Annotated in this window: 45 protein-coding genes, 1 tRNA gene, 1 riboswitch and 2 other annotated features (2 of these 49 only partly in view); of the genes, 13 read left to right on the forward strand and 33 right to left on the reverse strand. The window is 44.2% G+C overall.

Going from position 1 to position 57671, the window contains the following annotated elements; genetic code table 11:
* Positions 1 to 749, reverse strand: the 5' portion of a protein-coding gene (locus BXO88_RS02115; RefSeq protein WP_078036125.1) for a GDSL-type esterase/lipase family protein. Its footprint begins 163 nt before the window's first position; 749 of the gene's 912 nt are visible here — the first part of the coding sequence; it begins with the start codon at positions 747 to 749; the stop codon falls past the left edge of the window.
* A 168-nt stretch (positions 750 to 917) separates the two neighbouring features.
* Here BXO88_RS02115 and BXO88_RS02120 point away from each other — a divergent pair, with 168 nt between their 5' ends.
* The 4 genes from BXO88_RS02120 to BXO88_RS02140 all read left to right on the forward strand — a co-directional run bounded on the left by BXO88_RS02120 (position 918) and on the right by BXO88_RS02140 (position 4129).
* The gene (locus BXO88_RS02120) at positions 918 to 1625 is read left to right on the forward strand and encodes a flavin reductase family protein (RefSeq protein ID WP_078036126.1); all 708 of its coding nucleotides are present in this window, start codon (positions 918 to 920) and stop codon (positions 1623 to 1625) included.
* Positions 1626 to 1902: 277 nt separating this feature from the next.
* A tRNA-Gly gene (locus tag BXO88_RS02130) sits at positions 1903 to 1973 on the forward strand.
* 193 nt (positions 1974 to 2166) lie between these two features.
* On the forward strand, positions 2167 to 3108 hold the full coding sequence (locus tag BXO88_RS02135; protein WP_078036128.1) for a GDSL-type esterase/lipase family protein: 942 nt from the start codon (positions 2167 to 2169) through the stop codon (positions 3106 to 3108).
* A gap of 58 nt (positions 3109 to 3166) precedes the next feature.
* A complete protein-coding gene (locus BXO88_RS02140) occupies positions 3167 to 4129 on the forward strand; it encodes a GDSL-type esterase/lipase family protein (protein WP_078036129.1) in 963 nt (320 codons plus the stop codon).
* An 84-nt stretch (positions 4130 to 4213) separates the two neighbouring features.
* Here BXO88_RS02140 and BXO88_RS02145 read toward each other — a convergent pair whose 3' ends face one another.
* The 9 genes from BXO88_RS02145 to BXO88_RS02185 all read right to left on the reverse strand — a co-directional run bounded on the left by BXO88_RS02145 (position 4214) and on the right by BXO88_RS02185 (position 14136).
* A complete protein-coding gene (locus BXO88_RS02145) occupies positions 4214 to 5173 on the reverse strand; it encodes a D-2-hydroxyacid dehydrogenase (protein WP_078036130.1) in 960 nt (319 codons plus the stop codon).
* A gap of 107 nt (positions 5174 to 5280) precedes the next feature.
* Complete coding sequence (ilvD, locus tag BXO88_RS02150) at positions 5281 to 6927, reverse strand: dihydroxy-acid dehydratase (protein ID WP_044994806.1); 1647 nt, start codon at positions 6925 to 6927, stop codon at positions 5281 to 5283.
* Between the two features lie 148 nt (positions 6928 to 7075).
* Entirely contained in the window at positions 7076 to 8341 is a 1266-nt protein-coding gene (locus BXO88_RS02155; protein WP_078036131.1) for a TRAP transporter large permease, read from the reverse strand.
* The gene (locus BXO88_RS02160) at positions 8341 to 8844 is read right to left on the reverse strand and encodes a TRAP transporter small permease (protein WP_078036132.1); all 504 of its coding nucleotides are present in this window, start codon (positions 8842 to 8844) and stop codon (positions 8341 to 8343) included. The genes BXO88_RS02155 and BXO88_RS02160 overlap by 1 nt, the downstream gene beginning before the upstream one ends.
* An 86-nt stretch (positions 8845 to 8930) precedes the next feature.
* Entirely contained in the window at positions 8931 to 10070 is a 1140-nt protein-coding gene (locus BXO88_RS02165; protein WP_078036133.1) for a TRAP transporter substrate-binding protein, read from the reverse strand.
* Between the two features lie 269 nt (positions 10071 to 10339).
* Positions 10340 to 10580, reverse strand: a binding site (T-box leader).
* 136 nt (positions 10581 to 10716) lie between these two features.
* Positions 10717 to 11649, reverse strand: coding sequence for an N-acetyl-gamma-glutamyl-phosphate reductase (argC, locus tag BXO88_RS02170; RefSeq protein ID WP_078036134.1), 933 nt, complete (start codon positions 11647 to 11649; stop codon positions 10717 to 10719).
* A gap of 84 nt (positions 11650 to 11733) precedes the next feature.
* On the reverse strand, positions 11734 to 12315 hold the full coding sequence (locus BXO88_RS02175) for a cytidylate kinase-like family protein (protein WP_168171588.1): 582 nt from the start codon (positions 12313 to 12315) through the stop codon (positions 11734 to 11736).
* A gap of 152 nt (positions 12316 to 12467) precedes the next feature.
* On the reverse strand, positions 12468 to 13466 hold the full coding sequence (locus tag BXO88_RS02180) for a DUF2232 domain-containing protein (protein WP_078036136.1): 999 nt from the start codon (positions 13464 to 13466) through the stop codon (positions 12468 to 12470).
* 10 nt (positions 13467 to 13476) lie between these two features.
* Positions 13477 to 14136, reverse strand: a complete 660-nt coding sequence (locus tag BXO88_RS02185; protein WP_078036137.1) for a Crp/Fnr family transcriptional regulator — start codon at positions 14134 to 14136, stop codon at positions 13477 to 13479.
* A 268-nt stretch (positions 14137 to 14404) separates the two neighbouring features.
* On the opposite strand from BXO88_RS02185, the gene BXO88_RS02190 reads away from it, so the two are divergent.
* The 3 genes from BXO88_RS02190 (at position 14405) to BXO88_RS02200 (ending at position 19570) form a co-directional block, all read left to right on the forward strand.
* Entirely contained in the window at positions 14405 to 16381 is a 1977-nt protein-coding gene (locus BXO88_RS02190) for an MFS transporter (RefSeq protein ID WP_078036138.1), read from the forward strand.
* A gap of 137 nt (positions 16382 to 16518) precedes the next feature.
* Complete coding sequence (locus tag BXO88_RS02195) at positions 16519 to 17448, forward strand: D-alanine--D-alanine ligase family protein (protein ID WP_078036139.1); 930 nt, start codon at positions 16519 to 16521, stop codon at positions 17446 to 17448.
* 4 nt (positions 17449 to 17452) lie between these two features.
* On the forward strand, positions 17453 to 19570 hold the full coding sequence (locus BXO88_RS02200; protein WP_078036140.1) for a SpoIIE family protein phosphatase: 2118 nt from the start codon (positions 17453 to 17455) through the stop codon (positions 19568 to 19570).
* Between the two features lie 183 nt (positions 19571 to 19753).
* Here the strand turns inward: BXO88_RS02200 and BXO88_RS02205 are convergent, their stop codons facing one another.
* From BXO88_RS02205 to cytX, 4 genes are all read right to left on the reverse strand, one after another.
* Positions 19754 to 21487: an NADH-dependent [FeFe] hydrogenase, group A6 gene (locus BXO88_RS02205; RefSeq protein ID WP_078036141.1), complete on the reverse strand. Its 1734-nt coding sequence runs from the start codon at positions 21485 to 21487 to the stop codon at positions 19754 to 19756.
* On the reverse strand, positions 21481 to 23313 hold the full coding sequence (locus BXO88_RS02210; RefSeq protein ID WP_078036142.1) for an NAD(P)-binding protein: 1833 nt from the start codon (positions 23311 to 23313) through the stop codon (positions 21481 to 21483). Before BXO88_RS02210 ends, BXO88_RS02205 begins: the two co-directional genes overlap by 7 nt.
* A 287-nt stretch (positions 23314 to 23600) precedes the next feature.
* Positions 23601 to 24692: a GGDEF domain-containing protein gene (locus tag BXO88_RS02215; RefSeq protein WP_078036143.1), complete on the reverse strand. Its 1092-nt coding sequence runs from the start codon at positions 24690 to 24692 to the stop codon at positions 23601 to 23603.
* 111 nt (positions 24693 to 24803) lie between these two features.
* The gene (gene cytX / locus BXO88_RS02220; RefSeq protein ID WP_078036144.1) at positions 24804 to 25991 is read right to left on the reverse strand and encodes a putative hydroxymethylpyrimidine transporter CytX; all 1188 of its coding nucleotides are present in this window, start codon (positions 25989 to 25991) and stop codon (positions 24804 to 24806) included.
* A 316-nt stretch (positions 25992 to 26307) separates the two neighbouring features.
* Positions 26308 to 26409: riboswitch (TPP riboswitch) on the reverse strand.
* Positions 26410 to 26550: 141 nt separating this feature from the next.
* On the opposite strand from cytX, the gene BXO88_RS02225 reads away from it, so the two are divergent.
* Together BXO88_RS02225 and BXO88_RS02230 are read left to right on the forward strand one after the other, a co-directional pair.
* Complete coding sequence (locus BXO88_RS02225; RefSeq protein ID WP_078036145.1) at positions 26551 to 29010, forward strand: HD domain-containing phosphohydrolase; 2460 nt, start codon at positions 26551 to 26553, stop codon at positions 29008 to 29010.
* Positions 29011 to 29032: 22 nt separating this feature from the next.
* Complete coding sequence (locus BXO88_RS02230) at positions 29033 to 29698, forward strand: hypothetical protein (RefSeq protein WP_078036146.1); 666 nt, start codon at positions 29033 to 29035, stop codon at positions 29696 to 29698.
* Between the two features lie 88 nt (positions 29699 to 29786).
* Here the strand turns inward: BXO88_RS02230 and BXO88_RS02235 are convergent, their stop codons facing one another.
* The 6 genes from BXO88_RS02235 to BXO88_RS02260 form a co-directional block, all read right to left on the reverse strand.
* Positions 29787 to 30821, reverse strand: a complete 1035-nt coding sequence (locus BXO88_RS02235) for an aldo/keto reductase (RefSeq protein ID WP_078036147.1) — start codon at positions 30819 to 30821, stop codon at positions 29787 to 29789.
* A gap of 146 nt (positions 30822 to 30967) precedes the next feature.
* Positions 30968 to 32263 (reverse strand): ABC transporter substrate-binding protein, encoded by a 1296-nt coding sequence (locus tag BXO88_RS02240; RefSeq protein ID WP_078036148.1) that lies wholly within the window; start codon positions 32261 to 32263, stop codon positions 30968 to 30970.
* Between the two features lie 80 nt (positions 32264 to 32343).
* The gene (locus tag BXO88_RS02245) at positions 32344 to 34884 is read right to left on the reverse strand and encodes a response regulator (protein WP_078036149.1); all 2541 of its coding nucleotides are present in this window, start codon (positions 34882 to 34884) and stop codon (positions 32344 to 32346) included.
* Between the two features lie 309 nt (positions 34885 to 35193).
* Positions 35194 to 36141: a hypothetical protein gene (locus BXO88_RS02250; protein ID WP_078036150.1), complete on the reverse strand. Its 948-nt coding sequence runs from the start codon at positions 36139 to 36141 to the stop codon at positions 35194 to 35196.
* A complete protein-coding gene (dinD, locus tag BXO88_RS02255) occupies positions 36134 to 36976 on the reverse strand; it encodes a DNA damage-inducible protein D (protein WP_078036151.1) in 843 nt (280 codons plus the stop codon). Before dinD ends, BXO88_RS02250 begins: the two co-directional genes overlap by 8 nt.
* A gap of 10 nt (positions 36977 to 36986) precedes the next feature.
* The gene (locus tag BXO88_RS02260) at positions 36987 to 37403 is read right to left on the reverse strand and encodes a hypothetical protein (RefSeq protein WP_078036152.1); all 417 of its coding nucleotides are present in this window, start codon (positions 37401 to 37403) and stop codon (positions 36987 to 36989) included.
* 100 nt (positions 37404 to 37503) lie between these two features.
* On the opposite strand from BXO88_RS02260, the gene BXO88_RS02265 reads away from it, so the two are divergent.
* On the forward strand, positions 37504 to 37860 hold the full coding sequence (locus BXO88_RS02265) for a helix-turn-helix domain-containing protein (protein ID WP_078036153.1): 357 nt from the start codon (positions 37504 to 37506) through the stop codon (positions 37858 to 37860).
* Here the strand turns inward: BXO88_RS02265 and rlmD are convergent.
* From rlmD to BXO88_RS02285, 4 genes are all read right to left on the reverse strand, one after another.
* Positions 37857 to 39350 carry a 23S rRNA (uracil(1939)-C(5))-methyltransferase RlmD gene (gene rlmD, locus BXO88_RS02270; RefSeq protein WP_078036154.1) on the reverse strand — a complete coding sequence of 498 codons (1494 nt, stop codon included), beginning with the start codon at positions 39348 to 39350 and terminating at the stop codon, positions 37857 to 37859. The genes BXO88_RS02265 and rlmD overlap by 4 nt on opposite strands.
* Positions 39351 to 39440: 90 nt before the next feature.
* Positions 39441 to 41090, reverse strand: coding sequence for a GGDEF domain-containing protein (locus BXO88_RS02275; protein WP_168171589.1), 1650 nt, complete (start codon positions 41088 to 41090; stop codon positions 39441 to 39443).
* Positions 41091 to 41245: 155 nt separating this feature from the next.
* Positions 41246 to 42217 carry a 3'-5' exoribonuclease YhaM family protein gene (locus BXO88_RS02280; RefSeq protein ID WP_078036228.1) on the reverse strand — a complete coding sequence of 324 codons (972 nt, stop codon included), beginning with the start codon at positions 42215 to 42217 and terminating at the stop codon, positions 41246 to 41248.
* A 158-nt stretch (positions 42218 to 42375) separates the two neighbouring features.
* Positions 42376 to 43677, reverse strand: coding sequence for a S1C family serine protease (locus BXO88_RS02285; protein ID WP_168171590.1), 1302 nt, complete (start codon positions 43675 to 43677; stop codon positions 42376 to 42378).
* A 77-nt stretch (positions 43678 to 43754) separates the two neighbouring features.
* Here BXO88_RS02285 and BXO88_RS02290 point away from each other — a divergent pair, with 77 nt between their 5' ends.
* Positions 43755 to 46250: an endonuclease MutS2 gene (locus tag BXO88_RS02290; RefSeq protein ID WP_078036157.1), complete on the forward strand. Its 2496-nt coding sequence runs from the start codon at positions 43755 to 43757 to the stop codon at positions 46248 to 46250.
* A 19-nt stretch (positions 46251 to 46269) separates the two neighbouring features.
* Positions 46270 to 47016 (forward strand): response regulator transcription factor, encoded by a 747-nt coding sequence (locus BXO88_RS02295; protein ID WP_078036158.1) that lies wholly within the window; start codon positions 46270 to 46272, stop codon positions 47014 to 47016.
* A 40-nt stretch (positions 47017 to 47056) separates the two neighbouring features.
* Here the strand turns inward: BXO88_RS02295 and BXO88_RS02300 are convergent, their stop codons facing one another.
* From BXO88_RS02300 to BXO88_RS02325, 6 genes are all read right to left on the reverse strand, one after another.
* Complete coding sequence (locus BXO88_RS02300) at positions 47057 to 48475, reverse strand: HAMP domain-containing sensor histidine kinase (RefSeq protein ID WP_078036159.1); 1419 nt, start codon at positions 48473 to 48475, stop codon at positions 47057 to 47059.
* Between the two features lie 30 nt (positions 48476 to 48505).
* On the reverse strand, positions 48506 to 49459 hold the full coding sequence (locus tag BXO88_RS02305; protein WP_078036160.1) for an ROK family glucokinase: 954 nt from the start codon (positions 49457 to 49459) through the stop codon (positions 48506 to 48508).
* 135 nt (positions 49460 to 49594) lie between these two features.
* Positions 49595 to 50875, reverse strand: a complete 1281-nt coding sequence (locus BXO88_RS02310) for a DUF5711 family protein (RefSeq protein ID WP_078036161.1) — start codon at positions 50873 to 50875, stop codon at positions 49595 to 49597.
* A 61-nt stretch (positions 50876 to 50936) separates the two neighbouring features.
* Entirely contained in the window at positions 50937 to 51857 is a 921-nt protein-coding gene (locus tag BXO88_RS02315) for a nucleotidyltransferase family protein (protein ID WP_078036162.1), read from the reverse strand.
* Positions 51858 to 51888: 31 nt separating this feature from the next.
* Positions 51889 to 53043: a hypothetical protein gene (locus tag BXO88_RS02320; RefSeq protein ID WP_078036163.1), complete on the reverse strand. Its 1155-nt coding sequence runs from the start codon at positions 53041 to 53043 to the stop codon at positions 51889 to 51891.
* A 183-nt stretch (positions 53044 to 53226) separates the two neighbouring features.
* On the reverse strand, positions 53227 to 54600 hold the full coding sequence (locus tag BXO88_RS02325) for a sodium-dependent transporter (RefSeq protein WP_078036164.1): 1374 nt from the start codon (positions 54598 to 54600) through the stop codon (positions 53227 to 53229).
* 55 nt (positions 54601 to 54655) lie between these two features.
* Positions 54656 to 54914 (reverse strand) — a binding site (T-box leader).
* 270 nt (positions 54915 to 55184) lie between these two features.
* Between BXO88_RS02325 and BXO88_RS02330 the strand changes: the two genes are divergently transcribed.
* Positions 55185 to 55634: an HIT family protein gene (locus BXO88_RS02330; protein ID WP_242945129.1), complete on the forward strand. Its 450-nt coding sequence runs from the start codon at positions 55185 to 55187 to the stop codon at positions 55632 to 55634.
* Positions 55635 to 55753: 119 nt separating this feature from the next.
* Here BXO88_RS02330 and BXO88_RS02335 read toward each other — a convergent pair whose 3' ends face one another.
* The 3 genes from BXO88_RS02335 to BXO88_RS02345 form a co-directional block, all read right to left on the reverse strand.
* Positions 55754 to 56101, reverse strand: a complete 348-nt coding sequence (locus tag BXO88_RS02335) for an ArsR/SmtB family transcription factor (protein ID WP_078036165.1) — start codon at positions 56099 to 56101, stop codon at positions 55754 to 55756.
* A 326-nt stretch (positions 56102 to 56427) separates the two neighbouring features.
* On the reverse strand, positions 56428 to 57141 hold the full coding sequence (locus BXO88_RS02340; RefSeq protein ID WP_242945130.1) for a C40 family peptidase: 714 nt from the start codon (positions 57139 to 57141) through the stop codon (positions 56428 to 56430).
* Positions 57142 to 57378: 237 nt separating this feature from the next.
* On the reverse strand, positions 57379 to 57671 hold the end of the coding sequence (locus BXO88_RS02345; RefSeq protein ID WP_078036166.1) for a L,D-transpeptidase. The gene runs 730 nt beyond the window's last position; only the last 293 of its 1023 coding nucleotides appear in the window; its start codon lies off the right edge, out of view; it ends in the stop codon at positions 57379 to 57381.

Here is a 57671-nt window from a genome sequence, read left to right on the forward strand (position 1 = left end):
TCCTCTGCCAACGCCTTCATCCTTTCGTTAAGTGCTCTGATGTTGGCATTGTTCAGGTTTTTCTTCTCGGAGCCTTTGTACATAGGTGTGGTGCTTATGATGGTGAAATCCACATCGGGATTTTCGATTTTGATCCTGTCTATAAGCTGCAGGTATTTCTGAACTGTATAGTCCACCCCGTCATAAAGATCGTTTAATCCAAAGAAGGAGTATATATGCTTTGCATTTACAAGCTTTATGGAATCCCAGATATAATGCTGCTGGCCTCCATAAATCGGGTGGGTTGACTTACTGGTGATCTTGGAAAATGCATTGTGAACAGAGTAGCTTCCTCTGGTGAGGAACTTAAGATTCTGGAATATGGGTGCCGTGGAATTTCTTGCAGCATAAAGTGAAAAGCCCATAGCCACAGAATCTCCGATCAGCACAGAATCCTTGTAGTAGTTCCCGATATCTGCAGCATGCTGTGCGATAGCGGCAAGACGGGCCAGCTCCTGTGCCTGCTGCTCCATAAGGATCTCTTCATAAGATTTTGTTTCAGGGACAGCTTCTGTTTCTCCGGGAATCACAGGTGAATATGTGCCGGGAATAGATGTCTCATTGGAATCCGCCCCCACAGTAGGTCCTATGGATTGTGCTAATGCTGTTGTATCCACACCCTGCCCCAAAGGATCCGCATAAACCAAAAACAAAGAGGACACGGATACAGAGATAGTCAGAATTGCAGTAACGATCCGATGTTTTCTCATATTTTCCCTCCTAAATCTGAGAACGTCAGTCTAAAATAATCTTACGACCCAAAATAAGCGATGTCCACTTAAGTATTTATATCGATAATCTGTTAATTTGCTTGACGTGAGTAGGCTTCAAGTTTAGATTAATCTTGATTCAGAAAATATATTTTATTTGGAAGAAATATGGCAAAGATAGCATTTAAGAAACCGGGTAATTTTATCTACCCAGTACCGGCTGTTATGGTCAGTCTAAAAGATAAATCAGGAAAAACAAATATCCTCACCGTTGCATGGACAGGAACCATTTGTTCCGATCCTCCGATGGCATATATATCAGTGCGTAAGAACAGAGGCAGCTACCCGATGCTCGTGGAATCCGGAGAATTTGTGATCAACCTTCCGGACGAAAAACTGGTGAAAGCTTTGGACTACTGCGGAGTCAGAAGTATTACCAAGGTTGACAAATGGAAGGAGATGGGGCTCCATGAAGGAACGGCGACAGTTGTTTCTGCACCGACCATCGAAGAAGCTCCCGTATCCATAGAGTGTAAGGTCACTCAGGTACTCCCTCTCGGGACCCATGATATGTTCCTTGCAGAGGTAGTGGCAGTTCAGGTAGACGATCAGTATATAGACGAAAAAGATGCTTTCCACATGGATCAGGTGGGGCTTGTGGCATATTCTCATGGTGATTACATGTCTCTGGGAGAAAAGCTCGGCAGCTTCGGATATTCTGTCCGCAAAAAGCCTCTTCCCAAAAAGAAGAAAAAAGCATCAGACAGCAAAACCGCACCACAGAAAAAAGCCGTTTCCAAAAATCCGGTTGGCAGATCCGTGAAGAGATCCGGGGACTGGAAAAAAACTGGAAGCCGTAAGAAAGGAGATAAATGATGGATCTTCGGAAAATCAGGAACTTTCTTAACAGAAATCGTAATGTCTTCATCATAATTACCTGTATCCTTATAGCAACTCTCATATACAGATATACAGACAACTTCTATATCAACCTCGTGATATGTGTGATTGCGGTATATTCATATCTTCACTTTTTTAATACTAAGTGGAAGAACAAAAAGTAACGCTTGTTACAGCTAAATATATGAAAAGTATTATTAATCCATGTTGACTTGATTAAAATTAAGAGTAAAATCTAAGACATGTGATTGTTGCAGCTATAGTACATCGGTAGTACATCGGCTTCCCAAGCCGAGGAGGCGGGTTCGACTCCCGTTGGCTGCTTAAATAAAGCGGAATCCTTGAGACGTTGTCTCGGGATTTCGCTTTTTCTTTTTTCGCCTTATTCATCCTTACTCCCTCTATCCTCACTTCATTAATTTGTAATTGATGTGACAGTTGATTTTATAATCCGTATACTTTTCTTGTGCTAAAATGATGCTTGTAAAATTATTGAAAGAATAAAGAGGTCTTTTTTATGAGACGTATGAAAAAAATCGCTACACTTGCTTTAAGTGCCGCTCTTGCCACAGGTACAGGCGCTTTCGGAGCGTTTGCCGCAGCAACCGCACAGGGCATTGACTTAAGCAGCTACTATTCCACCTTCGGTCCCATGTCGGGAGCTCAGGAGGGTTCCACTACTGCCGAAACCTCGGAGACTGCAGTAAGTGCTTCCGCCGAATCCTTAGACTCCATGCATGTATACCAGAACGCTCTCGGAACCTATACAGCTGCAAACGGTGCCATCGTCATCGGACCTTCAGCTTCCATTGATACATCAGCACTTACCGATACACAGAACGCCGCTCTCGACGGACTTTTCCAGAACTCTGTAATCATAGGTAATTCCATCGGTAACGGATTTGCACTTTACACTAAAAAACATTCTGAGGATCCTGTCCTCAAGAATTTCCAGTCTCTTACAGCCAACGGTTACTACATAGAAGGTGCCTTCGAAGAGATCAGCTCCTCAAGCCGTCATCCTTTCTATAGAGGACAGCAGCGCTTCGTATGGGATTCTGTTCAGCTCATGGGCGCAAAGCACGTCTTCCTATCCTTCGGTACTACAGAGGTTCAGTATCCAAGCGTTGTCGAAGATTATAAGAAGCTCATAAATCAGATCCTTGCCGTTAATCCCGGTGTTGACATCACTGTGATCAGTGCAACCTATATTTATCCGGGTAAGTATTACGGAACCATGACCAGTCCTAATGTTAAAACCTTCAACACTACCATGGAGCAGGTATGTATCACCAACGGATGGAACTTCATCAATGTTGCCGACCGTCTCTCTGATGCAAACGGAGATCTCGATCCCGTTTACAGCTCAGACGAGTACATTCACCAGAATGATCTGGCTTACGACATCTGGACCGCTGCTCTCAAGGAATACGGACTTAAGAAACTCGGAATGGCATAAATATTAAAAGACCATGGCATATTCTCACACTTTTCCCGTGGTCTAAAGGAGATTAGATATGAAAAAAACTTTAAGGAGAGCAGCCATCATAGCCGCTGCATCATCCATCATCATTACTTCCGGCATAGTATCACTTGCTGATGGTCCTTCGATCCCGTCAGAAACTGCAGCCGCAACAGCAGAGACCACTGCTGTTACTTCAAGCACGGAAGAGACCGCAGCCACTGATGCTTCAGCTGCATCTTCAAGCAGCTCCGCTTCTGCAGATCTTTCTGCTGACCCTGTACTTACTGCCACAGAGGATCAGCGTGTGGTTGATTTCTATAAGGATTCCATCCTCATCGGAGATTCAGTTGCAGACGGATTCAAGCGATACAGTATCGCCCGAAATCAGAACCCTTTACTTGCAAATATCAATTTTCAGACTCAGGCCCGCTACAGTATCCATGATGAGATTCAGCCCATCGGTACAGAAGGCGTGAACCATCTCTGGTATGGCGGAGCTCAGCATTATGCTTATGAGCTTGTTTCTTTAGTCGGAGCAAAGCATGTTTATCTCTCACTCGGTCTTAATGACATAAAGGGCCGTCCAAGCGAGGTTCTTGCCAACTACAAGTCACTTATAAGCAGCATCGCCGCTGCAAATCCTGCTGCGGACATCACCATCATCAGCACCACCTACATCTATCCTGATGCACAGACCAAGCTCTCCGGCATCAAGAGCTGGGCTTTTGATAACGATACAGTACGTAAGCTCAATGCTTCCCTTCAGGAGCTTTGCACAGCAAACGGCTACGGCTACATAGATATAGCCAACCGTCTTGCAGACGCAAACGGAAATCTGGATCCAAAGTACTGCACAGACAAGTACATCCACCAGAATGCAGACGCTTATGTTATCTGGGTTCAGGCCCTTCGTGAGTATGCGGCAAGTCAGAATTATGCTCATGCAAATGACGTAACTGAGACTGCAACAAAAACATCGGCTGAGACAGTTGCCGAGAATACTGCAACCGCTTAAAACTTTATTTGTATTAAAAATGACGTATGAAACAAGAGTTTCATACGTCATTTTTTCACTTAGATCCACAACACCTTCCTTGGATCAATACCCCTTTTTTGTGTCTATCCTGTTTTTCATTCCGGCTATATCTCCGGAAAGATATTTCTGTAGATTTTCTCCGGTGATCTTCACTATATTCCTGAAGGTCTTTGCAAGGAAAAACTGTCCGGCTATATGAGGAGTGATGATACACCTCGGAGCATCCCAAAGAGGATGATCCACCGGAAGCGGCTCCGGCGATGTGACATCAAGAGCTGCCCCGCCTATCCTGCCTTCACATAAAGCCTCGTTCAGTGCCATGTTATCTACCGCATTACCGCGCCCTGCATTGATAAGAAAAGCAGTTTCTTTCATAAGTCCAAGTCGCTTCGCATCAATGATATCAACATTTTCAGCCGTTCCCGGAAGAACCATGGCGACATAGTCTGCTCTCGGAATAAGCTCATCAAGATGCTCCACCGTTGTAAGCTCATCAACAAAATCAGGTTTTTCATCATGCTGAGTTCTGGTCACACCGATCACATAGCTTCCAAGTGCATGCATTTTCCTTGCATAATGCTTACCTATGGATCCAAGTCCCAGAACGAGGGTTGTGGAGTCCTCTACGGAAAGCACCTTGCCCTCCAGCTGCCATGTTCTCTCCACCTGATGTCTCATGTAGAGATCGCTCTTTCTTGCAAGCATGAAAGAGACTGTCACCATCCACTCCGAGACCGAGGTATCATAAGCACCTGATGCGCTTGTCAGAATAGTCCCTTCTGAAAGCACTCCTTCTTTACAATAGGGATCCACACCTGCGGAATTGGTCTGGAGCCACTTAAGTCCGGGCGCCACGGAAACCACCGCCGGAGAGACATTGCCAAGGATAATATCTATATCCTTTACATCATTTTCATCCACTGATTTCATATCCTTATACAGGAACTCACATCCCCTGGCGATGCCTTCAAGATATTTTTTGTCATCCTCTGTGAAGGGCATCGTAGCTAAAATCTTCATCATGCCAACCTCCTTACAATAAGATCTCCCTTAATTCTTCAGTTATTGTAGCATAAAATAAGGGACGGACTGACGTCCGCCCCAAAGTATCACATGTTATTTTTTCAACATCACTCTACAATAGCTCCTGTATCGGCAGAATGAACCAGCTTCGCATACTTTCTAAGATAACCTGTGAGATTGCGCTGCTCACGCACCTGCATGGTCTTCTTACGCTCTTCCATCTCCTCATCGGAAACCAGAAGCTCGATGGAGTAGTTAGGGATATCGATCTTGATCTTGTCTCCATCCTTTACGTAAGCGATAGGTCCGCCGGCCTGAGCCTCAGGTGAAACATGTCCGATGGCAGCACCGCGGGATGCGCCTGAGAAACGTCCGTCTGTTACAAGGGCAACTGTGGTATCCAGCTTCATGCCTGCGATTGCAGATGTAGGACTCAGCATCTCTCTCATTCCCGGACCTCCTGCAGGTCCCTCGTAACGGATCACAACGCAGTCTCCTGCCTTGATCTTTCCGCCATAGATAGCGCCGATCGCTTCCTCCTCCGAGTTAAATACTCTTGCAGTACACTCATTCACCATCATTTCAGGCGCTACGGCTGAACGCTTAACGATGGAGCCGTGAGGTGCCAGATTACCGTAAAGGACTGCAAGTCCACCCTCCTTAAGATAAGGGTTGTCAAACGGACGGATGACCTCAGGATTTCTATTAACTGCTCCCTGAGTAGCCTCTCCTATGGTCTTTCCGAGAACAGTCATACAGTCTCTGTTTATGAGTCCGTGCTCATCCAGCTCATGTATAACTGCATAGATTCCTCCAGCCTCCATGAGATCCTGCATGTGGTGGTGACCAGCTGGAGCAAGGTGGCAGAGATTAGGAGTTCTATCGGAAATCTCATTGATCTTGTGAAGATCGAACGGGAAACCTGCCTCATGAGCCACAGCCATAAGGTGAAGCGCTGTATTTGTCGAGCATCCGAGAGCCATATCTACTGTGATGGCATTCTCGATGGTCTCCGCCTTGATGATATCTCTCGGACGGAGATCCTGCTCCAGAACCTTCATTACCTGCATACCGGCAGTCTTTGCCAGACGGATTCTCTCCGAATATACAGCCGGAATGGTTCCGTTTCCCGGAAGAGCCATACCGAGGACCTCACAGAGTGAATTCATGGAATTGGCTGTAAACATACCAGAGCATGAACCGCAGGTCGGACAGCAGCTGTTCTCAACATCCATAACTCCTGCCTCATCCATAAGACCTGCCTTGTAGGCGCCGACTGCCTCAAATGCCGTGTTCAGGTCGCGCTGATGGAGTGAGAGCATAGGTCCGCCGGAAACAAATACGCATGGAAGATTGAGACGAAGTGCAGCCAGAAGCATTCCCGGAACGATCTTGTCACAGTTAGGGATAAATACAAGAGCATCAAGAGCATGTCCTGTAGCCATACATTCGATGGTGTCAGTGATGAGCTCACGTGATGAAAGCGAGAAGTGCATACCGTCATGTCCCATGGCGATACCGTCACATACTGCGATGGTGTTGAACTCAAGGGGTGTTCCTCCTGCCATGAGTACGCCATCCTTTACAGCTCTTGCGATCTGCTGAAGATGCTCATGTCCAGGAACCACCTCGGTAAAGGAGTTTACGATACCTATAAGGGGACGTCTCATCTGCTCATCTGTGAGTCCGTCTGCCTTTAAAAGTGAGCGGTGTGGGGTATGCTCTATTCCCTTCTTAACTAAATCACTACGCATAATTATTTCCTCCTGAATTATGAACGCCTGTCTCAATGTCTATCCCCTGAGTCAACGGCTATTTTCATGCTCTTTCATCCATAAAAGAAGCTGCAACAAAAACTCTTTTTCTATTATATCCTTACTGCAATTTCATTGTCACACTTTTTTAACCCACTATAAGAGCCGGTATGAAAAGCGGAAGATACAGTATAAGGAAGAATATCAGTATAAGTCCCAGAAGATAAGGCACGATTGCCTTTGATATCCTGGTTATGGGCAGACCCGTTATTCCCGACGCCACGAATAGATTTATGGCTACCGGCGGTGTGATCATTCCTATTCCCAGGCCCACAACGAAGACTATTCCGAAATGTACCAGATCCACCCCCATCGCCTTGATAAGAGGCAGGAATACAGGAGTAAGAAGTATGATGGCAGAGGATGTCTCCATAAAGACTCCGGCTATAAGGATGATGACTCCTATGAGAAACAGTATGATGAACTTGTTATCAGAAACCGAAAGCACTGCCTTGGAAATCGCCTCCGGGATCTTCCAGTTGGCAAGTACCCATCCAAAGGGACCTGAGAAACCTATGATAAGCATGATGACCGAAGAGGTCTTTGCCGAATTCATCATTATCTTCATAAGATCCTTAGGTTTCAGATCACGATAAACGAAGAATCCGATGACTATGGCATAGATAACGGCAACATCCGCAGCCTCTGAAGGTGTGAAGTATCCGGAGAAGATACCTCCGAGAATGATGAGAGGCATAAGTATGCCCCATACCGCATGGATAAATGTCTTAAGAACTGTCTTTATCTCAAATTTAGTACCCTTTGGATATCCAAGCTTTCTCGCCTCTGTGAGGGCTATGATAATGAGTATGGCACCCATGGCAAAGCCCGGACCGAAACCGTTTCGGAAAAGAACATTGACAGACTGTTCTGCGATAACCGCATAAAGCACCATGGGAACAGACGGCGGGATAACTACGCCGATGGTTCCAGCTGCTGCGATGAGGGCTGCTGATTTATCAACATGATAGCCTCTCTTTTCAAGCTCCGGTATGAGGGTTGCTCCGACAGCCGCTGTAGTTGCTGCACCCGAACCTGAAATAGCCGCAAAAAACATACCTGTAAGTACAGATACTATGGTGAGTCCTCCTCTTATCCATCCAAGTAGCGACTCTGCAAACTCCACCAGAACCTTGGAGACCGCTCCCTTTGACATCAGATCACCTGCAAGGATAAAGAAGGGAACCGCAATGAGAGAAAAGGAATCCTGTGCTGTGAAGATACGCTGCACCATCATAAGTGCCGGAACTCCCCCAGCAAGAAGGGTTATGAAGGCTGCGATGGCGATGGTAAAACCGACAGGAACCCCCAGAAGCAAAAGTACCGCAAAGGATATAAAAAGTATCGCTGCCATCAGCTTTCCACCTCCGTATCATTAGTCAAACGGAAAAACAGCTGGAGAAAAGCATCCAGCGCATGTACCGCCATAAAGCCACAGCCGAAATCGATACCCAGATAGATAAATCTCATAGGCCAGCGAAGTGAAGGTGAAAGCTGAGTTCCCTGCTTTCCGAAATATTTTACGCCATAAAATACCACAGCCACACAGAGAACGAAGCATAGAGCGTGAACCAGCAGCTGCATACCTCTTTTTACGCCTGCGGGAACAGCATCCTGAAGCACAGTTACAGCTATATGTCCTCCATGCTTATAAACGCATCCTGCTCCCAGCATCGAACACCATATAAGCAGATATCTCGTTGCCTCCTCAGACCACTGAAGGGACTGGAAGAACATACGGCACACTATCTGTGCACCTGTGATTATTACCATCAGAAGCAGCATGACAAAAATGATATATTCCATCACCTTATCAAGAGTCTCTGATAATTTGTGAACAGATTTGACAAATCCCACTTCGATTGCCTCCTTTATCCGAAAACATCAGCCCATGTTAAATATGGGCTGATGCTGTACCACCTGTTTCCATGGGCTTTTTACTATTAACCTACAGTTGCGATAACCTCGTTGATCTTCTTAACGTACTCATCGTACTGAGGATAAGCATCATAAACTGACTTTACAGCCTCCTTGAAGGAATCAACATCAGGATTTTCAACGATCTCCATACCGTTATCCTTCATAGCCTGAAGCTGTCCTGCCTCCTGATCTGCCACCCATGCTCTCTCATACTCTGCAGCCTGCTGCGCGGCATCAAGGAATACCTTCTGTGTGTCTGCATCGAGAGAATTGAACTTGTCGAGTGACATGGTGATAATGGCTGTTGAGTAGCTGTGTCCGTCGAGAGTCACATACTTCTGTGACTCCCAGAGCTTATAGGAATTGATTACGTTGATAGGATTTTCCTCACCGTCAACAGTTCCCTGCTGAAGAGCTGTAAGACAGTCTGCCCATGCCATCGGTGTAGCATTGACACCCAGTGCCTCAAAAGCCTTCTGATATACTTCATTCTCCATTACACGGATCTTAAGTCCCTTGAGATCCTCAGCCTTTTCGATAGGACGGACATTGTTTGTGAGATTACGGAAGCCTCTCTCTGCATATGCAAGACCCTTGAGACCTGAACTCTCCAGTGTGTCAAGAAGCTCACGGCCTACCTCACCGTCAAATACAGCATATGCCTGCTCCTTGTTGGCGAAAAGATAAGGCATGTCGAGAACTCCCATGTCCTGTGAGAAGTTTACGAATGGACCTGATGTTACGATACCCATATCAAGGGTTCCCATCTGCATGGACTCAAGCATATCTCTCTCGCCGCCCAGATCTCCGTTAGGGTGGATCTCGATGGCATAGGCACCATTTGTGTTCTCCTGTACGAGTTCTGCGAACTTAACGGCTGCGATCTGGAATGAATCCTGCTCATTTACTGTTGTACCGAGCTTGATGACTGTTGCACCATCAGGAATCTCAGGAGCTACGTTTGATGCATTTGATACATCCGATGTGTCAGCTGCAGCCTTTGTCTCAGTTGAAGCGCCATCCTTGGCTGCCTCTGTAGCTGCTGCTGTTTCCTTTGCCGCTTCTGTGGCTGCCTTTTCAGGTGCAGCGCTGGAACCGCATGCCGCCATAGACATTACCATTGCTCCTGCCATAGCCATCGCCATAAATCTGTTCTTCTTCATTGTTGCCTCCCTAACTTTGATTCTTTTTTTACATTTCCCCAACAGATATTTCCCTATCCGAGACCGCTGATTGAATTACATAAATCCTACGCATGACTTCGTGCTTCGCACTCTCGTCATGCTACAGAAATCTCGAATCCGCGCTATCGCGCTACTTCTCGATTTCTGTTGTCGTATCAGATGTCTGTGCATTTTTGCAAGCAAGCTTGCAATCTGCACAGCCGCCTGATACAGGATTTATGCACTAAAAAAGCCCCTGCCTCTTCTTTTGAAGAGACAAAGGCTTAAATTACCTCTGCGGTACCACTCTCATTGCCGTAAAACGACCACTCTGTCGCATCTATCAATGCTTAGTCCTGTAACGGAGACCACACCGTCGATGCCTAATTACGAGAGCTTTCAGCACGAAACTCGGAGATGATATTCACAACCTTACCTGCACCGTTTCACACCTCACAACGGCTCTCTGAAGCATATCAGACTGCTACTTTTTCTCGTCAACGTCTTTTTCATTTATCTGTTGCTAGTAAATTACTCCTATTGAAAATCAAAGTCAACGATTCCCCCATACCCATTTATACGTAGCAGCTATAACTCTGAGTAATTTCTGTATTTTTAGTCATTCCAAGCAACAGGCATCTGCATCTCAGAGTCCCGTATCCTCAGGAATTCCCAGCATGATGTTCATGTTCTGTACGGCTGCACCGCTGGCTCCCTTTCCGAGATTGTCAAAGAGGGCGGTAACTGATGTCTGATCCTCATATCCGCACACTATGATCTCAAGCTTATTTGTTCCCGCAAGCCTGTTGGCATAGAGCTTACTGTCATTTTCACCGAAAGGAACCACCTTAACGAAATGCTCATCACTATAATATTCCTGAAGCTTCTCACAGATGTTCTCTGCTGTCGGCTTACCCGTAAGAAACCTGTTCTGAAGCATGATTGTGGTTGCCATTCCCTTATAATAATCATCGACCACCGGCATAAACACAGGTGCATGGTTAAGTCCTGTCATCTTCTGCATCTCGGGAATATGCTTATGCTTAAGATTGAGACCATATATTCCCGGAGCACTGAGAAGTTCAGATCTTCCCTCAGCCTCATAATCCTGTATCATTTTCTTTCCGCCGCCTGAATATCCTGTAAGTGAATAGCATGTAACGGGATAATCCACTGGAAGTATACCCATGCGTACAAGAGGAGCTGTTACAGAAATAAAGCCGGTGGCATGACATCCGGGATTTGCAATTCGTTTTCCTGTTCGGATAGCCTCGCGCTGTTCCTTTGATATCTCAGGGAACCCATAAACCCAGTCGTCGTTCGTTCTATGAGCGGTAGAAGCATCAATGACTCTGACGGAAGCATTGTCGATGAGAGAAACTGCCTCTCTCGCACCGTCATCAGGCAGGCAAAGGAATACTATGTCTGCAGAATTGAGGTACTTCTTACGCTCCTCTGTATCGTGGCGTTTGTCCTCAGGAATACGGAGCAGTTCCAGATCATCTCTTTTTCCGATTCGATCATAGATCTGAAGTCCTGTTGTTCCACTCTGTCCGTCGATGTAAATCTTTGTTTTCATGGCCATCTCCTCTTAGATGCATAATTATCAAAAAATACCCGTATTCAAGCATCTTTATGCAAGAATACGGGTATTATAGCATATTTATTTCAAAATATCGCAAATGATGTCTACACATCTGTCCATTCCGATCTTTCCTACATCGAGACAAAGGCTGTAGTCCTTTGCCATCCCCATAGGATGTCCTGTATAGAGCTTGTAGTAATCGCTTCGCTCACTGTCCTTTTTCGTTATGTACTGCTCTGTGACCTGTTCCTTCTTTACCCTATGGTTAAGAGCATTATCCATACGCCATGCTGTATCTGCAGTAAGATAAATATCAAACGAAGGGATGCCTGCCTCTCTCAGAATATAGTTGGAACATCTTCCGACTATGATACATGGCGATGCAGACAGCTCCAGTACTACTCTGCTCTGTGCCTTAAATATCTCATCGTGGCTTGAATTAAGAGATGCCGGTGACAACATCTCGATAAGCTTGGTGCCTATCTTTATCTTTTCGCCGTCTTCATCTATAAGCTCCTGAGAAAAACCGCTCTCAGCTGCTGTCTTCCGTACAAAATCTCTGTCATAATACGGGATGCCCAGCCTTTCACTGAGTTTCTGTGCAAGCTCATGTCCATGACTTCCATAATTGCGGCTAATCGTAATAACTTTATATTCCATACTCTGCCTCTCCTTTTGAACGCAAACCATCCATCACGCCCAAGTAATTATATACATATACTATAGCAGAAATCCGTCCAAATTAGACATTTTAAATATAAAAAGTGCGGATGCCGGTCTCATAAACTGACATCCGCAAATGTAAACTGTATTCAGCTTAATTTTTTATCAGGCAATTCCTGCACTTCATATCCGAGCTTTCTCAAAAGGAATCTGTGAAGCTGTCCTGCCACATAAAAAGCGCCCAATATAAGCACCAGCTGAGGCATCATGAAAAGACTCAGGAATCCTATGAGCCCCACCACAATCTTCACTTTAGTCATATAAGCCTGCACAAAAAGTGTAACAGCTATAACTCCGAAACACATAAGATACATAACTCCGACGATACCTGTTACCTGTGCTACGCTCTGCACCACTTCATTCTCAAATGGCTTCGCAAATGTGTAGTTATAGAGCATGAAGGCCACAATTCCTATATACGCGGTCCATGAAGGAGGAGTATACAGGGCAACAGGCTTTGGTTTAGGAACCGCGATGTGGAGACGCCTGAGTATGAGAAGACTCACTTCATATATGATGAATCCCTGAATCGCACCACCAACCGCCATGGATACAAGAAGTATCCTTGCCAGAAATGCATCAGACATCATTGACTTCATAAGCCCGATCTGAGCCTCCATTCGAGGATCTCCTCCCATATATCTGCTCATCATCTCCATGGACTCGTTCATAGCTGCCTGCATCTCTCTGACGTACATGGAAAGGCTCTGTCCGGACAATGCAGTAATGATGACAGCATTGAACAGCTCCGAAATAACGCACAAAAGCATCATCAGGAGAAGAGCTTTGGTCATATCCTTTTTATGGTATATACAGGTTCCCAGCACCATACCGAGAAAAGCTTCACATGCTGCATAAATAATAGTAGTAGGTGTGCTCACGAATATGCTTATAAAGGTAGCAGCCGCCCATGCAGCTATGCTGGCCTTCCATCCATACCTCGCGGCATAAGCCACCATGGGAATGGGCAGAATGTACATCAGTATCCCCTGAAACATGCCTCCGGTCTGTCTGTTGATCAGGAGCAGTACGCCAAACAACGCCACTATCATGGCACCGTAGGTGATTTTTATTGTTTTCTTATCCATAATTATTCCTTTACTTTTTCAGATTGTAGGTATTCTTATCGTAGTCGAGGATCCCTTCCTCCTTCATGGCTGCCAGTTCTCTGGTCATAGCACTTCTGTTGGCGCACAGATACTCTGCAAGCTCTGTTCTCGTAAGTGGTGATTCGATATAACGGGAATTCTGTTTCTGTGACATAAGCGAAAGATAAGCAAGTATCTTATCTCTGAGTGAGGCTTTCGAGGACACCTCTATCTTTTCCATGAGCTGAACCGTTTTCTCCCCCATAAGCTGAAACATATTCTGTGTTATCTGGGCATGAAAGCCACATTGTCTCGGACAGTTATGTATGATGCTTGAAGCCGCAAGGAATATGATCTCCGAATCCTTCACAGCCTGAAATCTGACATAGGACTCTGTTGTTCTTCGCACAGCAAAGCTCTCTCCTATCAGCTCTCCGGGTTCCATAAACCCGAGTAAAGTCTGGTTACCCCAGATATCATCCTTCAGCATATGAACCATTCCGGAAAGAACAACTCCTATGTACTGAACACTGTCCTGCTCCATGATGATGTTCTCACCTCGCTTATATTTCTGCCTGTAACTTCGAAGACATGTAAAGAGCTGGTTCAGATCCATCTCCTTGATATTTGAAAATAGTGGTATTTCTTTATATGTGATTTCTTTTTTCATAACCTTAATATTTTATTTTATTCCCGTTGCACACGCAACGCCTTTTTCAAAAAAGTCTTTCTGATCAATGCGAAAATTTTCTACCTGCAACTTATATTGCCAGATTTTTTCTTTCTTTAACTCTTAATTCGTAGCATTGATTTTATGAAGATGATAAAATAGTCGATGAACTATTAAAGAAACAAATAACCTGATTGCATTTTTTTAGGATGTGCCGGTTCTTGATCCGTTTGTTCTGAAGCCGGCATATCAAAGATCGGAAAAACATATGAAAGATACTACAAAAGTCAGACTTTATCTGTTTATCGGCTCTGTAATCACTATCTTTATAGTCGCGGCATTTCTCGTTATATTAAACATAAACGAACCCGCTGAGTACACCGCTTTTCCTTTCAGTGTGCTCGCCATACTTACTCTAATCGCATGTGTAGCCCTTGCTCTTTTCTATTGGAAGGGTCCTGTTTTTGATGTGTTCGGAAATATGGAAAGCGTAAACATTAACGCTATGCTGCTTACCGTCATTATCATCATACAGATTTCTTTTTTCTTCGAAATCATCTCCGTACGAAATCAGATCATAAATTATAAGCTTTTCGAGAGCATACGAAATGACATCACCACCGCTGCCCAATGCTCCGAAGAAAATCTGAACACCGTCCTTTCAGGTCTGTGCACCGAAGAAATTCCTGAAATTTCCGTACTCGATCCTCAGGGCACTGTTATTTTTTCATCTGACAGCTCGAAGCTCGGTGTAACAATTTCTGATTCATCATATACTTACAGTTTCAATAAACCGAACAGAATACGATTCTATGTGAATCAAAACCATATAACAGGTCAGCTCAAATCCGTCGTGATGAATCTTCTGACCGTTCTCGTCACGTCTGTATTTTTTGCCGTGGAGATAGTCCTTCTCCTCATGCGCAGGATCTCCAGATCTCTGGTTAAGCCAAAAGAAGACTCTATACCTGACGAGAGCTCCGAGCTTGATACAGTTCTGGATGACGATATTTCTTCAAAAGATGCATTGGCACAGCCCCATGTACCATCCGCCCTCTACTATATCAGGCAGATCGCCTTTCTATTCTATTTTGCTTCCAGACTTTCTTCAGCCTTCATTCCTATAGTGGCTAAGTCCCTTTACACTGAGGGCTCATGGATTTCCGCCCATACTGCAGCGGGTCTCCCACAGTCAGCAGAAACACTTTTGACCTGTTCAGCTATTTTCATCACAACTCTTATTCTCGAAAAGAAGGGTTGGAAGATGCCTTTTATTGCCGGCCTTCTTATGGTAGCTCTGGGAACCTTTTGCTCTGCGATTTCAGGCAATCTCGCCATGTTCGTCTCATCAAGAGCCATCGTAGGTCTCGGCTATGGTTTCTGCTGGATGACACTCAGAAACCTGTCACTTTTTGGTAAGTCTGCCCGTGAACAGCTTCTTGGCTTTGCTCTATTAAATGCCGGAATATATGCAGGCATGAATTGCGGTGCTTCTCTCGGGGCTATCATCGCAGATATTTTCGGATATAAAACAGTATTTATCATATCCGCTGCATTCACACTACTCACCTCTGTCTTTATCATAAACCTGGAAAATGCCATGCTGCCGAAGGTACAGCAGGCTGAAACGGAAGCCAATACAGGAAGAAAGATCAATCCTTCGGATGCTCTCACAGCCTTTCTTTTTGTGATACTTATGATAGCGCCCGCCAGTATAGCAGCGTCCTTCCTCAGCTACTATCTGCCGCTTTACTTTGAAAACATAGGCGGAAGCATCACTGACGTCGGACGAGCCCAGATGCTTTACGGTATTCTCCTCGTTTATGTTGGACCTACACTATCACTCATCATATCGACTCTAAAAGGAAAGACCCTTAAGAGTATCAATTATTCCTACAATGTACTTATAGCAGTAAGCCTGCTTCTTCCGGGCATAGGAACCGGTCTGCTGCTCCCGTTTTTAAGTGCTTCCCTTTTGGGTGTGGCCGACAGTTTCGGTTTCGGCGTTCAGAATAATTATTTCCTGGCTCTTCCGGCAGTAAGATCACTGGGTGCTTCGAAATCCTTGTCACTGCTTTCTTTCATAAAGAAACTTTTGGAAATGACAGGACCTTTCGTTTTTGCGGCTGTACTGGCATTTGGTTATCAGGCAGGAATAAAGTATCTGGCAATTGCCTTTGTGATAATGACTGTAATTTTCATAGTCTACTCATCTGTTATGGGTAACTCAAAAACAAACGAATGATATACTATAGTTAAGCCGTCAAAGGGTCTGAGCGTTAACTGCTCAGGATTTTTGCCGATATAAAAAGGATAGTATCAGGTATTAAAAGGTATTTTGAAATACGAATACATCTTATTCAACATCAGGAGATTTTATAAATGGTAGTAAGTGTAGTATACGGCGGTACCCCGGAGGAACGGGGGCCATCCGAAAAAAATGCAAAGGACATCGCTGAAGCATTAAAAGAAAGAGGATATTCGGTCCAGTTTCTTCAATTTGACAAGGATATCATAAAAACTCTGAGAGCCGTCTCTACTGATATAGTTTATCTCTGTGTTCAGGGACGCGGATACGGCGACGGTACCTTTCAGGGTATGCTGGAAGTAGAAGGTATACCTTTCACAGGGAGCGGCATGAGAGCGGCTACTCTCATAAACGACAAGATACTTTGCAAATTCCTTTTTGATCACTACAGAATAAACACTCCCAAATGGGACATTCTGACCAAAGAACAGTACGAATCCGGAGAATATGATTACCATGGTTTTGGATTTCCTTTTGTGGCTAAAGCTCCCACTCAGGGAGGCAGCTTTGGTATCGAACTCATAAAAGGTCCCGAAGACCTTCCTCTCATAGAAAAAGTATTTGGTTTTGACGATCCCATACTCCTTGAAAGTTATATTAAAGGTCGTTTCTATACAGTCGGTATCTACGAAAGCGGAGACGGGATAGTTGCCTTGCCTGTCGTGGAGGGGCTTGATCTTGATCATCAGGATGAGGCTTCCCTGAAAGAAGACCGTCTTATAACCTTCACCGGAACCTACGGGATCAAAGAAAGTAACCTGGATACAGAATTGGCCTCGCAGATCCGTCAAATGGCTCTTCAGGTATTTAAGATAACCGGAGCCAGAGATCTCTGTAGAGTGGACTTTATGCTTTCCGATGACAATATTCCATATGTCCTGGAGATAAATGCTGTTCCGGGACTAAAAAAATACAGTCTCATGCCTCTTGCGGCTATGCAGTCCGGTATACGGTACGAAGACATGATAGAAGATATACTTCTTTCGGCAGTAAAAAGGAGATAGTACTATGTTCAAGAACATGAAGATCAGCATTAAGATCCTATTGGTCATTCTCATCATGGCGTTAGGATCACTAATCGTCGTTTTCAGTGCCTCCTACTATTTCATGAATTCCATGGTAAATGAGTTCCAGCAGACCAACATCACTCTGGGGCTCAATTCCTCAGAAATAACCAAGAATTCTCTTATGGTTCTGACTGAGGACTACCTGACAAAGCTCATTCAGGAACAGGCACAAACAGCAAACAACTCTCTTCACGAAGTTAACAAGATAGTTGTCGAATCTGCGAATTATACCCATAGCCTATATGAAAACCATTCTAATTTCATAGGAAAGGACATGCCGAGACCTGATGAAACAGAAGCAGGTGTAGCATGTTCAAAGTACTTTCTGGCGAAAGGCGTAAGGGCTTCAGATGAGGTTATGGATGAAGTCAACATCCTTTCAAACTGTGAATACATGTTTGCGCCTCTTCTCGAGCACAACAGGATACTTGACAATATCTACATCGGAACCACAAGCGGTATTTCCTACAGATATTCAAGAGCCAACCTTTTCAACCCGGATTACGATCCCAGGGAACGCGGATGGTATAAAACTGCTTTGACCGCCCCGGATACTCTGGTGTGGCTCCCTACCTATAAGGACTCCTACGGAAATACCTGTATAACCGCCGCCATGTCCTACAGAAATGCTGAAGGTGATACCGTCGGAGTTGTCGCTTCTGACGTTCTCCTTACAAGTATCATCAATGAAGTTATGAATCTGAAGATCGGAGAAACCGGTACCTGTTTCATACTGGACTCTGACCTGAATTTCATCGCTCATCCCGACATGGGTAAAGAAGACTTCAACACTGACATCAGTAGTCATTTTTCAAACAATGTCTTTATACGTTCCATCCGATCTTCCAATGACGGAATCATAGAGACCAAATACGATGGAAAAGACTGTTATATCGCCTATTCAAGGATGAAGGAGACCGGATGGACATTCTGTGCCAGCATCGAGACTTCAGAAGTCACTGCTCCCGCCGTTCAGGCGAAGACGGAAAGCGATCTTCTGACAGACGAATCTCAGAAGGGGATGCAGGATAAGATCTTCAGTATACTCCGACTTTTCATGATCTATTTTGCCATCATCGGCATAATCGTTGTTATGATCTCCTTTGCAGTGTCCGGTACCATCACTCGTCCTATTCAGAGACTTGCTGACAATGTAAAGAAAATCGGTAAAGGTGATTTCAAACAGAAGATACTGGTTACTTCCAAGGATGAGGTAGGACAGCTTGCAGAGCGTTTCAACAACATGCAGAACGACCTCAAAAACTACATGGAGAACATCAAAACTGTTACCGCCGAAAAGGAGAGGATAAGCACTGAGCTTTCCGTAGCAACACAAATACAGGCGGATATGCTCCCCAGAGTTTTCCCTCCTTTCCCGGAGCGCAGAGAATTCGATATCAACGCTTCAATGAATCCTGCCAAGGAAGTCGGCGGAGATTTCTATGATTTCTTCTTTGCCGACGAAAACCATTTTGCCATGGTAATAGCTGACGTATCCGGTAAGGGAGTTCCTGCAGCCCTCTTCATGGTCATCGCAAAAACACTGATAAAGGATCACATTCAGGGCATGAAGGGAAGTTCTCTTGTTGATATCCTTACTGCTGTAAATGATCAGCTGTGTGAAGGTAATGATGCAGAAATGTTCGTTACTGTCTGGATAGGAATCGTTGATGTTTCAACTGGAAAAGGCATCGCGACCAATGCCGGTCATGAGCATCCTGTACTTTGCAGAGCGGGCGGTCAGTTCGAGCTTGTCAAGTACAGACATACAGTTGCACTTGGCACCATGCCTGGAGTCAGATTCCAGCAGCATGAATTCGAGATGCACCCCGGCGATACTCTTTTCGTTTATACTGACGGTGTACCTGAAGCTACCAACAAGAACAATGAGCTTTACGGAACAGACAGAATGCTTGATACTCTCAATGCGGATCCTACTGCACCAACCGATGTGCTTCTGAAAAACATAAAATCCAATGTTGACGAATTCGTCGGCGAAGCACCTCAGTTCGATGATCTCACGATGCTTGCGATGAGATATAACGGGCCTGTAAAGTGAGCTCTGATTCATATTCCTGACAGCAGCTGTTCACACTGGCGCCTGAGGGCAGCGAAAAAACAGAAATCTAAAATCAACAAAGCCCCTTTTGGAAAGACACTCCACAAAGTCTCTTATCCAAAAGGGGTTTTTATATTTGATCTATATCATATGACACTCAAATCCATTTCAGGATAAATGCTGTCACTTTTCACCCGGCATCTTCCATGCATGATGATCCGTATGAAGGAGGTGGTGTGCCCTCTCCGAAAGAGGTGCTTCAAAATACTTCTCATAAATCTCATTTACAGATGGATTTTCATGAGAGAATCTAAGCTTCATACTCTTGTCCTGTGAGTAAAGGATCGGAGCTCTTTCCGGTGCCATCTCGACACCGTCGTGAATCGGCTGTCCACCGCCGCCAACGCAGCCTCCGGGGCATGCCATGACCTCAACGAAATCATACTTTACACGTCCCTGCTTAAGATATGTAAGCAGCTTGTTTGCATTTCCGAGACCGTTAGTAACCGCAACTCTCAGGGTCTTTCCTGCAAGCTCGAATTCCGCTTCTTTCCAGCCATCCATACCACGAACACTCTTGAATGCATCAGGATCAGGATTCTCCTTATTCACGAGATAGTAAGCACTTCGAAGTGCTGCCTCCATAACGCCGCCTGTGGCGCCAAAGATATTGCCTGCACCTGATCCGATTCCAAAAGGCATATCCAGCTCCTCTTCCGGAAGATCCTTAACTATGATCTGCTCAGAACGAATGAGACGGTTTACTTCACGGGTCGTAAGTGAGCAATCAACCTCAGGATCACCCTGCTCGTCCAGCATGGACGGATATGCGCATTCTGCCTTCTTGGCAAGACACGGCATGATGGATACACAGAATATCTTTGAAGGGTCGACCTCCAGCTTCTCTGCAAAATAGCTCTTTGCCACAGCTCCAAACATCTGCTGCGGAGACTTGGCACTGGAAAGCTGATCCACAAACTCAGGATAATGAGCCTTCACATATCTTACCCAGCCGGGACAACAGGAAGTGAACATCGGGAATTTGTTATGCTCTGGATGAGAGATCTTCTCAAGAAACTCAGAGCCTTCCTCCATGATAGTAAGATCTGCTGTAAAGTTCGTATCAAAGACATAATCAACTCCCACTCTCCTGAGTGCTGCCGCAAGACGCTTCACTGTCGCAAATTCAGGATCCAGTCCAAAAGGCTCTCCCCAGGCTGCGCGAATGGATGGTGCTATCTGTACTACTGTTATCTTTTCAGGATCTTCTATAGCCTCAAGTACACGGTCAACATCATCTCTTTCACGAAGAGCACCTACAGGGCAGTGAGTGATACACTGTCCGCAAAGTGCGCACTGCGAATCCTCCAGATCATATGCTCCGGTAACATCCACAGTAACTCTGGATCCTGTATTAACCACATCCCAGATATTTGCATTCTGTATCTTGTCACATACCTGAATACAACGCATACACTTAATGCACTTATCATAATCTCTGATAAGCGGGAACTTCAAGCTTCCACGGTTCTCAGGAAGCTGTTTCTCATAAGGAATGCTGTGAACATTCAGATCGTTTGCCACCTTCTGAAGTGTACAGTTACCGCTTCTGACGCAGACTGCACAGTTTGTATTATGCTGAGAAAGTATGAGCTTTACATTGACCTTTCTCGCATCTCTGGCCTTCTTGGAGTTGGTTTTGATCACCATACCTTCCGCAACCGTGTTGTTGCAGGCTGTAAACAGTCTGTCATACCCTTCTACTTCAACAACGCATACACGACAGGCACCTATCTCGTTAAGCTCCTTCATGAAACAGAGTGTAGGAATATGGACTCCCGCCTGAGAAGCCGCATCCAGTATAGTTGTCTTTTCAGGAACCTGTATCTTAATTCCGTCTATCGTAACATTTACCATTTTGCTTCTCTGCCTCCTTTGAAGATTCCGTATCCGAAGTGGTCACAATGCAGACATCTGCCGGACTCCTGGCATGCCTCCTCATGAGACATTCCACACTCCATAAGCTTGAAGTCATGCTTTCTTTCCTCAGGAGAGCGCTCCTTCATGTTGACTCTTCCGCATGGCTTATGATCATCGAAACGAACAGGAGGAAGGTCAATGTCTACCTTGATCTCATGGAAGAATCCGAGATATTCGTCTATATTCGCAGCTGCCACCTTACCCGCAGCTATTGCACGAATAACAGTTGCAGGTCCTGTTACACAGTCTCCGCCTGCAAAAACGCCTTCCTTATCACGTATATCACTGGTATCAAAGGCATCTATATGTCCTCTCTCAACAGGAATACCATACTCACCGAACTTCATGGAATCTATGCCCTGACCGATTGCGACCAGAACTCTGTCACACGGAATACGCACTTCCTCCGTATCTGCAGGAACCGGCTTAGGTCTACCGTCCTTTATAGGACCTACTATCTGAGGCTGGACCCATATAGCCGCCACACTGCCATCTTTCTTTTTCTCTATGCGTAACGGAGCATTAAGTTCAACTACCTCACAGCCGTCAGCGATAGCTCCCTCTATTTCCTCGGGAAGAGCTGTCATATCACTTACTCTACGTCTGTAGAGGATCTTAACCGACTTTGCATTGCATCTGATAGCTGAACGGGCTACGTCCATTGCCACATTTCCGCCGCCTACAACTGTTATATCCATACCGGTGAAATCCGGATAATCATCATCACCAATTGCTCTAAGCATCTCAACCGCAGATATAACTCCCTTGGCATCCTCTCCATCGATACCTATCTTCTTATCAGTATGAGCGCCTATAGCCACGAACATGGCGTCATACTGATCTCTGAGCTCTGCGATGGATATATCCTTTCCAATGCTTACATCTGTCTTTATACTGAAACCGCTCTTCTTAAGGCATTCTATTTCAGCATCAAGAGCCTCTCTGGGAAGACGATAAGCAGGAATACCGTAACGGAGCATGCCCCCTGCTTTTTTTCTCTGCTCATACACTACGACCTCATGTCCCATAAGTGACAGATAGTATGCTGCAGAAAGCCCTGCAGGACCGCCGCCGATAACGGCAACTTTCTTGCCTGTTACAGGCTGCTTCTCACCGATCCTGAATTCATCTTCATGTTCAACCGCAAACTTCTTTAATCCCCGGATATTTATAGGATCATCTACCATGGTTCTTCGGCAGCGAACCTCACAAGGGTGCTCGCAGATCATACCGCATACTGCCGGAAGAGGGTTATCCTTTCTGATCAGTGCAACCGCATCATTGTACCTGCCCTCATGGATAAGTGATATGTATCCCGGTACATCTACATGGGCAGGGCACTGTGATACACAAGGAACCGGCTGATCCTGATGTCCGGAACATCTTCCATGAAGTATATGCTCTTCATAATCATCCCTGAAGCCTCTTATGCCCTTAAGTACCATTCTGGCTGCTTCTGAGCCTATAGCACAGTCCGCCGAAAAATATATGCTCTGTGCAGTCTGCTCTATAACTTTCAATGTCTCCATGGTGGCAGTACCATCAAGAACGGACTCGATCAGCAGCTCTAACTGTCCTAATCCTATGCGGCACGGAACACACTTTCCACAAGACTGAGCGTGGCAAAGATGCAAAAAAGATGCAGCTAAGTCTACCGGGCAAAGACCGGGCTGACTTGCTGTGATCCTTCGTTCAAGATCCTTATAAAGATCTTCCACCGTTTTCATAGCATTGTTTTGTGTTACAATGCTCAATCTACTCATGGTGTCTCCTCCTTACTTCCATTAAACTTAGTGTCTATGTAAAATTGAACCACCAAAAAAACAATTTGTAAACAAAGTTGCACAAATCGTAGTGTATTTTTTCTGTATTTGTTGTTAATAATATAACATTATTATATTTTTCATAGATAAATTCTATTTGACATGGCATTCTACATCTCTGCTGTTTGATAATTAATTATCAATCCTGCATAAAAATACCCTCTTCATCCGAAAATCCATGAAATTCAGATGAAGAGGGTATGTAAAGTAATATCCTTTTTCGATTTTCAGTTAAACATATAAAAGTTAAGGGCATTACCCTCCTGCTTCTTGCTTTCATACATTCCCTTATCCGCCCTCTGGTATAAGGCATCAAAGGAATCACCCGGATCCGACAGATAGAAGGTAGCTCCCACACTTATGGAGATCCTGCGTCCCTTCATCTCGGGTATATTGATCATGTTTATGTTGTCGTACAGTCGATTGACTATTCGTCTTCCGATCTCCTCTTTTTCAACTGTAGGCGCAAAAGCCGCAAACTCATCTCCTCCCAGTCTGAATACCACATCGGAATCTCTGAAGGTTCTCCTCATGCATCCTGCTATGGCGATGATGACCTTATCACCTACATCGTGTCCATAATCGTCATTGATGGATTTGAAATGATCCGCATCCACAAGTATGAACATCCCTCTTGTTTCATTTGCCATCTCTTCTCTTATCCTGGCTTCACCGCTGTTTCTGTTACGTATTCCCGTCATAGAATCAGTTTCCGCCATAAGCTTGAGACTTTCTCTTTGCTTCCTGTCTTCATCTATAGACTCAAATGTCCAGATGACATGTATAAGTCTGCCGGATTCGTCTCTGTCAACCTCTATAAGCTGAACACGTATCCATCTTCCATACTTATCGATAAATTCATGTGACAGCGAATGGCTTTCCTTCAGTCGTTCTTCATAAGAACCTTTATCCAGGAAATTGAGAAGCGTATCACATGACTGTTCAGAAGCAAACATTTTCACCAGTTCAGGGAGAGGACCTCTGTAGTCCGTCATACCTCCCTCCATAAGGGGATCGAACTTCTTGGCACTTCTCAGAAGTCTCGCATGATTGGTTTTAATGTTTATCCTGTACACAGCAGCATAAATATTGACAACCGCTTCGATATCTTTAGTAAGCTCTTTGGACTCAACATATTTTGTGTAAGCCACATGAAACAGCTTACGAAGAACCACGACCACCGTAAGCAGTACCGCACCGAAAACAATATGGATAAGCTGCAGTGATCCGGATAAGCTGAGGAAAAACGCCATAAAAACTGCCAGAATAAGACCGAATATATTCAGATGTATATGACGTATCGATCCGTCTTTAGCCATACTATAGCCTTTCTTTCAACAATAAGTTATAAAGAAACTCCATCGTTATAATATCGGTCCAAATTCTTCCAATCATAAACATCTCAGATCACTATAAATAATATTTATACGTCATACCCATTCAGGAGTCTTTTGAAGGTTTTTTTCATTAAGGATCTTTCCTGCAATGACTGTGAGCACCGTAGTAAAGAGGATATCAGGAAGTGTATACCCTATAGGAAGATCCCACTGCATGAGATATCTGTACAGCACAAAACCCACCAGCCAGATAACGAGATTCACCGGATCAAAAGACTTCTGAGATGAATCCGTCTTAAGTACAAACCATGTTCCTATCATAACCGCTGCCATCGGTGCAAAAACCGAACCAATGAGATACAAAAATCCCGTGATATCGTCCATTGGATAAAATACAGCTCCGGCGATTCCCACAACTGTAGCGGCAATCGCCATAGACTTTCCGCTCAGCTTCTTTGTAAGAGATTCTCCTGATATTCCCGCAGAGAACGCATCAAGGAAGGTTGTGGTAACTGTTGAGAAAACAATAATGAGAAGACCTGCCACTCCCAGTCCGGCTTTAAGCATTATCTCTGCTATATCTGATGTACCGGTAAGCATGGCAGCTCCCATTCCGATGAGGAACATCCAGCAGCTTACCAGATTATAGACTACTGTACTTGCCAATGTTGACTTATGGGCATCTCCTGCTTCTCTCGTATAGTCCCCGACTACCGGAAGCCATGATAACGGCATGGAAACAGAAAGTTCAAGCGCTGCCCCAAAGGAAATACTCTCTACTGCCGCAGGGCTTCCACCCTGTCTTACGATAACTACGCAGAGGACCACTGACAGAATAAACAGTGCAGTCATGGCTATGCGGTTCAGCCTGCCCAGATTGGTCACTCCCACCATTATCCACAGGATGATGAGTCCTCCAATGACCAGACACCAGATATTTTTATCAGTATTCCATATTCCGGCTGCGGAAAGAGCTCCGTCATATATCATTATGGCTGTCCAACCCACAAGCTGCAGAACATTCAAAGCGGCAAAGAGCATTCCGCCACGGCTTCCAAAAGTCATTTTAACGGTTTCCATGGCACTCTTTCCGGTTTGTCCGCTTATCATACCCGCAAGGTAAAACAGAACTCCGCCTATCAGATGCCCCAGAACTATAGCGAGGATCCCCTTTTGAAATCCAAGCGGCGCGAGATATGTACCCGTCAATATTTCCGCGATGGATACCCCCGCTCCGAACCAGATCAATGAATTGTCCAAAACCGTTGTCTTCTTTTCCATATCATCCCTCCAAGAATAAAATGGATATTGCCATCAGCATCCCGACGGCTGCGTTTTGTCCATAGCTGTAACATATCGTAGCTGTAACATCTCGCATCTCGATGCTCGATGATTGGCTGTCGCCAAGGTACCATCATTTCGTGCAAGCACGATGGTGGTACTTTGGCTCGTAGCTGTTCCATCTCGCATCTCGATGCTCGATGATTAGCTGTCGCCAAGGTTCCACCATTTCGTGCGAGCACGATGGTGGTACTTTGGCTCGTAGCTGTAACAAAAAAGCGTTGCCCATCGGGACAACGCTTCCACTGATAAAACTCAAATTACAGTATTTACCTACGTTGGCATTATCCAAATCAGGTCATGGGTCGGAATTGATCATTCCCTCTCAGCCCGTCTACGAGCTCCCCTTTAAATTTTCAGAAAAATTATACTTTTTATCCTGAAAAAGTGTCAAGCTTTCTTTTCATCAAATATAAGCGATTCAAAATTATTAAATTTTAAGTAATCGTCGAAGAAATAATTAATATTATGTGGCGATTTGTTCGGAGGACCTGGCAGTATGACTATTGATAATTTTGAAAATATCGTATCTCTTTTATGTACGATAACCGGTCTGTTATACTGCGTCTTCAAGTATGTCGAATCCCCGAAATTCGGCTACAGACTTCTTTTGATATACTTCCTTGCTTCTTTTTTAAGTGAGTATTACTGGACTATCTACAGCCTTACCATGGGCTCATATCCCAATGTATCTGAATTTACAGCCTATCTCGGATGGAACATCGGATATCTCATTCTGCTTATTGCTTCGTATTACATACGACCCGATGAGGCAAAAAATACACTTCACCCTCTGGTATTTCTTCCGGCCCTTGTCAATGTCCCTCAGTTTTTACTGTACATACAGTACGGAGGGATCTTAAACAATATCTGGCAGGTGGGAACAACCACTCTTACTATGATTTTTTGTCTACAGAGTATCATATACTTCTACAAAGGCAAAACAACCACCACTGAATTCCCTCTTTTTTCCGTCCTTGTTTTAATCTACCTTGTACTCCAATACATAATGTGGACAGTTTCCTGCTACTCGTGGGATGGGGAATTATCAAATCCATATCTATACTGTTCCATCCTTGGAGCGGTAACAAGCATCTTCTTCACATACGGCGTTTTAAGATTCTATAAAATCAAGGACCATGGAATCCTGACAGGCAGTGCATCAGAGCTCAGATTTCAGGTCCTGGTACAGACCATAATCTCCCTTGTCATCATAGGCATCTGCATCATTGGACTTTTTATAGCCTTCTGGGTTAAAAAATCTCTTACAAACCAGAATGGTGTTTTCAAAAACGAAGAGCAGCTCATAGTCTGTCTTTTCGTTATATCAGCAGTACTTATATTCCTGGTGCTGCTTTTACTTAATTATTTCACTACGCGATATCACTCCATGATCCGCAGTAAAAAAATCATAAACGATCTGAAGCGCAGTAAATTCAGCTTTTACTTTACCATCATAGTCACCCTCACTTTGATGGCATTTGCGGTGGTCTACAACAATATAGGGCTCTATAGCGCATCAGTCATCAGTGTTTACGAAGACGGTGACGAAGCCATCAAGTCCACAGCTACTGAGCTTGAAAACTATATGACTGTAGCAAGCACCACCATGAGAGTGGCAGCCGACAGTGTAAGTCTCATGGATAAGAACGGCAGCTCTCTTGAGGACATCAGAAATTATCTGGTGGATCAGACAAAGATCCAGGCAGAACAATTCGACGAAAATTTCACCGGCTTATATGCCTATATGAACGGAGAATATCTGGATGGTCTCATGTGGGTTCCGCCCGAGGGATACGATCCCACTTCAAGAGACTGGTACAAGGCGGTCGTTGAAGGTCAGGGCGAAACAGTCATCGTCCCTCCTTATGTGGATGCCCAGACAGGTGCAGTTGTCATAACCATAGGCAAAAACATTTCTTACGGGGAAAGCCTTCCCGAAGGTCAGCTTCCAAATGTTGTCTGCCTTGATGTTATGGTAAACCATATCGAGGAAATAGCAAAAAGTGTTTCTATAGCCGGAAAGGGCTATGGCATGGTTGTGAATACCGATGGTTTCATCGTTGCGCACCAGGATGTGAGCATTAACGGCAGGAACCTGAAGGAGCTGTACGATCACGAATTGCTGGACACTGTTTTAGCTACCCGTCAGGGACGAACCACAGCGAAGATCGACGGTAAAGAATGCACGCTTTTCATCTACCCGGTTATGAATCAGTGGTACACCATCATAGTCATCAGCAACGATGAGCTTTGGGATAATACCTACTCACAGCTTGCAGTGAACATCATGGTATCAGTCATAACCTTCTGTCTCATAACCTTTTTCTACTATATAGGCTATAAAAACGAGATTCTTTACGGAAAAAAAGTGGAAGAGATGAACATCCAGGTTGTCAGCGCTCTGGCAACAGCCATCGATGCAAAGGATACCTACACCAACGGACATTCCTCAAGAGTCGCGGAATACGCAAAAATGATTGCAGAACGTGCCGGTCTTTCACAGGCGGAGCAGGATGACATTTACATGATGGGACTTCTGCATGATGTAGGAAAAATCGGAATACCTGATGAGGTCATAAATAAACCTTCCAGACTTACTGCCGAAGAATATAAGGTGATTCAGCGACATCCCGTCATCGGAAGTGGCATCTTGAAGAGTATAAAAGAGAATCCAAAGCTTGCTACCGGAGCAAGGTGGCATCACGAAAGATACGGAGGAGGCGGTTATCCGGACGGAATTTCCGGAGAGGACATACCTGTAGAGGCGAGGATCATAGCCGTTGCAGACGCCTACGATGCCATGACCAGCAGAAGAAGCTACCGTGGCATCATGCCTCAGGAAAAGGTACGCTCGGAGATAAAGCTTGGTATGGGTACTCAGTTCGACCCGAGATTTGCCAGAGTGATGCTTCAGATGATAGACGAAGATAAAAGCTATACTATGCGCGAAAAATAGCCGACTCATGGAGGGATATAAAATGAAAAATACTCAAAACAACACCGAAATCATTAATGGACAAAAGGTCACCGAAAATATCTATCTGTGCCCCGATGGCAAATACCGCTGGATATATGAGTTTCCCATGTTGAAAAATCCTTTACTATTATTTACCGTGTTCAAAGTTCTGGGTATGTCTGCAGCGATAATTGCCGGCTTTGCACTGCTTATTGATCTCATCGAGAACGGGAGCATAACTCCCGCCGCAGACCCCGATGACTGGATAATAGGCTTTTGGGTCATACTGTTCTTTATGGGAGTTGTTATTCTTTCCTACGTCATTCTTGCCGCCATGTACGGATGGAAGTATATGGTCCTGTTTGAGATGGATGAAGAAAAGGTAGTTCATATCCAGATGCCGAAGCAATTCAAACATGCCGAAGCCCTTGGCTGGCTCACTGTAATGGCAGGAATAGCATCCGGAAGAGCCGGAACCATGGGAACAGGTATGCTGGCTGCCACACGCAACACTTCAACTTCAGACTATATCAATGTCAGAAAAGTAATAGGAAACAGATTGATGCGTGTCATAAAGGTAAACAAGCTGCTGGATCATAATCAGGTCTATGTAGAACCCTCTGACTATGATTTCGTTTTCAACTACATAGCAGAGCGATGTGTCAATGCCAAAGTGCGAAAGGGCTGAAAAATAAACGGGTATATAAAGAGGAAGGTTCTCATCTTCAAGAACCTTCCCCTTTATATACTCTATAGGCCCCATCACCCAAGAAGGCTCAAACCTTCCTGTTTCCTTTCAGAACTTCTCTATAATCCTCAAGATTTTTTCTCAGAAGCTTCGGTATCTGAAGCTCATACGGACATTTGCTTATACACTTTCCGCAATTTACACACTGTTCGATCTTTTCCATTTCTTTCTGCCAATGCTCGCTGAGCCAGGCCTTACTGGGGGCACGCCTCAGCATAAGAGACATCCTGTTGCAGCTGTTTATCTCTATTCCCACCGTACATGGCATACAGTAACCGCAGCCACGGCAGAATTCACCCATCAGCTCATCTCTCTCAGCCTTAATGAAGTCAAATATCTCATCATCCATAACAGGTGTCTCATCCATATAGGAGAGCCACTCATCGAGTTCCGATTCTCTTTGAATTCCCCAGATGGGCACTGCACCATCAAACTGGGATATGAATGCCATGGCAGCCTTTGAATCAGTGATCAGTCCGCCCGCCAGACCCTTCATACCGATAAAGCCCACGTTATGCTGATTTGCCAGTTCGATAAGCTCGATTTCCTTTTCCGAAGCAAGGTAACTCATGGGATACTGAACAGTGTCATAGAGCTCAGATTCTATAAGCTCCTTTGCAATTCCCAGTTTATGAGCTGTCCCGGAAATAAACCGGATCTTTCCCTGCCTTCTTGCCTCCTCCATGCATTCATACATTCCGCTTCCGTCTCCAGGTCTGTAGCAGGTATTCATCATGTGGAACTGGTAGATGTCCAGATAATCGGTCTTCAGGTTGGTTAATGTTGTTTCGAGATCCTTCCAAAAATCATCCGGTGTAGTCGCCTTCGTTTTAGACGCAATGAATATGTCTTTACGATCTACATATCCCGTCCCGAATGCTTCTCCCAGCTTCACTTCACTGTCGCTGTAAGCCCTTGCGGTATCAAAAAAGCGAATGCCTCCGTCATAAGCCTTTCTCAATATCTTTACAGCTTCTTCCAAAGGTACTCTCTGGATCGGCAAAGCTCCGAATCCATTCTGCGGCACCTCAATTCCGGTACGTCCTAAAACAACATTTTTCATAGCAGAACCTCCATCTGTAACAGTTTTCCATTTAATATCCGACCAAAACTCAACTGGTTTGTGTTTTTTTGATTATACCATGCTGTAAGCCTGTACCTTATAATACGCCCAAAATATTATATGGAAAAACCTGCGTACAGATTAAATCATTCAGAAAAAGTACCATAACCGGCGGTTGCCTCGTCTATAGTCATTACGCCTGTGCCGACTCCATAAACAGCCTGTCTTAACTGTTTGACCGCATCATCCGTCAAGCCGAATTCTTCCGGCGACAAAATGCGGGATTCAGGAACATTTCCGAATGCGGCATACATATTGTCAAAGGACAGATCCCTGGTCGGTGACATAAGTCCCTTACTTTGCGCCATTCTGTTCAACTCACGTGATGTTATCAGGAAGCGCATGAATTCATTGACCATATGAATATTCGGACTATTCTTGTTGACAGAGAACTGCAGGTTAGGTATGTCAAGAAAATAAGCGCCTTCCTCCGACATGGGAACCGGAACAAATGTATATGTAAAGGGCTTTGAAATAAATGCCTCAGAGCGGCTCTCACGCTTTTTTGTTCCGGAAACGGTATCTCCCGAGCAAGTCATCATCGGCACATCACCTTCAAAAAACCTAAGTATCACTGCATCATAATTGTTCTCTATCTCTGAGCAGGCCTCAAGATCCACACAGCCGTCCTTCAGAAACTGTACGATCTTCTCAAGAGAGGGTCTCAAATACTCTCCTGCTGAAGACTCCAGAGCATTGAGCTTTCTGACTGCCTCCGCATCATTCGCTACTGTTCCACAGAAGTATGGATAGATCGTCACTGTGAAAAGTGAAGTTTTCTCTGCTTTTGAGAAACCCATCATAGGATTTTTATATCCCTTTTCACGAAAAGCTTCACATACTTCCACCAATTCCGTATAGGTAGTGGGAACCTTCAGACCTTCCTTTTCAAAAAGATCATTGTTCACAAGCATACCGTAGGTGTTAGAGAAAACAGGAACCATAGGAAGAGTACCGTCATTCGTATTAAGGATAATATTGCTGCGAATGCAGTTCAGGTCAAGTCCCAGTGCAGGATCTGACAGATCCTCGGCATGATCTATAGACGCTTTATACTGTTCCCGGCCATACATCCAGGAATTGTTGACATATATATCCGGAGCATCCTTTCCATTCAGGACTGTGCCGATCATGTTGTTATAATCATCGACCTTCGTAAATTTCAGTTCCACATTCGGATAATACTCATTGAAGCGGTCAAATTCGGCTTCCAGAGCCTCGAAATTGTCATAACCTCCGGCAACGTTTATATTACAGCTCAGAGAAGTATCCAGAGATGGCTTAAAACCCTCCTCAGTCTCCGCTTCCTTCTTTTCTGAACCGCATGCCGACAGAACCATTACCATCAGCACAATTAAAGATATATACATAGACTTCTTCATCTTTACCTCCAAGTGACATGCACGAATCAGGTTAACTTGAATTCGTATTTGTACCGCCAAATAAGTGTGAAAGTTCACTTTTATTCTTTTTCATTCATCTCCTTGATTTTTCGAATCTCTCTGATGACCATTTTCATATCCACCGGCTTTGAGATATGTCCGTTCATACCTGCATTCAGACACTCTGTTATGTTTTCGGAGAATGCATCTGCTGTCATAGCGATGATCGGAATGGTTGAAGCACGGGAATTCTCTAACTTCCGGATCTCTCTGGTCGCATCGAGTCCGTTCATCTCCGGCATCTGCACATCCATGAATATAAGATCATATCTGCCATCCCCGGCTGTGCGCATCCTTTCCACGCAGATACGTCCGTTTTCCGCACGTTCACAGTTGATACCCAACATGTTAAGCATACATGATATGATTTCCCAGTTAACATCGATATCTTCCGCAATAAGGATGTTCATTCCTTTCAGATCCGAATCGTCTTCTTCAGCTTCGACAGATTTTATTTCCGTACCAAGAAACTCTTTAAGCTTATTATCGAATGTGGACCGGAATACCGGCTTAGTGACAAATCCATCCGCCCCTGCCTCTTTTGCATTATCCTCGATATCTGACCAGTCATAGGCAGAAACAATTACTATAGGTTTATCTGCATCAACCTGACTCCTTATCCTGCAGATCATTTCGACCACATCCATATCCGGCATTTTACTGTCAATGATTACAATTCTGTAATCCCTTCCGGACTCATGCCTGCGGACAATCATTTCAAGTGCTTCTGTCCCGCTGTGCGCCTGCTCAGCCACAGCACCCATAGATTCAAGCTCCTCTGCCGCCGTTCTCAGGAAAATCTCATCTTCATCCGCAATGAGTACATCGATCCCGTCAAAACGGCTTTCATCCGGCTGTCTTTCAGCTACAGGTATATCCAACACGACAGTGAAGGTCGTCCCCCTGCCCTGCTCGCTCTTACATTCGATCCTTCCACCCATGAGATCCACCATCTGCTTCGTAATAGCCAGACCTAGACCTGTTCCCTGAATACTACTGACGCGACTGTCTGTCTGCCGTGAGAAAGGCTCATACATGGTTTCCATAAATTCCGGACTCATACCGATGCCAGAATCCGCAACTATATAAGTCAGCCGAGCAGATCCCTGTACAGTGCTATATTCCTCTCGCATATCTACGCTTACACTTCCGCCGGGTTCCGTATACTTTATAGCATTGGAAAGTATGTTGATATAAATCTGATTCAGACGAAGCTGATCCGTATAAAGATTTTCCTTTTCCATATGATGAATGTGAAAACTGAATTTCATCTCCTTTTCTCTGACCATGGGCTGTGAAATGTTCACAAGATTCTCTACTGTTTCCACAATAGAAAAGGTCAGTGGGTTCAATTTCAGTTTGCCACTTTCCACCTTTGAGATATCCAGAATATCATTTATCAGTGTCAGCAGATGATTGCTGGCAAGACTGATCTTACGAAGGTTCTCCTCTGTTGACTTCGCATCTCCGAGATTCTTTCTGGCTATGGTCGTAAGACCTATTATGGCATTCATGGGGGTACGAATATCATGGGACATGGCAGAGAGAAAATCTGTCTTTGCCTTATTTGCAGATTCCGCTTCCATGACCGCTACCTGAAGGCGCCGGTTCAATTGCATCATATAAAACTGGTCAAAGAGGAACAGTATCAGTAAGCCGGTGGAAATAACTCCGGGCAGCAGCCAGTTTTCCATATCTGCCTCCAGATCCTCCGCAGGCACGAAACCAAGAAGTGTCCACCCGGTCGTGGCAACGACGGGAGTAAATGCAAGTATGCATTCCTTTCCATGAGAGTTCAGCATCGAGATAGATCCTGTCGAAGAAGTGATCCTGTCGAACAGTTCCTTCGACGAAGTGGGATCTGTAGAATTATAGGATTTATAAAACTCAAAAAAACTCGAGTTTTTAAAGCTGTAGCCTTTAAGAATGTAATCGCCGTCGGCATCGATCATGGAGAGCTCAGCATTTGCAAACTCTTCCTGCGGAAAGACCCATTTCTGTTCAAGCTCCGAGATCGGAATCACTCTCATAAGGACTGCATCTTTGTATGTTCCGCTCTCCGGGTCTTGCAATGTGACTCTGTTGCAGAAAGCCAGTGACTGCTCACCGTTCATCGGATTCGTATAAGTGCGGGTAATGTTTATCGACTCTCCGATATCAGAAATCCAGCTCGCATCCTCCAGGAGATCAACCCGTTCATAGGAAACAGAATAGTCATCGGTCGTTCCCTGTTTCGGCTGGTTGGAAAGACCTCTAAGCGTATCTAAAAAAATCAGATGTGTTGAACTATCCTCTATAACATGTGAAGCACGAAGATAATCCATCGCCTCTTTTATCGTCATGTTCCCTCTGTTGATGTATTGTGCCCATGCATCGCAGATACGCTGCTCTCCCTCCAGATAATTCTCCGTCACCCGTTCCATGGTAACTGTCGTCTTTTCAAAGTGCTCTATCTGTCTGCGGTAGGAATCTCTGTTTTCAAATCTGGAGTAGAGTACAACAAAGGTCAATATGGCCGCCATTATAATCACATTGACAATGATAACAAAAGATTTTTTCATGCTCTGTCTCCAAAATAAGTTCTTCTACTTCATCCGTCTGTTCTCTACGTCAGGCATGCTGCCTTTCGAATCCTATCCCTTTTCTAAATAATTTCGTCAAATATGCTATTTTCCATAACATCATGTAAATACATCAAAAAACGCTTAACTCACAGTAATACTGTAAGCTAAGCGCACTTCTACGATCTTTATTTTGTTTTATATGACAGCTTATGACATCACATCTTTTGCAGTAACACTACAGTCTCATCTGTTGTTTCGTTGAGCAACCGAATTTCATAATATCATATGCTACCTCAGGCGTTACGCCTATTCTGTATAAACGTCTTTCGTTATTGTTTTTGAATAAGCAAAATCAATGTCGCCGTCTATAAGCACAACATCTCTATACATATTAGGATTAAGAAGCTTTATCACTTCAGTCTGAGAAATATAGAAGCTTATCCCAGGAGCATCACAACACATAAGATCTACCCCAGCATCCTCAACATTTTTATTAGTGATCAGATATAAAATGTTCTCCAAGCAGCTATACTTTCTGTAGTCTCTCATGCCCGGATCATGTCCATAATTCTTATCAGAGTTATCCTTATCATAATCATATGTTGGAACAATCAAGTCGTTGTTCTCAACCCTTAATTCATCAAAGGCATATCCGTCATCATATACTGAAAAAAACACACCCCGGCCAACAATAAAACTTTCAAGATACGGCGTACATTCTTTAATGTGAATGTATTGCTGAATTTGAAGGTCGTTCTTTTTGAGAACATCGGTATTAATCAATTCAAAAAGTTGCCTTCTACTGTGATTGATACATTCAATCAAATCCCTTTTCGAAACCAACTTGTCTTTTTCATTTTCAATTTCCTTTACAAAATCAACCTCTTCAATATACTCACTAACGCTCTGAAAGCCTGTATTCTTTGCTTTATCCTCAAACATTTTTCCGGCCATCATAAGTTTGAGTGGATAAAGACTCTTTATCGCCTCAGTATTATTACGTAAGGTCTCAACTCGCGTTATCTCGATGTGCTTAAACTTCTTCATTACATCTATATCAGACAATAGGATAGTATTAAAATCAGTTTCCGAAACCAGCGCAGGCAGATCCTTAAAATGTTTAACGGCACCAGAGTGTTCCATCTGCAACTGTTCGATACTCTTGCATCCGAATACCATCCTAACATCCTTTGCCAACAAGTACACTTTGTCTCCAATGATTATTCTGGTTTTAAATACATCAATCTTATTCATGAAGTTTTCCTGATTTCTCAGCCAGCTGTTTATCTTCCTTTTGTACCCTCCGCTCCAGTTTTCTTATGTCCTCAGAAGGCGGTAGATTTTCAGGTTTGATTCCTCTCTGTCCAAGCATATCTCTAACCGAAGTATTATTGTCAACGTGTTCTTCCGTAATGGCCGACTCTCCCTGTAAATCCTTTTCTTCAACATTATAGTTTGTCATCTCTGTTGCAAGGTTTTTTGCTGCAATTGTAAGCGTTGGTAAGAAATCGGCAAGCGGTCGTGAATCCTTAACGCCCAGCCTTTCTTTCATTTCTTTGGTAGTAAACCCTCCGAATAAAGCTTGATCACCTTTAGAACGTATTCTTGCGAAACCGGCATCGTCCACTCCTCGCTCATAGATATTCTGAGACAGCCGCTTTTCCGATTCACGAAGCTTACCACGAGCCTCCGTTCTTTCTATGTAGGCAATTCTTTCTTCTATAAGTTCCTGCTTTCTTGTTTGCACCGCAAAATAACTCTGTGCAAATGCAATCTGCTCCTTTCGCGGATCTCCATTTTCAGCAATAAGATAGCATGCATATCGGGTAAGCATATAGTCATCAACTTCTCGATTACCACCCTTACCTATTTTTATCATTTTGCTGACGTCAGCAAAATGATCTGATACGGCTATCCCATTGTTTTCACATGAGATTTTTGCTTTTTCTATAGTTTTCTCAAAGTTCCTCCACTGAACATAATCAAGAAGTTCCATTAACTCACGAGCATACCAAAACTCTACATCATTTTGTTCATGCCTGATATCATCAAATCTTTTCTTATAATCTGCTATGGCTTTCTTTTCCATACGAATCCCCCTATAGTTCAGGCTTTTCTATTACACGGACCTTCATAAGCGGTTCCGTTCCCCCCTGATATGGTTCTGACGCCCTCACATCATAAAGATTCTTGTCAATATTGTCTGAAATATTATATTGAAGATGCCTAAGAACGTGCCAGATATCAATAAGATTCTGACATGTGTCACTTTTATAAGAATCACGGAACATAGTATTCAAGGCCGCGCGTAGTTTTTCTGTCAGTTCATCCCTTGCCTTAATCCATTCGTGAAATTTCCTGTCATTATCAGGATCTTCCTTGTCATAGAAGAAGCGATCTTCCGCTATGATATCAACAACCAGATCCGGTTGATTCATTAGAATTCGCCCATATACTTCTGCTGATAAAATCAACAAATTAAGCTGTTCTTCTGTCATCTCCACTTCCAATTTCATAATCCAACACCTTCCTTGACATTCAATGTCTTGATTTATATAATATTACCAATGGTAATATTATAACGTTACCATTGGTAATTGTCAAGGAGAGCTACCTATGAATGAATTAACCTACACTCTTATTCCTGAACGCCTTAAATCCGCGAGGGAACATCTTAACCTTTCCAAAGCAGAAGCCGCAAGACGAATTGGATTAACTGCCGCATCCTACGTCAGATATGAAGCGGGTGATCGTAGTCCTTCTCCGCAGGTCTTAATGTCCATAGCAGAAAAATTGGAGACGTCCGTTGCCTACTTATCAGGAGAAACTAATGATATTTCTTCTGATATTGTTAGCATTCATAAGGATAGCGATCCTCTCTTATTTGAACTTATAAAAAATACGCAAAACGCAGATGAAGCAACTATACAGCGATTAATTACCTATTACCAGCAACTGACAAAAAATGATTAGTTATTCTTATCGTTTTTCTTATCTTCCTCTGCGTCCTTAATCTTATAATAATCTTCCATATCCAACTTAAGCGGAATATAATCCTTTGCATTTCGCAGTCGCTCGAGCAGACAACAGGTCTCCACATGTACCGTCTGTGGGAAATTATCTACCGGTCGTACATGTTTAATCTCATATCCGCTGGATCTCAGATACTTTACGTCTCTTGCCAGTGTTGCCGAATCGCAGCTCACATACACAAGCTTTTCCGGCGCCATCTGTACTATAGTTGCAAGTGCTTTCTCATCGCAGCCCTTCCTCGGTGGATCTACACACACCACATCTATACGCTCCTTCGGATGCTTCTCATACCATTCCGGAAGAACCTCCTCAGCTGCTCCGACATAAAACTCGGCATTCTCTATGCCGTTTATCTCTGCATTCTGCCTTGCATCCCTGATAGCTTCAGGGATGATCTCAACACCATATACATGCTTCGCCTTACGAGACATGAACAGAGAAATAGTGCCGATTCCGCAGTAAAGATCCCAGACATTTTCCGTACCCTTCAGCTCCGCAAATTCAAGAGCAGCACCATACATCTTCTCCGTCTGAACCGGATTTACCTGATAGAAGCTGAGAGGTGAGATTCGGAACTTAACATCCCCTATGAAATCCTCGATGAAACCGGGACCGTAAAGATCAACTATCTTCGTTCCCATGATAACATTGGTCCTCTCCATGTTCACACTAAAGCTGAGAGAATCAACTTTCACATCGCATAAATCAGAGCATTCATTTCCTCCGCACAGTGAGCCCACCAGCTCTTCTCCATGTGGAAGCTCGGTTCCGTTTATAACGAGACACACCATCCTCTGTCCTGTGGTAAAGCCCTTTCTGATGAGCACATGCCTTACCAGTCCCTTGCCGGTCTTCTCATCATACGGGTCAATGTTAAAGGCCTCCATCCATGTGATGATACGGTCAAGTATCACCTTGTTGTCAGTAACTCCCAGAAGACAATCCTCACACTCTATGACATCATGTGTACGTCCCGCATAAAATCCCGCTATGATCTTCCCCTCTTTATCTCTTGAAATCGGGAATTGGGCTTTGTTTCTGTAACGGAAAGGCTCAGCCATACCGACTATAGGTTCAAACACCTCATGAAGCAATCCATCTTCCACCTCGCCGATACGACGAAGATTGTTGTATACCTTTTCCTGTTTAAATTTAAGCTGAGCCTCGTAACTCATCTGCTGAAGCTGACAGCCTCCGCAGCGTCTCGCTATGACGCACTCCGGCTCCTGACGATCATCACTTTTTTCCAAAACCTTTACAAGTCTCGCAAAGCCGTAATTCTTCTTGACTTTTGTAGCTGCTGCCAGAACTGTATCACCGATAACAGTATCCTTTATGAACCATACAAACCCTTCTCCGGTCTTGCCGATTCCCAGACCTTCGCTGGAAAAATCCTCTATTTTTACTGTAAACTGCTCATTTTTAGTCATTTTTACCTCTGCTTAAATTATCAATTATATTCGTTTCTGCCATAGGGCAAGAAATGAGGGTCACTGTTATGACCCTCATAAAAATAAATCTTATATTACATCTTCAAATACCTTACCGGCTACATTAAGAGTGATACTGTGGACGGTATTCAACTCGCCGATACTGTGAACCAGGACAGCCTGTCCCGTTCCGATCTTCATTGCCTTGACCAGAGCAAGGTCTGCACAAGAAGTGTAATCCCATATCTTGTTCAGCTTCTCGGGTTTATGGATACATATTCCCTGCGAAAGCGTAATCTCGGGAAGTCCCTGGATCCTGATCGCCTTAAGAACATCATCGTTGATATTTCTTAGTCTGTCAATGACCACATCATCCGAAAAATCCTCAAAGAGGAGAACAAACTCTGCACCGTCATAGCGAGCCACAAACAGGTGATCCGAAACATATCTCTTCAAAACATTGGAAACCTCAACCAGACAACGATCTCCTATAGTATAGCCGTACATATCATTGATACGCTTAACATTATCGATCGTAAGCATAGCTATGCCGAAATTGAGATCCTTTGCCGAACATCTCTCGAAAAACTGATCAGCATTATCATTGAAGGATCTGCGATTCGGCAGTCCGGTCAGATCATCCTCAATTGCACGCTTTTCAAGTGCAACCCTAACATCATAATCCAAGATGTTCATTGTTTCAACTTCGATCAGGAGACTCATGGCACTATTCTGTGCTTGAATGACAGCATTGGTATACTCACGGAACCTTACAAGCTCCTTCACCTTCATCTCTTTATTCTTTGTTGCTCCATAGAAATCGATCTTGATATTGCTGAGTTCCTGCTTAAATCCATAAATATCAGTAAAGTTCAGAAAATTCTCCATCTTTGCAACAAGGTTGTTGAAGAAATCCACATAGTCATCATTGGTAGCGAGGAGATTCAAAACAAAGAAAAATTCAAGTATGAACTGCCCCTGGAACTCTCTTAAGGAATAAAATGATCTGAGCTTCTCTATATATCTTCCATCCCATTTATGCTCGCCTGTAAACTCATTCCAGATAAGATGTGAAACTGATACATACGGCTCAAGACTCAGATTTTTATTCTCCTGAACGTAGTTATCGATCTGAGTGATGATGTCACCGGCATTGGTGGTATCTCCCAGAAGGGCATAGCAGCGTACCAGCGCACTCAGATGACGCATAAAGTACATCGGATAAAATCCCTCTCGATTGATAAGATATAGGAATCTCTCAACGGCAAGCTGGTACTTGAGTCCCTCCTGATAATTACCTATGGTGTAGCAAATGTCCGAAAGATCCTCATAAGCCTTGATCAGAATATGCCCGAACTCTTTGTGCTCCGCTACGTTTGCTTCAGCGATACGAATCACCGTAGACAGGGTCTGCATGGCATTGGTCTTGTTTCCCTGTCTCATAAAGGTACTGGAGAGCAATGTCAAAGCCCGGCACATCTCCAGATTGGAACCTGATTCATCCGCCTCATTAATTGACTTTCTGAGATACCTCACACACTCACCGCAATTTTTCAGGTTATAATAATATCTCGCGATATAGTAATTGCAGATACTCGACAAAGCCTTGTCTCTTCTGCGTCTCGCTACATTTAAAAGCTCATTGCTGACACGTATGGTTATTTCAAACGAATCTGTCTTGTATTCTTCCAAGCTCTCAAGTTTATTGATTATATCCTGGCTGTAATTTGATGTGTCCATAAAAAACCCCGCTAAATATAAAAACCCCATTTCTGAGGGACGTACTCATTCTAGTGGGTACATCGACAGAAACGGGATAAGTTATTATAAAAATTTAAGATTTTTATGTTTCGATCAATAATTTACAAGAGCCTCATAAGCCCGGAAACATGCCGTCATCGGGACTCATCACTTGTCTTACGAAGGTTTGAATCGATCAGGCGATTAAAACCGATCCAGCCATTGCCCTCAGCCGCTTTTCCATTCTTATCCGCCGCATCCAGAGCCTCTCTCATGGTCTGAAGCTTTGCGTCAACATTGTCCGCAAAGGAAAGCGCCATAGCCTCCATAAGAGCCGGCTTCTTAGGTGAACCGTACTCCAGCTCTCCGTGATGTGAAAGTATGCAGTGTCCGAGCTCAGCAGCCAGTGTATCAGGGAATCCTGCAATCTTTCCGGCCACTTCCATAACCTTCTGATATCCGATGATTATATGTCCGATGAGCTGTCCTTCATCGCTGTAATCATTTCTCGGGAAGGCTGTAAGCTCTCTTACCTTTCCTATGTCATGACAAAGCGCCGCAGTTATGAGCAGATCCCTGTGAAGATCAGGATAATGCTTAGCAAAATAGTCACATACTGCTGCAACTGACAATGTATGCTCCGCAAGTCCTCCTACATAGCCATGATGTACTGACTTTGCAGCGCTGTGCTGCATAAATTCCTTATGAAATGCTTCATCTTCAACAAAGATAGAATTGAGAAGCTTGTTGAGATAAGGATTCTTCACAGACTTGATCATCTGATCAAGCTCAGCCTCCATCTCCTCTTTTGAACGTGATGAAACCGGAAGATAATTCTTCGGCTCATATGAACCTTCAGCCGCCACACGAAGTCTCTGTATGCTCAGCTGATTGGTTCCGTTATAAACTGTAACATTACCCTCAACATGAACGTAATCAAGAACATCGAAGTCACTTATTCCGGGAGAATTCGGCTCCCAGACCTTTGCATCCACCTGACCTGTACGGTCCTGCAGAGTAACATTGAGATATTCCTTTCCGTTCTTTGTAAGCGCCGCATTCTTCGTCTTTACAAGATATACATCCGAAACCCTGAGGCCATCATAAAATGATTCTATGAATCTCATGCCGGCTCCGGCTGCCTCACTATTTCTCTCTTTAAAAAACTCGTTAATTTCCATTAAATAATCTTTCTAATCCAAAGTAAAAATTCAATCGTATCAACCTGCGCTGCCAGATCTTTGGATACCTCGGCAAGTTCACGCCGCCCATACTACCATGTTTTTTATCGTCCTGCAACGGTAACGCTGAAATGAACGCTGACATAATCCGCTCCGTTCTGTCTCATTATCGTCACATCAGCTTCATCACCGGCATGCAACGCTTTAAGCACCTCACGATAATCGATCATCTTGCGGATTTCCCTGTCATTAATGCCCACAAGGATATCTCCGTTCTGTATACCTGCATCATAAGCCGGTGAATCCTGTATGCTCTCCCGTATATAAAGACCTTCCGGAAGCCTTGCTTCAGTCATCTCCTGAGTCATTTCCTGAGCCTTGAGTCCAAGATATGCAAACTCTGTTCCGTTGGAGATGGTCTCTATCACATCAAGATAATCCGAGATTCCCACGATATGCTCATATCCGTACTTATCTCCCTTATCCTGAGACTTCACCCATCCCACCAGCTCACCTTCAGTGTTTATAATGAAGCTTCCGTATGAGGGATCAATGTCTATGTCTGCTATCATATCCTTGATATTGCAGTCTGCACTTATGGTGTTATAGGAAACAGACGCAATCGAACCTACAGAAGATGAGTTGTATACTCCCGCAGGCGCCCCTACAGCGATTATCATATCTCCTCTATACACTTCAGCGGAATCTCCCATGGTAATGGTCCTTATGGCCTGCGCATCTCTGTATGTCAGACTTGCTATAGGCACAGATACTACAGCTATTCCATCGATCTCATCCACCGATTTCACATTGGCGTTGTAGCTCCTGTCTCCGTAAAACACAGCTTCTATACTGCCTGAATCACTGGCTACTGTATCGGAAGTCAGTATCAGTATCTCACCTGAAGTTCTGGCAATGACTACACCTGCCGAGCTCTTTCCCGACTTCACAAGCTGACCGAAGAGATCATTGGCAGTCTCCCTGCTCCTTACCTCCACCAGAGAATGGTCGGCACTTGTGGCGACCTTCTGAAGTGCACTGTTCATACGCTCATAATCAGCCACGCTGTAATGATATTTCCGGATCTCATCTCGCACCACATTTTCTACGGAAACGGTCTCCTTAGGCGTCTCTTCCGTCTCAGGTTCCGGTTTTGAAGTCTCCGGTTCTGTCACTTCCTCAGTCTCTGACTCCGCAGTCTCAGGCTCCGTTTCAAATTTCACAGTCTCCGGCTCATCATTATAAAAATGCCCGGCGAACTTCGGCTCCAGCGCAGCGAAGACACCGGCACTCAGTGCGCCGAACAAAACAGCAGATACTGTGACTCTCGCATAATGCCTGACTTTCTTTTTCCACTTATCCTGCCGACCTACTATATTTTCTTTAATAAAGTCATTATCGTCCATAAGAAATATTATATACAACTCACCATGGACAAGCAAGAAAGTGGCAAAAACTTGATGCATTTGCTATACTGAGATGCATGAATGATAAAGCTTTAATTACATTGGAATTTAACAAAATAAAGGAACGTTTAGAGGGCTATGCCAACTCTCCGAAGGGCAAGCAGCTCATCCGCGAGCTTCTGCCCTCCACTGACATAGAGGAGATCGAAACCGGTCTTCTGGAAACAGATGCTGCCATGACAAGGATAGGTCTTTACGGCAACATCTCTTTTTCCGGTGTCAGGGATGTGAACAACAGTTTGAAGAGACTGGACATAGCAGCATCTCTTTCCATCTCAGAGCTTCTGCAGATAAGCGGTGTGCTTACTGCCGCAGGCCGTGCCAAGGCATACGCAAGAGACAGCGAGAAATCGCAGGAACCTAAAAAGCCGGTTCCGAGAGCAGTAAGACTTCAGGCTCATTACACAAAGAACAAGCCTGATCCTGAGAAGCTTAAAGAGTTAACCGAAGATGACAGTCTTTCAGGATATTTTCGTGACATTGAACCTCTTACACAGATAAACAAAGAGATCACGAGATGTATTATTTCCGAGGATACTGTAGCAGACGATGCCAGTGCGGGTCTTTTTGCGGTACGTAAAAAGAAGCACGTTTTCGAGGAACGTATACATACATCACTTAACAGCATTCTGAACAGCTCGAGAGCTCTTCTTCAGGACGCAGTCATAACCATGCGAGACGGAAGATACTGTCTACCTGTAAAGGCAGAATACAAGTCCAGCTTCCCGGGTATGGTTCACGATCAGAGCTCAACAGGTTCCACCCTTTTCATAGAGCCTATGAGCATCGTAAAGCTGAACAACGATATCAGGGAGCTGGAAGCTGAGGAAAAGAAAGAGATCGAAAAGGTTCTGGAAACTCTTTCCGGTTCTCTCATGCCGCACACTGAGACTATCCATAACGATATAGAGATTCTTGCTCATCTCGATTTTGTTTTTGCAAAGGCCAAGTTCGCAGAATCCATGCATGCCACCATGCCTGTCCTCAATGATAAGTACTACATTTCCATCATCGAAGGAAGACATCCTTTGATAGATCCGAAGAAGGTGGTACCTACCACTGTTTATCTCGGAAAGGATTTTGACATGCTTGTCATCACCGGTCCGAACACAGGTGGTAAGACAGTCTGCTTAAAGACCATCGGACTTTTCCAGCTTATGGGGCAGTCAGGTCTTTTCATCCCGGCAAAGGAAGGCTCCGAGCTTTCAGTATTCGAGGAGATCTTCGCGGACATCGGAGATGAACAGTCAATCGAGCAGAGTCTTTCAACCTTCTCTGCCCACATGACAAATACTGTAAAGATCCTTGAAAAGGCAGACAGTCATAGCCTGTGTCTCTTCGATGAGCTGGGTGCAGGAACAGACCCTACAGAGGGTGCGGCTCTCGCCATGGCTATACTGAATTTCCTTCACAACATGAAAACAAGGACAGTAGCTACTACCCACTATGCGGAGATAAAGGTATATGCCCTTTCTACTCCCGGCGTTGAAAATGCAAGCTGCGAGTTCGATGTTACAACATTGAGCCCGACCTACAGACTCCTCATCGGTGTTCCGGGTAAGTCCAATGCTTTCGCCATATCTCAGAAGCTGGGGCTTCCATCTTACATCATCGATGATGCAAAGAGCCGCCTCGAGCAGGAGGATGTCAAGTTCGAGGACGTAATCGCAAGTCTCGAAGAAAGCCGCGTCACTATAGAACGTGAAAAGCAGGAGATAGAGCGTTACAAGGCAGAGATAGAGGAGTATAAACGCAGAGCCCGCGAGAATTCCAAGGGTGTCGAGAAAGGCCGTGACAAGATACTCCAAAAGGCCCGTGAGGAAGCCGCACAGATACTCGCTGATGCCAAGGAAACCGCAGACGGAATCGTCAAGGAACTCCGAAAGCAGGAACAAAACGGTGCAGCCACTCTCGATGCGGAAAAAACCAGATCCACCCTTAATAAAAAGCTCAGAGAAACTCAGGCAAGTCTTTCCAGTGCCCAGAAGGTCAAGGGTCCTTCCAAGCCGGTATCCGCAAAGAGCCTTCACCTCGGAGATACCGTTCATGTTGCTTCCATGAATCTGAATGCTACGGTATCCACTCTTCCTGATCACAAGGGCGAGCTTTATGTTACAGCCGGCATTATCCGCACAAAGGTTTCCGTCAGAGACATTGAACTGGTGGATACAGGCAAGGTTTCAGGTCCGAGCATCGAAGCCGGCGGAAAACACAAAAAGGGAAGCACCTCAGGCGGAGGCATCCGCATGCAGAAGACCATGGGAATTTCTCCGGAGATCAATCTCATCGGCATGACGACCTTTGAAGCCATTCCCGAACTCCAGAAATATCTGGATGACGCTTATCTCGCACATCTGCCTCAGGCCCGTGTAGTTCACGGCAGAGGCACCGGCGCCCTCAGAAAGGCTGTTCATCAACAGCTGAAGAAGCTGAAATATGTTGAATCCTTCAGACTTGGTGAATTCGGCGAAGGACAGGACGGCGTCACCATCGTATTTTTTAAGAATAAATAGGTAAAACCGGGAGAAAGATATGGCTGAAAAGCAAAAAATATTAATTGTTGATGATGACACTTCTATATCTGAACTTATCTCTCTATATCTCGAAAAAGAGATGTTTGATACCATGTGTGCAGAAGACGGCGAAGAAGCTCTGAAGCTCTTCCCTGAATACAAACCGAATCTTGTCATCCTTGATCTCATGCTTCCTGGAATAGACGGCTACGAGGTCTGCAGAAGACTTCGTGCCATCAGCCCTATACCTGTTATCATGCTCTCTGCAAAGGGTGAGACCTTTGACAAGGTTCTTGGTCTGGAGCTGGGGGCTGACGACTACATGATCAAACCCTTTGAATCAAAGGAGCTTGTAGCACGGGTAAAGGCTGTACTCAGACGATATACTCATGAACAGTCCTTTGAAGCAGCTCAGGAAACAGCCAGAGCCCATTCACAGAACGAAGGGGAAGAAACGCTCAGAAGCGGCAGCTTCATAGAGTATACAGACCTCATCATAAACAAAACGAACTACTCCGTATTTTATAAGGGTCATGCCGTGGAAATGCCCCCAAAGGAGCTTGAGCTTCTGTTCTTCCTTGCATCATCTCCCAATCAGGTATTCACCAGAGAACAGCTTCTGGACCATATATGGGGTTATGAGTTCGCAGGAGACAGCAGAACCGTTGACGTACATATAAAGCGTCTTCGTGAAAAGATTTCCGGAAATACAGAGTGGGAGATCTCCACAGTCTGGGGAATAGGATATAAATTCAGAGTCGGATGATCGATAAAAAGGGCGAGCGGAATTTACCGCTCGCCCTTTTTCAGCCTTCACCATTTTGCTCCGGATAATACGCCGGAGGCAAAGTGAATATAAATTCTGTTCCAACCCCTTCTGTCGAGATGCAGTCAATGTTCTCGCCGTGAGCATTGATGATGGACTTGACTATACTAAGCCCGAGTCCTGTACCGTGCTTATCCTTGCCTCTGGACTGGTCAGCCTTATAAAATCTGTCCCAGATCTTACCGAGGTCAGCCTTAGGTATACCTATTCCGGTATCTTTTACAGAGATAAACACTCTGTTTCCCCTTATACCCGTCCTGATGGCTATGGAGGATTTGGGATTACTGAATTTCAAAGCATTGTCTATTAGATTGTAAAGAACCTGCTGTATCTTCGAATAATCCGCATATACCATTTCCTTCTTTTCCGCAAAGGTAAGCTCAAACACTATTCCCTTTTTCTGACAGGTCATCTCAAAGCTGGCACAGACATCCCTTATGACTCTGTTAATGTCAAAATTCACTCTGCTTAAAAAGCCCTTTTTGTCCAGAGTTCCCAGATTCAGCATGGACTTTGTAAGCTTGGTCAGTCTTTCCGTCTCGGAGATAAGCCTCCTGAGATACTTTTCCTCCAGCTCCTTAGGAACAGTGCCATCCAGTATAGCCTCAAGATATCCTTTTATGGAAGTCAGGGGCGATCTGAAATCGTGACTGACATTGGCTATGAACTGTCTCTGATAGTCATCCGCCTTTGAGATCTCATCAGACATGAAATTAAGCGTCTCTGCGAGATATCCCATTTCATCTCTTGATTTCGTCTCTATCTTATAGGCATAATCTCCTGCCGCATACTTTGTGGCACCTATGGTTATCTTATTCAGCGGTCTGTATACGATGACATAAAAGACCACAAGGATACCCATGGAAAGGATGAATATGATGAGAGCCGTCACATATACTATATTGAGTATCTCATATTGCGAAGAAAGAATATTCTGCACCGAATTGTGAATGATCACATATCCGCTTGTGGTATATTCCCTCGTCACAGGAGCCATGACTGTCAGAACCTCTGAAGGGAACATATCATGGTAATTTCCCACTTCGAATCTTCCGCCGGTACGTGTCGTATCGAAATTTTCTATCTGTTGGCCCTTATACCCCTTTTGATTCGAGTCACTGAGTATCTTTCCGTTTCTGTCCACTATCCATATATCTACATGAAGGAAGGTGGAGACCGCGTTCATCTGCTCATTGACCACATCCTCACTGAGGCTCGTATCCTTGGTCTCGGAATAGGTGGTAGCTATCAGAGTAGCCTCACTATACAGACTGTTGGCCTGCTCGTGAAGTAGATACCCGTAGGTAAGTCTCGAAGAAAACAAGGCTACCACCGTAAATCCAAGCACACCGAAAATAATGTACGCGACTATAAATTTGATAAATAATGATTTTTTCAATGTTTATCTGTCCACTAAATCTTTATCCGGTCACTCGTTAGAAAGTACCATTCTTGCACTTCCATATATACCTGCATCATTTCCAAGGGTCGCAAGAGTGATATCAGCCTTCTCTTTCAAAAGCGGTGTAAGTTCATCATAATGCTTCTTTATTCCATCTATGAGATACTCTCCTGCCTTTGAAACTCCTCCGCCTATAACATAAAGCTCAGGATCTGCCACCATTGATACCTGAGAAAGTACCAATGCCAGATATCTGAGGCTGGTTCCGAGACTCTTCTCAGCAAGGGCATCTCCTGCCTTCGCGCAGTCACAAACATCCTTGGCTGTCAAATCATCCCCGAAATCCCTCATAGAAGAAGCTTCCTCTGAAGCAGCAAGAACTCGCTTTGCCTCACGAACTATACCTGTAGCACTGGCTACCTGCTCGAGACAGCCATGACCGCCACAGTTACACTGCTCCTTCTCATTCTCTCTTACATGGATGTGTCCTATCTCTGCTCCCGCACCGTGAACGCCTGCAACTATATGTCCGTTCATGATGAGTCCGCCTCCCACACCTGTTCCGAGGGTGACCATAAGGATGTTGTCGTGACCCTTTCCGCCTCCCTGCCACATTTCACCAAGTGCTGCAACATTGGCATCATTTCCTGCTGCACATCTGATATTTCCGCCCATAAGCTCCTGCATCTCCTTTGCAGGCCAGTGATCATGCCATCCGAGGTTAACACATACATGCACATAACCGTTTGGTTCAACAGGTCCCGGAACACCGATTCCTATTCCTTCCACATCATTAAGCTCGATCTTCTTTTCCGCAAGATGTGCCTTAAGTGAATCAGCCACGTCAGGTAAGATATATCTTCCCTCTTCTTCCTTTCTTGTAGGAACCTCCCACTTGTCCATAAGAACACCCGTGATAGTAAAGATACCGCACTTTACAGTGGTTCCTCCAACGTCAATGCCCACAACATACTGATTCATAACTGCCCCTCCATTTTTAGTAATTAATGATGTTAATATCAAAAATCCACGCCGGTCCGCTATGCGCTCTTGACTTGTCCGGAACGTCATATACCGCGGATTCCGACATGGATTTAAGTCTTCCTGCCATGCTTATTATTTCAATTTGATAGACTCTATATATCCTGAGCTTCCTATCAGCACATCCATTCCCAGAGGGCCTGCCGCCTTGGATATGGCTCCGACCTTGGATATGGACTTATCTATGCTTCCATCAAATTTGATGTTTCCTCCAATATCGTAAACCCTGAGGTTCTTGTCATTATAGAGAAACACCACGCCCTCATCTATGTCAAATCCCGACGCATTGAAGGAAACCGGAACTGTAAAGACCTTCTGTCCGTTCACACGGTAGATGGTCAGATTGTAAGCCTCAGACACATCGGCGTCAGAATTCAGTGTCAATGTACCGACATACTCGCCGGAATATGAGATAGCCTTAATATTATCCTCTATCTTCACATTGGCGATAAGCTCAGGACTAGTCAGCACCTTTGTACTGAAGAATGCTATACCACCGTCATAAAATGCCTGGGCATGAGTATTATCCGAAAAATGCACCCTTCCGGCAAGGTGTCCGGCAAAATCATCCGTAAAGCCTCCTACAACTCGATTGCTTCCTGCATTCTGTCCTATCTCATCAAGATTGTAAAAGATGACCTTGTTTCCTATAGAACCGTTGTCAATGTAGGCAAAGGAAGTAATGAGCTCTGTTCCATCGGGAGAAACCGACATATCGACAGGATAGCCGTCTCCATCGAGAATAGACTTTATGGAGATATCAAGAGCAGCTCCTTCTCTGGTAAATACAGTGATGTAGCTCGCTGAACTGTCCTCCAGAAGTGCATATACAACTCCGGTCTCGGATACAGACAGCTTGTTTATAGGAAGATTTGTTTCCGCCTGTCCCGTGGTGCCTGAAGTGTTCATGATAAAGATGGATGTCTTTCCCTGATCTCCGATGGCACAATAATCACCATTTACGGTAGCATAAGGATTGTTCATCTCGAAAGACTGATTCCATATGGTCTTTCCTGCAGAGTTAATGTAGGTAGCTCCGTCTCGTGTGACCTTCAGGAAACCATCCGCATAATTCTGATAATCTTCATAATCCGACTCTACAGCTCCCTCTTCAGCAGTCAGATCCACTGACCAGTTCACACTGAACCCCTGATAGCGCCTGTGAAGAAGATAATATCCCCCTGCCATAAGCAGCATCACCATGACAACCAGAATCAGAAGAAACACTATACGCCTGGTTCTTCTGATCTTTCGCCCTTCATACTCTCTTACGTTATCCTGCTGCTTGAGACGGTCTGTATCAACTATCCTCTTTCTCAGCTCATTTTTTCTATTTTCTCTGTATGTATCAGCCATTAAAAACTATAATTCCATTCTGCCTAAATAAATCTTTAGAAAGTTCCTGAAAAGACCTTTCTCAATATAAGCTGGCAGGATAAACTCCCTTATCGACCAGCTCAAGCAGAGACTTCTGGACCGCTTCCTTATCCTCTGCATATGTTACTCCGAACCACTTGTCATGATCCTTGAGAACCTTAACTGTCGCTTTTCCTGCAAGCATAAGCTGACTCACCTCCCTCGGAAGAAGATACTCTGACTTCATCTCCTCACCATAGGAATCAAGCCATGCCGGGAAATTCTCAATGAGAGTATCGAGGAACTTTTCAGGGAACCCGAACATATTCATTGAAACGATGGCATCTCCATCTACTCTCACTTCTCTTCCACGGCAATCAGCACCTACCAGACTTCCGTCAGGATGTTTCGATATATCATAGGTTTCATTTATTTCCTTGAGATAATCATCCTCTCCCATCTTGCAGACACCGCGGTTAACTGTACCATTGTCAGAAAGAGTATTACCAACGATATAACCGGCCATGCACATATCAAAAACCGGTGAAGCCTCATCCATTTCATTCACGAGATAATCATGAATGAGCTTGAATCCTTCCTTTCCATAGAAGTCATCGGCATTAATAACAGCGAACGGACAATCTATAAGATCCCTTACCTGAATAAGCGCATGTGCGGTTCCCCACGGCTTTGTTCTTCCATCAGGAACACTGTAGCCCTCCGGAAGCTTATCAAGCTCCTGAAAAGCATACTCACACTTTGCGATCTTCTCGATACGATCACCTATTACCTCTCGAAAATCCTTCTCGATCTCCTTACGGATAATGAATACGATCTCATCAAATCCTGCATCCAATGCATCATGGATAGAATAGTCCATGATGATCTCTCCGCTTGGGCCAAGCTTGGCAAGCTGCTTGATTCCTCCTCCGAAGCGTGAACCAAGACCTGCTGCCATAATTACGAGTGCTGTCTTTTTCATTGCTAATACTCCTCACCAATATGTTTTTTTATCAATATCCAAGCCATGCTCCATCAGTCCCTACGTGAAGTCCGTCGGGAGTTGTAGTATTTGTAAGCATAGCTCCATATGTACCATCATGCTGTTGATTGAAATAGTACCATTTGTCATTTATCTTCCACCATCCGGAAAGCACTGCTCCATATGTGGAACCCTGAGTTGTGTTCAAAAGATACCATCTTCCGTTCACTCTCTGCAGTCCTGTCAGCATAGCTCCGTTTGAACCCAGCAGATACCAGTTTACTCCATCAGGACATATCCATCCAGTAAGAAATTGACCATTCTGGAGATAATACCACTCATTCATGTACTGCATCCATGCTCCCTCTGATGATCCTGTGGTTCCCGGCGTATTCTTAATGTTAAATCCGGGACCAAAGATCTTTTCGGCACTGTTCTTCACAGTAGTCGTAGAGGTTGATGTGGTCAGTGAATTGGACCTCGCCAAAGGAACATTGAAGGTATATCCGTTAGAGCTCTTATCGTCATCTATAGCCCCGTCACTCGTCACATACTGCGAGTTGGCTACAAATCTTCCTCCCTCTCCGCTCGCCTGCGCCTGTACGGAGATATACTTCAAGCTTCTCGAGCCACTGTTGTAGCTGGAAACATTGATCTTGTGTTTTGAATTGGATACGGTCGTGTGGGTCTCATGATCTTCGCCATTGTTGTCTTCCCAATAGATATATACCGAATACTTATCAGCATATTCCACCTTGTTCCAGCTTATTTCATTGCCGCTCTCACTGAAACCTGTAGGATTCTTTAAAACATAAAACGGAAAGGTAGTCGCCTTTACACGTATACGGTTTTCAGTTCTTGACTGTATGCTCACAGAGCTGGCCGCATTGACCTCTACGGAGCAATTATTCGAAAAAGTATAACCATTTACCGGTTGTATATCCATGGTATATGTATACGATGTTTTCGGTGTTTTTCTGTCCCCCGAAATACTGAAATCATACACAAAATACGTGGCATCATAGGTACCGGGTTCTTCGCCCGCTGCCAGGTCTCCTGCTCCCATACTGGTCTCACTGTCCGGCGAAAGGTCGAGCCTCACTGTGCTGATCTCGGCCGCAAAGGAGGTTAGTGCAAATGTCGTCATGATCGCCGCTGTGGCAAAAATAACTTTACGTAACTTCAAATTTAGTCCACCCCTTTCATGCAAAATGATATGAATGATTTTCTATGGAAATCTTTTCGCCTGATACATTATATTAATATCCCTTAAAAGCTCCTTTTATTGTATCATATTTTATTATTTCTTCAATTTATAAAGGGCGTGCCTTTCCTTAAAAATAAAGAAAGACACGCCCTTAAATTCATATTACATACTTATAAGTCCGAACACGCTGGCAACTGATGAGAACAGAATGATCACAACGAAGAACGGGCAGAGATACTTGATCATGAAATCAAATACCGGCTTACGGCGGAAACGCTTGCCTTCAAGCATTACCTCCTCTGCGATCTTGTCAATGTTTACAACACGCACGATGAGAAGACATGTACACATAGCAGCAACCGGCATCATTACTGAGTTGGTAAGGAAATCAAAGAAATCCAGGAACTGCATTCCGATGATGGTAACTGTATCAAGAGGACCATAGCCAAGTGCAGAAAGTGTTCCAAGAACGATCATGATAACACCTGTGAACACTGTAGATCTTCTTCTGCTCCAATGGAGCTCATCCTCAAATGTGGAAACTGCAGACTCACTGAGCGCGATAGCTGAAGTAAGCGCTGCAAAAAGCACAAGTACAAAGAAAAGGATACCCATAGGTGCTCCGAGACCCATACTTGCAAAGATCTTCGGCATAGTGATGAACATAAGTGAAGGTCCTGCCTGAAGATTCTCTGCAGCCGCATCACCTGAGAAAGCAAATACCGCAGGAATGATCATAAGTCCTGCCATGATAGCGATGGCTGTATCAAATATCTCTACCTGCTCTGTAGCCTCTTCTATAGAAACCTCCTTCTTCATATAGGAACCGAAGGTAACAAGGATACCCATTGCTATAGACAGAGAATAGAACATCTGACCCATTGCTGAAACCACTGTCATCCATGAGAAATTCTTCGGATTCGGGATGAGGAAATACTTTATTCCGGCTACAGCTCCCGGTCTTGTCATGGAGTAGCCTGCGATGATTATAGCCAGAATGACAAGTATAGGCATCATGAACTTGGATACTCTCTCGATACCGTTCTGCACGCCAAGATAAATGATGGTAAGAACAGCAAGAGAAAAGATAAGGAAACATACCTCAACCTGGAAGCCATCGGTGATGAAGCTTGTAAAATATCCGTCAGTAGCGAGATTCTCGACACCACCGCCTACAAAATACTCTGCAAGATATCTGACTACCCATCCGCCGATAACACTGTAGTAAGGAACGATGAGGATAGGAATTATAGCATTGATCCAACCGCTCAGGCTGAACTGCCAGCCATGGCCGAAGTGGTTGAATGCTCCTACAGGAGACTTCTTTGTCATTCTTCCGAGAGCTGTCTCTGCGATTATCATAGTGTATCCGAATGTCACGGCCAAAAGGATATAGATGATAAGGAATATTCCTCCGCCGTACTTTGCGGCAAGATAAGGGAATCTCCAGATATTACCCAGACCAACTGATGCTCCGGCAGCTGAAAGTACATAGCCAAGCTTACCGGAAAATTTGCTTCTTTTCTTTTTGTTCATTTTGAACCTCCAAAAATATCCTGCCGGGACGAAAAAATCCCGGGAGCTTTTATACTCCCGGGACGCAAAATCATATCACGCGGTACCACCCGACTTCAGGACTATGTCCTGCACTCATGGATCTAACAATCCTTATCCCTGTAACGTAGGATCTACGTCAGCCTTTACTGAGATAACCATCGACAAAAGATACGTTACCGTTCAAAGCTGCAGCTCGGGAGTGATAAGCCATTCACCATCCTCGCGATGATCACACCATCCATCGCTCTCTGAAGAGAACATCTGTAAACGCTCTTCTCCTTCAACGCTTTTACGCTTTAAATTATTCAATTACTTAATATAGTCATTATAAAAAATGTTTCAAATGGCAATTTTTTATGATTATTTAACGGTATAATAACCTGTGGTAATAATATTAATAATTATAAAATATTCTATCTTATAGCTCGACATAGTGATATACTAACAATGTAAGCGATTACATTGCGCTTTATAAACACCGGATTCCCATCAATCCGGTCATATTTTTTCAGTCATTTTGATAGTAAGACAAATGAACTGATATCACTATTCGGAGGTATTTTATGTCACAGGATATGGCAAAAGAACATCCTGATTGCGCATACTGCGCAAAGGGCGAACTTGTAAAAAAATTCGGATACGAGATCTGTGAGCTTCCAGCATCCACAGTCTATCTTTTCAAAGAGCAGAGTCATCCGGGAAGATGTATAGTTGCATCAAAGCATCATGTTTCGGAGATGCTTGAACTCTCTCCGGAAGAAAGAAATGCTTTCATAGCCGATGTTACAACTGTAGCTGAAGCCATCCATAAGGTATGTGATCCTGACAAGCTCAACTACGGAATGTACGGAGATACAGGTCATCATCTCCATATGCATCTCGTACCCAAGTACAGAGATCAGTTTGAATGGGGCGGAACCTTTGCCATGGATCCAGACAAGACAAAGATCACAGACGAGACAGAGCTTGAGAAGATCGCAGCTCCGATCAGAACAGCCATCCTCGGAAAATAACATCTATATGTCTGCATAAAGAACCCGTAAGTTTTATAAGCAACAGCAAGCTCCGGCTTTTGTTCATCCATACGTCACGAAACGTAAAGTTGAACCTAAGCCGGAGCTTCTTGTTAAGGTCATATCTCATTTTTGATATACTTTGCGAGCTTCTTCAGAGCCTTCTGATTTCGCCTGAAGTAGCTGTACCTACCCACATACTTCACTTCCAGAAAACCTGCTTTGACAAGCAGATCCAGATCGTGTGATGTAGTAGACTGCGCCTTTCCCGCTTTTTTCTGAATGTCAGTGACTGAGACCCCTCCCATAAAGTCAATGTCATTTAAACTATCTTCTTTTCGCCCCGGAAAGTACTTTTCCGGATCCGCCAGCCATTTCAGAATATCGATTCGGGTCTGATTTGCGATAGCCTTAAGCATCATCAGTTTGTTGTCTTTGTTGTCCTTATTGTCTTTTTTCTCACCCATATATCTAATTATAAATAACTAATAAAAAAAGTCAAAAATAAATAATTTTTTTGCACAATTCCCCAAAGTTATCAACACGCTTTTCTGCGTTTTTAATGATTTTTATACTTTTACACAGACTTATCCATATAATGTGGACAAAAAAAGGAGCCGAAGCCCCTTTTTAGTAATTTTCATAGAAATAGTCTTAAAATTATCCACATTTTTTGACTTTCTTTCACTCTTCGTCCCGGCAAAAGAAAATCTTTTCCTGTTTTACAGCGGTTCTAAAAAGCACTCTGCCGTAACTCTTATTACGTCCTATGATACGACGTAAACATGGACTCTCAGACTACTCTTCTGATTGCCAGTATTCTTTTGTATGTTGCGCTGTTTATAGCAATTCCTTCTCTCGAGTTAAGTGCGGATAACAGTCTGCCGTCTCCAAGATATAAGCCCACATGACCGGAATAACAAACGATATCTCCGGGCTGTGCCTCGGCAAGGCTTCCAACCGGTACTCCTGCAGAGCGGAGCCCGGATGAAGAATGCGGTAAAGAAATACCGAAATTTCTGTATATGCTCATAACAAATCCCGAGCAATCCGTTCCCGATGTAAGACTGCTTCCACCGTATCTGTACGGTCTTCCAAGGAACTGAGTAGCAAACTCTATAACTTTTTCTCCTGATGATTTCTGTTCTACCGCAAGCTCAAGTGCCTCCTCGGCTGCTTCAGCTTCAGAATCACCAGGTATTAAAGTCATGATCTCTGCGGCAGAGCCCTCCTCAGATGCTACGCCTTCCTCTATAGATGAATTTGCAGCCGCTTTTATTTTTTTCTCATATTCTGCATTTACAGTTTCTTCCAAAAATGTGTTGTCTATGGTTTTATTCGCCGCAAAAGAAGGTACTGCAAATGCTGTCATAACCAACATAGTTACTATAACAGAAGCACTCAGCTTTTTAACACTTCTTGATAATGGTGCAGAGATGTTGTTATCTCTCTTAATCTCTTTAGCTTTAACTTCTGTACTGTCAAATAATATCTCTCTTGTAATCAAAAATAACCTCCATTGTCACACAACAGAGGCTATTTTAAATCTTAAATATGAACTTGTACTAAAGATAATATAAACATTCCTTACTGTTTCTTAAGCAAATTCTTAGGAAAAACAGTCAATCTTTATAAAATAACTATAAAATTGACGGACAATGTCCTTTAAATCCGTAGCATTTTAGGCATTTTTAAAGCCTAAAGGCCAAATTATGAACAAATCTTAAGGCAGTTCTGTCTATTTTTATTCACAGACAACAACCACAGTTCCCTTGTTTATCAAACCGTAAAGTGCCTGTGCTCTGTCATGAGGAAGATTGATACAGCCATGGCTTCCGTTATTTATATAGATATCTCCACCGAAAGATGATCTCCAGTTTGCATCATGAAGACCTATGCCTCCATTGAAAGGCATCCAGAAGTCAACATGCGACTCATATGTAGGCTTTCCGTTCTTTCCTATAGGTCCTCTCAGAACTCTGTCTGTAGTTTTGTAGCTTACTGTAAAAAGCCCTGTAGGTGTTGCTCTCTCAGGAT

The sequence above is a fragment of the Oribacterium sp. C9 genome (genome assembly GCF_002007235.1).
In the GTDB taxonomy this organism is placed as follows: Bacteria; Bacillota; Clostridia; order Lachnospirales; family Lachnospiraceae; genus Oribacterium.

Coding starts and splice junctions, on each gene's coding strand:
- BXO88_RS02120 (WP_078036126.1), top strand. CDS start 918: ATGGCAAAGATAGCATTTAAGAAACCGGGTAATTTTATCTACCCAGTA.
- BXO88_RS02135 (WP_078036128.1), top strand. CDS start 2,167: ATGAGACGTATGAAAAAAATCGCTACACTTGCTTTAAGTGCCGCTCTT.
- BXO88_RS02140 (WP_078036129.1), top strand. CDS start 3,167: ATGAAAAAAACTTTAAGGAGAGCAGCCATCATAGCCGCTGCATCATCC.
- BXO88_RS02145 (WP_078036130.1), bottom strand. CDS start 5,173: ATGATGAAGATTTTAGCTACGATGCCCTTCACAGAGGATGACAAAAAA.
- ilvD (WP_044994806.1), bottom strand. CDS start 6,927: ATGCGTAGTGATTTAGTTAAGAAGGGAATAGAGCATACCCCACACCGC.
- BXO88_RS02155 (WP_078036131.1), bottom strand. CDS start 8,341: ATGGCAGCGATACTTTTTATATCCTTTGCGGTACTTTTGCTTCTGGGG.
- BXO88_RS02165 (WP_078036133.1), bottom strand. CDS start 10,070: ATGAAGAAGAACAGATTTATGGCGATGGCTATGGCAGGAGCAATGGTA.
- argC (WP_078036134.1), bottom strand. CDS start 11,649: ATGAAAACAAAGATTTACATCGACGGACAGAGTGGAACAACAGGACTT.
- BXO88_RS02175 (WP_168171588.1), bottom strand. CDS start 12,315: ATGGAATATAAAGTTATTACGATTAGCCGCAATTATGGAAGTCATGGA.
- BXO88_RS02180 (WP_078036136.1), bottom strand. CDS start 13,466: ATGGATAAGAAAACAATAAAAATCACCTACGGTGCCATGATAGTGGCG.
- BXO88_RS02185 (WP_078036137.1), bottom strand. CDS start 14,136: ATGAAAAAAGAAATCACATATAAAGAAATACCACTATTTTCAAATATC.
- BXO88_RS02190 (WP_078036138.1), top strand. CDS start 14,405: ATGAAAGATACTACAAAAGTCAGACTTTATCTGTTTATCGGCTCTGTA.
- BXO88_RS02195 (WP_078036139.1), top strand. CDS start 16,519: ATGGTAGTAAGTGTAGTATACGGCGGTACCCCGGAGGAACGGGGGCCA.
- BXO88_RS02200 (WP_078036140.1), top strand. CDS start 17,453: ATGTTCAAGAACATGAAGATCAGCATTAAGATCCTATTGGTCATTCTC.
- BXO88_RS02205 (WP_078036141.1), bottom strand. CDS start 21,487: ATGGTAAATGTTACGATAGACGGAATTAAGATACAGGTTCCTGAAAAG.
- BXO88_RS02210 (WP_078036142.1), bottom strand. CDS start 23,313: ATGAGTAGATTGAGCATTGTAACACAAAACAATGCTATGAAAACGGTG.
- BXO88_RS02215 (WP_078036143.1), bottom strand. CDS start 24,692: ATGGCTAAAGACGGATCGATACGTCATATACATCTGAATATATTCGGT.
- cytX (WP_078036144.1), bottom strand. CDS start 25,991: ATGGAAAAGAAGACAACGGTTTTGGACAATTCATTGATCTGGTTCGGA.
- BXO88_RS02225 (WP_078036145.1), top strand. CDS start 26,551: ATGACTATTGATAATTTTGAAAATATCGTATCTCTTTTATGTACGATA.
- BXO88_RS02230 (WP_078036146.1), top strand. CDS start 29,033: ATGAAAAATACTCAAAACAACACCGAAATCATTAATGGACAAAAGGTC.
- BXO88_RS02235 (WP_078036147.1), bottom strand. CDS start 30,821: ATGAAAAATGTTGTTTTAGGACGTACCGGAATTGAGGTGCCGCAGAAT.
- BXO88_RS02240 (WP_078036148.1), bottom strand. CDS start 32,263: ATGAAGAAGTCTATGTATATATCTTTAATTGTGCTGATGGTAATGGTT.
- BXO88_RS02245 (WP_078036149.1), bottom strand. CDS start 34,884: ATGAAAAAATCTTTTGTTATCATTGTCAATGTGATTATAATGGCGGCC.
- BXO88_RS02250 (WP_078036150.1), bottom strand. CDS start 36,141: ATGAATAAGATTGATGTATTTAAAACCAGAATAATCATTGGAGACAAA.
- dinD (WP_078036151.1), bottom strand. CDS start 36,976: ATGGAAAAGAAAGCCATAGCAGATTATAAGAAAAGATTTGATGATATC.
- BXO88_RS02260 (WP_078036152.1), bottom strand. CDS start 37,403: ATGAAATTGGAAGTGGAGATGACAGAAGAACAGCTTAATTTGTTGATT.
- BXO88_RS02265 (WP_078036153.1), top strand. CDS start 37,504: ATGAATGAATTAACCTACACTCTTATTCCTGAACGCCTTAAATCCGCG.
- rlmD (WP_078036154.1), bottom strand. CDS start 39,350: ATGACTAAAAATGAGCAGTTTACAGTAAAAATAGAGGATTTTTCCAGC.
- BXO88_RS02275 (WP_168171589.1), bottom strand. CDS start 41,090: ATGGACACATCAAATTACAGCCAGGATATAATCAATAAACTTGAGAGC.
- BXO88_RS02280 (WP_078036228.1), bottom strand. CDS start 42,217: ATGAGATTCATAGAATCATTTTATGATGGCCTCAGGGTTTCGGATGTA.
- BXO88_RS02285 (WP_168171590.1), bottom strand. CDS start 43,677: ATGGACGATAATGACTTTATTAAAGAAAATATAGTAGGTCGGCAGGAT.
- BXO88_RS02290 (WP_078036157.1), top strand. CDS start 43,755: ATGAATGATAAAGCTTTAATTACATTGGAATTTAACAAAATAAAGGAA.
- BXO88_RS02295 (WP_078036158.1), top strand. CDS start 46,270: ATGGCTGAAAAGCAAAAAATATTAATTGTTGATGATGACACTTCTATA.
- BXO88_RS02305 (WP_078036160.1), bottom strand. CDS start 49,459: ATGAATCAGTATGTTGTGGGCATTGACGTTGGAGGAACCACTGTAAAG.
- BXO88_RS02310 (WP_078036161.1), bottom strand. CDS start 50,875: ATGGCTGATACATACAGAGAAAATAGAAAAAATGAGCTGAGAAAGAGG.
- BXO88_RS02315 (WP_078036162.1), bottom strand. CDS start 51,857: ATGAAAAAGACAGCACTCGTAATTATGGCAGCAGGTCTTGGTTCACGC.
- BXO88_RS02325 (WP_078036164.1), bottom strand. CDS start 54,600: ATGAACAAAAAGAAAAGAAGCAAATTTTCCGGTAAGCTTGGCTATGTA.
- BXO88_RS02330 (WP_242945129.1), top strand. CDS start 55,185: ATGTCACAGGATATGGCAAAAGAACATCCTGATTGCGCATACTGCGCA.
- BXO88_RS02335 (WP_078036165.1), bottom strand. CDS start 56,101: ATGGGTGAGAAAAAAGACAATAAGGACAACAAAGACAACAAACTGATG.